Source organism: Lysobacter sp. Soil_C_59 (genome assembly GCF_057656415.1).
Genome location: NZ_JBDGKK010000002.1, coordinates 55,944 through 113,614 on the forward strand (window position 1 = coordinate 55,944; position 57,671 = coordinate 113,614).

A 57,671-nucleotide genomic window follows, 5' to 3' on the forward strand; every position below is an offset into this window, starting at 1 on the left:
TCGGGGTTGGCGGCCGGTGCGCAGCGCATTTCGCTCGACACCGTGCTCTCCACGCCGATGCAGATGTACTTGTCGTCGCGCGAGCGGTCGATGCCCATGTAGAAGCTGTCGTCCTTCTCCTCGTACACCAGCACGTCCTTCGACGCCGGCGTGCCGAGTACGTGCTTCTTCACGCGTACGGTGAGCAGGGTTTCCGGATCGTTCTCGACGTAGAACAAGGTGCGGTTGTCGTCGGCCCAGACGATGTTGGGCGACACGCCGGGGATCTCGTCGGCGTAGACCTCGCCGGTGGCGAGGTTCTTGAAGCGGATCGTGTACTGGCGACGGCCGACGGCATCGTCGGCCCAGGCCAGAATCTGGTTGTCCTGGCTGACTTCGTAATCGCCGACGCTGAAGTAGTCCTTGTCCTTGGCCATCGCGTTGACGTCGAGCAGGACCTGCTCGGGTGCGTCCATGTTGCCGCTGCGGCGAGCATGGATGGGATAGTCCTGGCCGGTCTCGAAGCGGCTGTAGTAGTAATAGCCGCGCTCGCGGTACGGCACCGAGCTGTCGTCCTGCTTGATGCGGCTGACGATCTCCTCGTACAGCTTGTTCTCCAGCGGCTTGAGCGGCGCCATCAGCGCGTCGACGTAGGCGTTCTCGGCATTGAGGTACGCCAGCATCTCCGGGTTCTTGCGCTTGTCGTCGCGCAGCCAGTAGTACTCGTCGTTGCGCTGCGCGCCGTGCGGCGCCTTGACCACGTGCGGCTTCCTGGCGGCATCGGGCGGGGTGGCGGCCGTCGCGGCGACGGTGGGGGTGGAGAGGGTCATGGTCAGGACAGCCGAAAGCAGGAGGGAAGTCGGGTTCATGGATGGGGTCCGGATGAGGGCGACACAATGGGTCGGCTACTGCTGGCTCAATTCATTCCACAGGAACGTGAATGCCAGGGCGCTCATGTGCGCTGCCTGGGCATTGTTGGCCGAACCGCCGTGGCCGCCCTCGATGTTCTCGTAGTAGCGCACGTCCTTCTTCGCCTCCAGCATCTTCGCCGCCATCTTGCGGGCGTGGCCCGGATGGACGCGGTCGTCGCGCGTGGAGGTCATGAAGATCACCGGCGGGTACTCGCGTTTTGCGTCGAACAGGTGGTACGGCGAGAAGGTGCGGATGTAGTCCCAGTCGGCGGTGTCCGGATCGCCGTACTCGGCCATCCACGACGCGCCGGCCAGCAGGTGGCTGTAGCGCTTCATGTCGAGCAGCGGCACCTGCACCACGACCGCGCCGAACAGCTCCGGGTACTGGGTCAGCATGTTGCCGGTGAGCAGGCCGCCGTTGCTGCCGCCCTGGACCCCCAGGTGCTCCCTGGAGGTGATCTTGCGCGCGACCAGGTCCTGGGCGACCGCGGCGAAGTCCTCGTAGGCCTTGTGGCGGTTGGCCTTGAGCGCGGCCTGGTGCCAGCGCGGACCGTACTCGCCGCCGCCGCGGATGTTGGCCACGGCGTATACGCCGCCCTTCTCCAGCCAGCCCTTGCCGACACTGCCGGAGTAGGCCGGGGTCAGCGAGATCTCGAAGCCGCCGTAGCCGTACAGCAGGGTCGGCGCCTTGCCGTCGAGCTTGAGGTTCTTCGGCCGCACCAGGAAGTACGGGACGCGGGTGCCGTCCTTCGACGTGGCGAAGTGCTGCTCGATCAGGTTATTGGCGCCGTCGAAGAACACCGGCATGGTCTTGAGCACTTCCGGACGCTCGCCCACCTGCGCCAGCGACAGCGTGGTCGGGGTGAGGTAGTCGGTGGCGGTCAGCCAGACCGCATCGCTGTCGTCCTCGTCGACCGCCGACACGGCGAGCGTGCCGAAGCCCGGCGCGCCGGTGAACTCGCTGTGCTCCCAGGCCTTGTCGCCGGGCGTGAGCACGCTGAGGCGGTTCTTGACGTCGTCGAGGACGTTGAGCACGAGGTGGTGGCGGGTCCAGCTGAAGCCGGCGAGCGAGGTGCTGTCGCTCGGCGCGAACAGCACGGTGAAGTCGCGCTTGCCGGCCATGAAATCGTCGAAGCGCGTGGCGATCAGGCTGCCCGCGGCCCAGGTCTGGCCGCCTGCGCTGTACGGATCACGCAGTTCCAGCAGCAGCCACTCACGATGAACCGACTTGTTTGCCGAGTTCGGTGCGTCGACCTTGCGCAGCTTGCCGTCGGCATCGCGCAGGTAGAGCTCGTCGTTGTAGAAGGCCAGCGTGCGGCTGACGAAGTCACGCGGGAAACCCGGGGTGTGGTCGTGGTTGGCGGCGATGTACAGGTCGGTCGCCTCTCCCTCGTAGACCACGCGCGCCTGGTCCAGCGGCGTGCCGCGCTTCCATTCCTTAACGATGCGCGGGTATCCGGAGCTGGTCATGGAGCCGGCTCCGAAATCGGTGAAGACATACACCGTGTCGCGGTCGATCCACTGCAGGCCGCCCTTGGCCTCGGGACGGAAGAAGCCGCCTTCGACCCAGGTCTTCGTCGCCAGGTCGAACTCGCGGGTGACGTCTGCATCGGCACCGCCGCGCGACAGCGCGATCAGGCAACGCGTGGGCATCTCGCCCTGGAGCTGGGGCTTGAGGCAGTCCGCCCCGTGCCAGACCCAGTTCTCGCCCTCGGCCTTGTTCAGCGCGTCGAGGTCGATGATGGTTTCCCACGTCGGCTTGTCCTTGCGGTATTCGGCCAGCGTGGTGCGGCGCCACAGGCCGCGCTCATGCTGCTTGTCCTTCCAGAAGTTGTAGTAGTGGTCGCCGATCTTCTCCACGCCCGGGATCTTGGCGTCGGAGTCGAGGATCGCGCGGATGTCGGACTCGAGCTGCTTGAACTGCGGCGTGGTCGTCAGCTCGGCCTCGGACTGGGCGTTGTGCTGCTTGACCCAGGTCAGCGCGCGCTCGCCCTGGACATCCTCGAGCCAGGCATAGGGGTCATCGGACACGTTGGGGGATTCCTTGGGGGCGGCGCCCACGGCCGACGAGGCGGCAAGTCCTGCGGTGATCAACAAGGTGTGGCAGGCCTGCGTCAGCGTCGGCATGGGCGGTCCGTGTTTGGCGGGTTGGCGTGGCGCCGGCGCCGGTGGCGCCGCAACCAATCAGGCCAAACGCTAGCACAGGGCCCGCGGCGGGCACCGTGCCGAAAGCCAACGGACTCAGGCGGCCTGCGAGTGCTTCCGGCGCGGGCTGGCCGTGCGCCGGCGGCGGGCCTGCTCGCCGCTGCGGCGACGCAGCCGCGGCTGCACATCGACGCCCGCTTCGTTGGCCGGCAGGCGGAAGCGGTGCAGCGCCCACCAGGCGCACAGCGGCATCGCCAGCAGCCACAGCGGCATCCAGCCGAGTGTGTCGCTGAAACCGCGCGCGGCCGGGAGCAGCAGCACCAGCACCGCGCCGATGGCGACGGCATGGCGGAGCAGGTCGTCCAGGCCGGGGCCGATGGCCTCGACGTCCTGGCGGGTCGAGTCTGCAGGGATGCGGTCTTGACGGTTCATGGCGCTGGCTCCTGGGTGGATGGAGCGAGCGTGCTGGGGCGGGGTCTCAGGGGCTGCGACAGTTACCCGTCATTCCCGCGCAGGCGGGAACCCAGCGACTTTGCTCGTCATTCCCGCGAAGGCTGGAATCCATGGACGTTGAACGCGTGACGCCGAATCAACGACGCTGGGTCCCCGCCTGCGCGGGGATGACGGGTGGAGGGCTATTGCGGGAATGCGAGCTACGCCCATGGGTTCCCGCCTACGCGGGAACGACGGGCTTCAGCGGTCGTAGTTCGACAGCGCCAGCTGCAGCAGCGCCCGTGCCTGCTCGCGCAGCACCGGCGGTTCGACGATCTCGGCGTCGCTGCCGTAGTGCATCACGTCCATCAGCAGCTCGCGACCGGCGCTGTAAGGCACCTTGAGTTCGTAGCGGCCATCGGGCAGGTAGCGGCCCTGCTGCTGCGAGTGCCAATGCTCGTCGGCCACCCAGCGCGCGGCCTTGGGGCTGAAGAGGATCGTGGCCCAGCCCTTGGGCGTGCCGGAGAAGATGCCGTAGCTGGAGGCCAAGTGGCTGTCGAGCTGCTCGTCGGCGACGTCCTGGGCCGGCTGCTCGCCAAGCTTGGCCGCGCTGATGCGGTCGACGGCAAAGCTGCGCAGCGCTTCGCGGTTGTGGTCCCAGGCGTCGAGGTACCAGTTCTCGCGGTAATGGGTCAGGCGCTGCGGCGACACCAGCCGGCGGGTCTGCTCGTCGGTGGAACGTGCGCGATATTCGAAGCTCAGCTGCTTGCGATCGAGCACCGCGGTGGCGACGATCCGGAACGAGGTTTCATCGAGCTTGCGGGTGCGGTGCGGAATCACGCGCACGCGCTCGACCGGGACGCGACGGCCGCCGGCATGCTCGTCGAGCAGCTTCTCGATGCGGTGCTGCAACGGCGCCAGCGCATTGGACAGCACGCCGCCACCGCTGCGCACCAGCAGTTGCTGCGCGGCCAGCAGCGAATGCAGCTCTTCCGAGCTGAGCCACAGGCCCGGCAGTTCGAACCGCTCGCCTTCGCTGTGGTCGTAGCGGAAACCGGCTTCGCCGTTGCCGACCACCGGCGCCATCAGGTAATCGCGCAGGTAGGCCAGGTCGCGGTAGACCGTGGCACGCGAACACTCCAGGTCCTCCTGCAGACGCTGCACCGTGACCGGGTAGCGCGAAGCGCTGAGGATTCGGTGCAGGGAGTGGATGCGTTCGATGCGTTCCATTGGCTTGGCGGCAGGGAAACAGGTGCAAGGATCGCACTGCCGGCGCATCCGCCGCCAGCACGGACCGCGACAACCGGGCCTGCCGTCAAGGTCGGCGCCACCTCGCCATCGGCCGCTGGCGGGTGCGGGCGCCGGTTTACCTCGATAACCGTTGCTTAACCGCCTGCTGACCATACTGCCGCCGGAGCGACAGGGGGCCGAATGGATTCGACCGGGGTAAGGCGGCTGGAAGCCGCGCTGGCATTGATCATTACGGTAGTGGTGCATGCGGCCCTGGTCTGGGGGCTGTCGCGGGCGATGCGCCCGGTGCTGCCCCCGCCCGTCGACAAACCGCTGCAGATCGTCTGGGTGCCACGGCACGAGGCGCCGGCAAATGCCGTGGAGCCGTTCGCCCGTCCCGAACGGGTCGACAGCCCGGCGAAAGCGCACCGCACGCCTTCCCTGTCCGCGAAGGCGTCCGCGATCGTCACCAAAGAAACGCCGCAGTCGTCCCGCCCGATGTCCGCCGTCTACCTGATGCAGGCACGCGATCAGCTCGGTGCGGTTCCCGTCCAGGTCGCCGATCCATTGGCCGATCGCGTCGCCGCGCTGCCCGGCTCTGGCGCAGGTCGCTTCCGGATGAAGCCACCGCCGACCGGCGTTGCCGGGGTGGTCGCCAGTGTCGGCAAGCTGTTCGGCGCGGAGGATGCGGGTGCGCCGTGCCGCGAGAACCGCAGGAACATTGGCGAACTCGCCGCCGCCGGTGACAGTGCGGCATTGCAACAACAACTCGAATTCGAGAAGCGGCTGTGCCGCCCGTGATCAGGTGATGCCCGGCCACCTGCCATGAACGGTCGCTTTGCCTGCGGCGTCGCAGGCACAATGCCCGGATGCGCGCGCCCGTTGAGCCAGCCATCGATCTGTCACCCCGGACCGCCGACGAGGTCAGGACCACCACGTGCTACATGTGCGCGTGCCGTTGCGGCATCAAGGTTTGGCTGCGCGACGGACAGATCCGCTACATCCAGGGCAACCCGGAGCATCCGGTCAACCGCGGCGTGCTGTGCGCGAAGGGCTCGGCCGGGATCATGCAGCACTACTCGCCGGCGCGGCTGGACAAGCCGCTGCTGCGCGTGGGCGAGCGCGGCAGCGGCGAGTTCCGCGAGATCGAGTGGGAGGAGGCGCTGGACATCGCCAGCTCGTGGCTGGCGCCGATCCGCGCGCGCAATCCCGACGAGCTGGCGTTCTTTACCGGCCGCGACCAGTCGCAGGCGCTGACCGGCTGGTGGGCGCAGCAGTTCGGCACGGTCAACTACGCCGCGCACGGCGGATTCTGCTCGGTCAACATGGCCGCCGGCGGTCTGTACACGCTCGGTGGCAGCTTCTGGGAGTTCGGCGAACCCGACTGGGAGCACACGCGCTATCTGATGATGTGGGGCGTGGCCGAAGACCACGACTCCAATCCGATCAAGCTGGGACTGGGTCAGCTCAAGGGGCGTGGCGCCAAGATCGTCGCGGTCAATCCGGTGCGTTCGGGTTACGGCGCCATTGCCGACGAGTGGATCGGCATCCGCCCGGGCACCGATGGGTTGTTTGCATTCGCCCTCGCCCACGAACTGCTCAAGGCCGATCGCATCGACCTCGATTACCTGGTGCGCTACACCAATGCGCATTGGCTGGTGGTTCGCAATCCCGGTGGCGCAGACGACGGGCTGTTCGCGCGCAATGGCGGGGGCGATGCGCTGTGCTGGGATCGCCAGGCCGGCGCCGAAGCGAATGCCAACGATATCGACGTGTCGCCTGCCGTGGTCGGTGAGTTTGTCCTTGCCGACGGACGTCGTGCCGTTCCGGTCTTCCATCTGGTCGCCGAGCGTTACCTCGACCCGCAGTACTCGCCGGACGCGGTCAGCGAACGTTGCGGCATTCCCGCCGACACCATCCGCCGCATCGCCCGCGAACTGGCCGAAGCGGCGTTCGATCACGCCATCGAGCTGCCGATCGCCTGGACCGATGCCTGGGGCCGCGAGCACAAGACCATGCGCGGCAGGCCGGTGGCGATGCACGCCATGCGTGGCATCAGCGCGCACAGCAATGGATTCCACACCTGCCGCGCGCTGCACCTGCTGCAGCTGCTGCTCGGCGCGATCGATACGCCGGGCTCGTTCCGCTACCAGCCGCCGTTTCCCAAGCCGATACCGCCGCCGAACCGGCCCGGCAAGCGCCGCCAGGACAATGGCGTGCTCGATGCGGCACCGCTGGGTTTCGTGCACTCGCCCGAAGACCTGGTCGTCGATGCCGACGGGCAACCGCGCCGCATCGACCATGCGTTCTCCTGGGCCTACCCGCTGTCCGCGCACGGCATGATGCACACCGTCATCCGCAACGCCTGGGCGGGTGACCCGTACAAGATCGACACGCTGATGATGTTCATGGCCAACATGAGCTGGAACTCGGCGATGAACACCGCGCAGACGATGCAGTGGCTCACCGACAAGGACGAGTCGGGCGAGTACCGCATCCCGCGAATCATCTATGCCGATGCCTACGCATCGGAGATGGTCGCCTACGCCGACCTGGTGCTGCCCGACACGACCTACCTGGAGCGCTTCGACGCGATCAGCCTGCTCGACCGGCCGATTTCCGATGCCGACGGCGCCGCCGACGCGATCCGCCATCCGGTCCTCGATGCCGCCGAGCAGAGTCCCGGGCGCGACGTGCGCGGGTTCCAGTCGGTGCTGATCGATCTGGGTGCGCGCATCGGCCTGCCCGGCCTGGTCAACGAAGACGGTTCGGCGAAGTACCGCGATTACGCCGACTACATCACCCGCCACGAGCGGGCGCCGGGCGTCGGCCTGCTCGCCGGCTGGCGTGGCGCCGATGGCGAACTGGAAGCCAAGGGACCGCCGAACCCGGACCAGTTGCAGCGCTACATCGACAACGGCGGCTTCTGGCGCAGCGAGGTTCCCGAAGACGCGCGCTACTTCAAGATGGCCAACCGCGGTTACCTGGACTGGGCGCAGCGCATGGGTTTCCTCGGCCATGCCGAGCCGATCGTGTTGCAGCTGTATTCGGAGACGCTGCAGAAGTTCCGTCTGGCGGCGCAGGGGCATGGACCCTCGCAGCCGCCTGATGAGCATCGCGAGCGGGTGGCCACGTACTTTGATCCGTTGCCGATGTGGTTCGAGCCTTTCGAAGGCGCGCAGACTTCACGCGACGCGTTTCCGCTCAGCGCGGTCACCCAGCGGCCGATGTTCATGTACCACGCCTGGGGTTCGCAGAACGCCTGGCTGCGCCAGATCGCCGCGCGCAACTGGATGTACATGCATCCGGAAACCGGCGCGCGCCATGGCATCGGCGACGAGGACTGGATCGACGTGACCTCGCACAACGGCACGATCACCGTGCAGGCCAAGTTCGCCGCCAACGTCCAGCCCGACACGGTCTGGACCTGGAACGCGATCGGCAAGCGCCGCGGTGCCTGGCGCCTGGGCAAGGACGCGCCGGAAGGCCAGAAGGGCTTCCTGCTCAACCACCTGATTTCCGACATCACCCCGCGCGGCGACTACGCCAATGCCGACCCGGTGACCGGGCAGGCAGCCTGGTTCGACCTGCGCGTGCGCATCACCAAGGCGGCCGACACCGGCGTGAGCATGAGCGAACCGCAGTTCGCGCCGCTCGAACTCGGCCAGGCCGACGACAGACCGCTGCGCTACGGCGCCCAGTTCCGCAGGAAACGCTCCGAATGAAATCACAGGCTCCGATGAAAGCGTTGCGCCTGATCGCCGGCTGGGCCTGCATCCTGCTCAGCTTCGCGCTGGTGGTCCTGCTTGGCTTTGGCGCGTTTGAATTGCCGTTCATTGCCCCGACCGGATCGACTTCGCTGGTGCCAACGTTGATGGGGCTGCTGCCGAGCACGACGTTCTCGATCGCGCTGTTCGCCGTCGGCGTGTGGTTGCTGCTCAAGGACAACCAGCGATGACCGGTCTGCCACCGCCGTCGAAGAAGAAGATGGGCCTGGTGATCGACCTCGACACCTGCGTCGGCTGCCACGCCTGCGCGGTGAGCTGCAAGGAATGGAACGCCGGCGGCTTCGCCGCGCCGCTGACCGACGAGCAGCCCTACGGCAAGGACCCGACCGGGGTCTGGTTCAATCGCGTGCACAGCTATGAAGTGGCGGCGACCGAGCCCGGTTCCTGCGGCAGCGCCGCGCCGTTGCCGGCGATGACATTGCACTTCCCGCGTTCGTGCCTGCATTGCGAGCAGCCGGCCTGCGTGACGGTTTGCCCCACCGGCGCCAGCTTCAAGCGCGCCGAGGATGGCATCGTCCTGGTCGACGAGGACAAGTGCATCGGCTGCAAGTTGTGTTCGTGGGCGTGCCCGTACGGTGCGCGCGAGTACAGCCCGGTCGAAGGCGTGATGAAGAAATGCACACTGTGCATCGATCGGATCTACAACGAGAACCTCGAAGAGGCCGAGCGCCAGCCGGCCTGCGTGCAGGCCTGCCCGACCCGCGCCCGCCATTTCGGCGACCTCGGCGATCCGGAGTCGAAGGTGTCGAAGCTGGTGGCAGAGCGCGGCGGCCTGGACCTGCTGCCGCAGCTGGGCTACCAGCCGGTCAACAAGTACCTGCCGCCGCGGCCGCGTCGTGCCAGTGAATCGCAGCCGGCTGCGGCGGAGGCCCCGGCCGAAAAGCTCGACACGGCGGCGCTTTCGCCACTGCTGCGCTGGGTCGACCGCGTGCTGTCGCGCTGATGGCCGCCTGAAGCGAACTGAACATGCATCCTGCCTTTTCCGTCATCTTCTTCACCACGCTGTCCGGCGCCGGCTATGGCGTGCTCGCGCTGATCGGCGTGTTGCTGACGGGTGCGCCGCTGGGTCGCCTGGTCGACGGTGGCGAACTCGGGGCAAAGCAGCTGGTGCTGCTGGCAGCGTTGGCGGCTGTATTGCTGGTGCTGGCAATGGCCATGGTCACCATCGGCCTGCTCAGCTCGACGTTCCACCTCGGCAAGCCGATGCGTGCATGGCGGGCATTCTCGCAGTGGCGAACGTCCTGGCTGTCGCGCGAGGGCGTGCTTGCACTTGCGACGTACGTGCCGACGGTGGCATTACTTGCGTTGGCGCTTGCGGTGATGCTCGGCGACCAGGCAAGCCGGAATATCCTTGCAACGGTAGCACCGGCACTTGGCATCGCCGCCGCAGTGCTGGCCGCCCTGACGGTGGCCTGCACGGCGATGATCTATGCCTCGCTCGTGCCCATCCCGGCCTGGCGGCATGGCCTGGTGATGCCGGCATATCTGGGTTTCGCCCTGCAGGGCGGACTGGCGATAGTGACCGCGGCGATCGCGCTGATGAAGTGGCCGGCGATCCCGCAGGCGCCCGTTGAACAACTTCTCGGTGGATTGGCGTTGGCGTTGGGGCTGGTCAGCCTGGTCCTGGTGGCAATCAAGATCCGCTACTGGCGTGACATCGACGTCCTGGCGCTGCCCGCAACGCGCGGCGATGCGGTCGGGTTGCCCGGGCGCGATGTCAGCGTGTTCGAGCGGCCGCACAGCGAGCAGAACTACCTGACGCGCGAGATGGGCTTCGTCGTGGCGCGCAAGCATGCGCACAAGCTGCGCACCATCGCGCTGATCCTGTTCGGCCTGGTGCCGGTCATCGCGGCAGTGCTGGTGTGGGCATTCCCCGCTGCCGCCGCGGTGGCGATGCCGCTGGCGGCGCTGTCCGTGCTGCTCGGCGCCTTCGTCGAACGCTGGCTGTTCTTTGCCCAGGCCCGGCACATGGTCACGCTCTATTACTGAACGAATTCAGCAGTTTGCGAGGTTCAGGGTGGACCTGTAACCGGTTTCACTGCATCATTCGGTCCCTCCACCACTGCCGCGACCGACCATGCTTGGTGTGCTCGGACTCGCCCTGCTGGGCGGCTCCATCCTCACCCTGCCCTCGCCAGCCTTGAATGGCGACCCGACGCTGATCGCCATTGCGAGCGATCCGGCGCAGATGCGGCTGTACTGTTTTTCCACGCGATGTGGCGACGAGGAGTGGCAGGTGGCGACGTCGTCGTCGACCCCGACCGTTCCCGCCACGGCCGCTCGCGCGAAGTCGGTCCGACTTCCCGGCAGCCAGCGCTACGCGCAGCTCAGTGCGCCGGCGACGCCGCGCGAAAGCCGCAGCAACTACTCCAATGATTTCCGCATCGGCACGCGTTATGGCGTGCAGGCGATGCGCGATGGCCCGACGCAGCTTGGCCTGACCCTCGGTGCCGGTTACCGGCTGGCGCCGCTGTACGACGACGGCATCAACCAGGCCGGTCCGGTGCTGCGTGGCGAGCTGAACTTCGGACAGAAGATCGGCGAACGCGCGGTGTGGACGCAGCGCGTGCAGTTCGAGAGCGGACGCGGTGAGGCCTTCGTCAAGCAGTCGCTGAGCCTGGATGTGGCGCTGTGGCCGAACTGGTCGCTTGAGAGCGACTTCGCGATCCGCCACGACACGCAGAACGGCGGTGGCAGTGAGACCGCCGAGAGCAAGCTGGAGTTGCGACGCCGGTTCTGAGGCCTCAGCTTGCCGCGATGAAGTCGCCGGCACCCTGCGCCAGCAGCATCTGCGCGACTTCCAGTCCGAGGCATTCCGGAGCATCTCCACGACCTTGCGCTTGCGCGCGCACGACGCGGCCGTCGGCGGCCGAACCGACCAGGCCGGCCAAGTAGAGATGCTCGCCATCCAGCTGCGCATAGGCCGCCACCGGCACATGGCAGCTGCCATGCAGGGCGCGGTTCATCGCCCGCTCTGCCTCGGCGCACGCGCGCGTGCCGCTGTCGTCGAGCAGCGCGCACAACTCGCGCGTGGCGACGTCATCGTCGCGGCACTCGATCGCCACCGCGCCCTGTGCCGGTGCCGGCAACCATTGCGGTGCCTGCAGGCGCGAGCGGATGCGGTCGTCGAAGCCCAATCGCTCCAGGCCTGCGCAGGCCAGCACGATCGCGTCGTACTCGCCGTTGTCGAGTTTGGACAGGCGCGTATTGACGTTGCCGCGCAGGTCGAGCAACTGCAGGTCGGGCCGCAGCGCGCGCAGTTGCGCCTGGCGCCGCAGCGATGACGTGCCCACGCGCGCGCCCTGCGGCAGCGCGGCGATGTCGGCGAAGTGGTTGCTGACGAAGGCATCGGCGTAGTCGGCGCGAGCCAGGATCGCCGGAAGGGCGAAGCCCGGTTCCAGCTCCATCGGCACGTCCTTGAGCGAATGCACGGCGCAGTCGGCCTCGCCACGCAGCATCGCCAGCTCCAGTTCCTTCAGGAACAGTCCCTTGCCACCGATTGCCGCCAGCGAACGGTCCAGCACTTCGTCGCCGCGCGTGCTCATTGGCACCAGGGTCACGGCCAGGCCCGGGTGGGCGGCGCGGAGGCGGTCGGCGACGTGCTCGCTCTGCCACAGGGCAAGCGGGCTTTTGCGGGTGGCGATGCGGAGCGTGGTCATGGCGCCATTATCGCCGGGAAACGGGGCCGGTGGCGCCGAAGGAATGAATCGTGCCGGGCCGCAAAGCGACTCCGGCCTGGATCATTTGCCAGGCCGCGTCATCTGACGCTGGCCGCATCGAAGTGGGGATTTTCGATGATGCCGAAGCGGTTGCCGAACGGATCTGCTACCGCACCGACCTTGATGCCGCCACCGACGTCCGTGACCGGGTCGATCGACGTGGCGCCGAGCTCGATCAGCCTGGCGTGTTCCTGCGATGCGTCCGCCACGCCCCAAAGGGCCTGCGGGCCGGCAACGCCGGGTTCACCATCGGGGATCAGGCCAAGCTCAAAACCTCCGACGTTGAAGCCAACGTAGAACGGCTCGTCGAAGTAGGGTTGCTGGCCAAGGACCTGCGCGTACCAGAGCTTTGCAGCGGCCAGGTCGGGGGTCGGGTAGATCGTGGTTCGCAGGCCAAGAATCATCTGAATTCTCTCAATGAATGACGGGATGCCAACGAGCGGCCAGACGCCGGAGTTTAGCCCAGCCGCGCAGCGGTCTGCCTTGAACTGGACCACCGGCGGGGTTCGACCACAGCCACCGAACATGGGACTTGTCTTATGTACTTCCTCCATGAGCCGCGGCAGTTTACGAACTGTGTCGTACACCGGTCGGATACATGCAACGAAAGAACTGGGCGGATCGTGAGCAACTGCTGCAGCTGGGTGGCGCCAAGCGCGAGTGCGCGAGGTTCTTTGGCGCATCGCGCATGGGCAGCATCGAGTTCCAATGCCAGGAGATGACCATCTGGCAACAGGTTCGAGGCGCATCCTGGCTTGAATCGAAAGAAGGGAGATTCCGCCTTCTCGCCGGCGACTGGATGATCCTGTCGAAGGACTCGATGCCTGTCCTGCAAGCGGGTCAACAGGGCATCTGCATCGGCCTGACGGTGAGCGAAGAGGCCATCAAGGCCATGGCGCACTTCTCCGACTTCGGCCTGCACGTCGGCCGCGGACGAATGTCTGCGCAAGAGGCCGGGGCGTTCGCCCGATTGTGGCGTCGGGCCGCCCGCCGCGCGGGCGAATGCGACGGCCCGCTCCGGGTCGACCCGACATTGCGGTCGATGCTTGCGCGCCTGGAGTCGCTTCAGAGCGATCAGCGCGAGGCGCTGCTGCTGTGTCCGGGCAGCGCGCTCGCGCGAAAGCGCCAGGTATTCGATCGCATGCAGCGCGCACATCTGTACCTGGAAGGCAACTGCCATCGCATCGTCCGCATCACCGAACTGGCCGAGCGGACGCAGTTCTCTTCCTGGTACTTCTCCAAGGTCTTCGTCAAGCTGTATCGCAGGACGCCGCAGGAAGCCGCATCCTCGTTTCGCCTGGAGCATGCAGCCGCATTGCTGACATCAACGCCGATGACCATCAGCGAAGTCGGCATGGCGAGCGGCTTCGACAACAACTGCAGCTTTGCCAGAAGCTTCCGCGCCCGCTTCGGCATGACGGCAACCGAGTACCGGAACAGTCCGAACCGGTTTGAACACACTACGCAAACCTGCGGAACGTCACGTGCAAGCCACGTAGCCGCTGACCGCACGCATCATCAACACAGCGCAGCAGGATGATTCTTCTCTCTCCGTCATAAGGTTTAGCGGCGTTTAACGCCTCAATAACACTTATCTGGAGAGAGATATGAATCACATCAGTCTGCGCATGGCGATGCGCGTCGGCATGCTGCCGGCAGGCATCGCGATCGCCTTGTCGCCCGGGTTTGCCGGCGCTCAGGAAAGCAGTGGCAAGGAAGCCACGACGCTGGACAAGATCGAGGTCACTGGCTCGCGAATCAAGCATGCGGATATCGAAACATCCCAGCCAATCTTCTCACTGAGCCGGGAGGACATCAGCTCGCAGGGTCTGACGTCGATCGGCGATGTCATCCAGAACCTGACCGCGGGCGGCTCGACCCTCAACTCCACCTACAACAATGGCGGCAACGGCGAGACGCGCGTCAGCCTGCGCAACCTCGGCTCCAACCGCACCCTGGTACTGGTGAATGGCAAGCGCTGGGTCGGCGGCACTGGCCTGGGTGGGGCTGTCGACCTCAACACCATTCCCACTGCAGCGGTGGAGCGCATCGAAGTACTGAAGGATGGCGCATCCACGATCTACGGCTCTGACGCGATCGCAGGCGTCGTCAACGTGATCCTGCGCCACGACTTCGATGGCGCCGAAGCCAACGCCTATCTCGGCCAGTTCGACAAGGGTGACGGCAACAAGCAGTCCTACGATTTCACGATCGGCAGCACCGGGGACCGCTTCTCGGCCATGCTCGGCTTCGGTTACGTGAAGGAAGACCCGGTCCTCGCCGGTGACCGTTACATATCCAAAGAGCCTACCTACACCACCGGCAACTTCTACGGCAGCGGCACCAGCCCGGACGGGCGTTTCGCCCTGTGCCCTGGCGGATACAACTCTGCCAAGGGCGCATGCAACGGCGCCCAGACCAACTTCAACGGCGGTGCTGGCACCTTCACGTACGACGGCGCCGGTTCCGCTCCGCGTCCTTACGTGGTCGGCCAGGATGCCTACAACTTCGCGCCCGAGAACTACCTGCTGACACCGCAGGAACGACGCTCGGTCTTCGGCAACGCATCGGTTGCCATTACCGACGATGTCAGCTTCAAGACCACGGTCACCTACAACCAGCGCGAATCGGCGGAATTGCTGGCCGCGATGCCGGTGACGCTGGGCACGGCGCCTACCGTCCCGGCGAAGCAGGCGCAGGTCTTCATCAGCAAGGACAACCTCTACAACCCGTTCGGCGCCGACGTTTCGCGCGTCCAACGCCGCACCAACGAGACCGGTGGGCGCCAGTTCCACCGCGACGTCCGCACGTTCGCCATGGACGCAGCGTTCGATGGTGTCCTGCACGCCGGCGAGAGGAGCTTCGACTGGGAGGCGGGTTACTTCTATGGCGAGAACAAGGCCAACAACACGACCGAAGGTCTGTTCAACCTGACCGCACTCGGCCAGGCACTCGGGCCGTCGTTCCGCGATGCCGAGGGTGTTGCGCGCTGCGGCACCGCCGCGCTGCCCATTCCGGGATGCGTGCCGCTGAACTTCCTCGGCGGCGCCGGCAGCATCACGCCGGAGATGCTGGAGTTCTCGACCTTCACCGCGCACGACGAATTCAAGTACACCCAGAAGAGCTACTACGCCAACATTGGTGGCGAATTGTTCGATCTGCCGGCCGGCGCGTTTGGCTTCTCGCTGGGTGCTGAGCATCGCGAGGAGTCCGGTTACGACTCTCCGGACGCGCTGATCAACTCGGGCAACACGACCGGAAACGCGCGCCGGGCCACCAACGGTGGCTACGATCTCGATGAAGCCTATCTCGAGCTGTCGGTGCCGGTGCTGGCCGACCTGCCGTTCGCCAAGCTCCTGGATTTCTCGCTGGCCACGCGCTATTCGGACTACAGCAACTTTGGCGACACGCTTAACAGCAAGTTTGGCTTCCGCTGGAAGCCCATCGACGACCTGCTGGTCCGCGGCAACTGGTCGCAGGGCTTCCGCGCACCTTCGATCGATGAGCTGTTCGCCGGCCAGGCGGACTCCTTCCCGAGCCTGAGCGATCCGTGCAACAGCACCAGCTTCCCGGTGCAGAGCACGGTCGCAAAGAAGACCTGCGTGGCACAAGGCGTGCCTGCTGGAGGCTATGTTCAGGATGGCAACCAGATCCGCACGACCGTAGGCGGCAATACCAAGCTGAAACCGGAAACGTCGGAGTCGACCACGTTCGGATTCGTTTACAGCCCGGATCAGGTCCAGGGCCTGGATATCTCGCTTGACTGGTGGAAGATCAAGATCGAGGACGCGATCACGACCATCGGCGCTGAAGACATCATCCAGCAGTGCTTGAACTCCGGCGGTGTCGGTCCGACCTGCCGCCTGTACACCCGCCAGCCCAGCGGCGAAATCTCCACCCTGCTCGACACCAATGTAAACATCGGCGGCACGCGAGTGGAGGGCTACGACCTGACGCTGGGCTACCGCCTGCCGGAGACCAGCTTTGGCAAGCTCAGCTTGGCCTGGGACACCACATACCTGGCTCAGTATGAGGACGACCTGGATGGCGATGGCATCTACGGCGAAGACGAGCAGCGGCAGCCGGCGATAGGCCAGCCGATCAACCACGACGAAGGCGGGAACAGGGTCGGCGAGTACAAAGACCGGAACAACCAGTGGCGCATCCGCTCCAATCTGGCGACGCGCTGGCAGAAGGGCGACTTCGGGGCCACTTGGAATGTCCGCTACTTCTCGTCGCAGGACGAGGTGTGCGATCCGCAGTTCGAGGCCGACGGATTTGGTTACCTGTGCACCGAGAGCAACCGCTACATCGGTATTCCGACCGACGCCAACAACAACGGGGTGTGGGACGGTGTTGCGGGCGGCGACAGCGTCGATCCGAGGAAGGAGTCGACGCACCACATCGGCGCCACGACCTACCACGACGCCAGCGTCTACTGGAATTCGCCGTCGAACGCCACGGTCACGCTCGGCATGAATAACCTGTTCGACAAGAACCCGCCGATCGCGCTGAGTGCGTTCGCCAACTCGTTCGATCCGCAGTACGAGGTGCCGGGCCGCTTCTTCTACATGCGCTACTCGCAGAAGTTCTGATCTCCTCGGTGTGTGAATGCACCTTACGGCCCCGCAAGGGGCCGTTTTTTTGGTTCTGTCTTCGACCGTCATCCCGGCGAACGCCGGGATGCATTTGCTTTTTCTCTGACGTCGAAAGCAACGTCACTGGGTCCCCGCCTTCGCGGGGATGACGGGGTGGGAGCAACGTCCATGGATTCCCGCCTTCGCGGGAATGACGGACAGGAGCCGTAGACCGGGCAATGAATTACCGGAGCGTCGTCCGCCGGGTCGGGGATTGCGCAGCAGTGGGCCATGGATGGCCCACGCCCCGCATTCGGACAGGATGTTCGACTAAGGGGCGGAGCAATCCCCGGCCCGGCGGACGACGCCACCCCGCAGCCTGACGCAACCATCCCGCAGATGATGCCGGACGTCCGGATCTGCCGGCTTCCCGCACTTGGACGAAGGACTTTTTTTCAGGCGACTTCGCGAACCCGATGCCGCCACGTCCCCTGCGGGAGCTTCGCGCCCGGCGCTAGAGGTGCTTGAGCGTTTCCTTCAGCCCCGCCACGCAGCGGCGGCTGACTTCCAGCGGCTGCTTGCCATGGCGCAGCACCGCCTGCACGTGGCCGTCGGCGGCACGGCGCAGTTCGACGATCTCGTGGCGAGCGACCAGGCAATTGCGGTGGATGCGGACGAAGCGCTCGCCGAACTCGTCTTCGAGCGACTTCAGCGACTCCTCGATCAGGTCCTCGCCGCGGGCGTGATGCACGACGACGTACTTCTCCTCGGCCTGCAGGTAGTGCACGTCCTCGATCGGGATCAGGCGCAGGCTGCCGCGCAGTCGCGCGCACAGGTGGCTGCGGCGCTGCCCGGCGCCGGGACCGGCGGAAGTGGTGGAGCGCTCGCGCCCGGCGGCGAAGGTGCGCACGCGCTCGAGCGCGGCGGCCAGGCGTTCGGCGCGCACCGGCTTGACCAGGTAGTCGATTGCCTCGGCTTCGAAGGCGGACAGCGCATGCGCGTCGTAAGCGGTGCAGAACACCACGGCCGGGCGCGGTTCAAACGCGGCCAGGTGGCGCGCGGCTTCGAGTCCGTCGATGCCCGGCATCGCGATGTCCAGCAGCACCAGGTCGGGATGGTGTTCGGCGCAGGCGTGCAGCGCGTGCTGGCCGTCGGCCGCCTCGGCGACGACCTCGACACCGCGCTGCTCGGCCAATAGTCCCCGCAAGCGCTCGCGCGCCAGCGGTTCGTCGTCGGCGATCACTATCCTCATTGGCGCCTCTACCCGTTGGGCATTGCCTCGGGCTGATGGTAGCCCCCGGCAGCGCCCGCTACCAATCGGTCAGGCGGATTTGATCGACAAGGATGCGACTCAGGCCGCAAATCGCTTGGCCAGCCAGTCGCCCAGGGCCTGGATTTCCTCGGCGCAGACCTGGTGGGCCATCGGGTAGTCGTGCCATTCCAGCGCGAAACCCAGGTCCTTCATGGTCGCCGCGCCCATCTGGCCGACCACCGCCGGCACCACCGGATCGAACTGGCCGTGGGCCATGAACACCGGCTGCGACAAGGCCGCCGGCTTGAGTTTCGTTGCCGCTTGGTGTGGTCCGAGCGGCAGGTAAGTCGACAGTCCGACGATGCCGGCCAGGGGCTGCTCGCGCCCCAGGGCCGAGGCCAGGGCGATCGCGCCGCCCTGGGAAAAGCCGATCAGGACGATGCGCTCGGGCGCGATCCCGCGCGCGACTTCGCGTGCGATCAGCGCTTCGACCTGCGCCACCGACTCGGCCACGCCGGCTTCGTCGGCACGCTTGCCGGCGGCCAGCGCGTCGAAGTCGAAGCTGACGATGTCGTACCAGGCGCGCATGCGCATGCCGTTGTTGATCGTCACCGCCCGCACCGGCGCGTGCGGGAACACGAAGCGAATGGCCGGCCAGTCGCGGCGCACCAGCTCGGGCACGATCGGGGCGAAGTCATGGCCGTCGGCTCCCAGCCCGTGCAGCCACAGCACGGTCCAGGTCGGCGAAGGGGCGGTTTCGTGCTCGACGGTCTCGAGCAGGGGGGCGTTGGAATCCATGCCGGCATTGTCGCCGCTGCGGCGCTGCCCTGCCATGCCTGCCGCCCCGGGCCGCCGCGCCAGCGAAATTGTGTATCGCCAGGGTCGGCGCGTACCCTTGCCGGCATGTCCGCGTCCTCCGCCCTCAACGCTGCCGTGCGCTTGCTGCTGCTCGGGCTGCTGCTGGTCAGCTTCACGCTGAAGCCGGCGCTGGCATTCGCCGAGGAAGTGCATGAGCTGGTCGAGCATGCGGCGGCCGGCAGTCACGGGCATGGCCATGAGTTCGGTGAGCATGCTGTGGACCACGCACCGGCACCCGACGACGGCCAGTCCGGCCACGACGACGACCACTGGCATCTGACCCATTGCTGCGGCCAGCAGGCAGCGATGCTGCCACGGATGCAGTTCGACCTTCCGACCGCCGTATCCGCCTCACCGGTGGCGACGCTGTCGGTCGCCTTCGCGCCGACGCGCCTGACCGCTCCGTTCCGTCCTCCGATCGCGGCGTGACCTGCCCGGCCCCTGTGCCGGCTGTCCGTCCCCTCTACTTCGGAGCTTCTCCCATGTATTCGCGACTCGCGGCCCGTGCCGCGTTGGTCGTCGTGCTTGCTGCGGCCCCGCCCGCACAGGCCGGCGAGCGCTTGACCCTGGACGATGCGTTCGCACGCGTCGTCGGCACTGCATCACTGCCTCCCCATCCCGAACTGCGCCTGGGCGGTGCCCGTGGCGACGTCCTCGCCGCCGAACTCGAGGTCGCCGCGCAACGGCCGGCGCTCGTGGCCGGCGCCGAACTCGAGAACGTGCTGGGCAGCAACACCTACAGTGGCGTCGATCGCGCCGAACTGACGCTGACGCTGGCGTCGGTGCTGGAACGCGGCGGCAAGCGCGACGCGCGCCGTGCCCTGGCGCAAAGCCGCATCGATGCGCTCGGCATCGAGCGCGAATCCAGCCGCCTGGACCTGCTGGCGGAAACCGCGCGGCGCTATCTCGCCGTCGTCGCCACCGGCCCGCAGCTGGCAATCGCCGACGAGGACATCGCCCAGCGGAGGCGCACGGTCGTGGCCGCGCAACGACGACTGGATGCCGGTGCGTCGCCGGAGTCGGTGGTGCTGACGGCACAGGCCGCGCTCGCGCGCGCCGAACTCGAGCGGCGCCGCACCGCCCAGCAACAAGCGTCCGCGCGCCAGCACCTGGCGGCACTGTGGGGCGAGCGCGAGCCCGATTTCGAGCTTGCCGGCGCCAACGTGCTGGACCTGCCCGACATCGCCGACTTCGGCGCTCTCGCGCAGCTGCTGCAAGGCACGCCGGAACTGGCCCGCTTCGCCGACCAGCGCCGAATCGGCGAAGCACGCCTGCAGCTGGCACGCGCGCAAGCCTCGCCCGACCTCGAATGGCAGGTCGGCGTGCGCGGTTTCAAGGAAGACAACGACGTCGCGCTGATTGGTGGCCTGTCGCTGCCGCTGGCCAGCGGACGCCGTGCGCAACCGCAGATCCGCGCCGCGCAGGCGGAATTGGCGGTCACCGAAGTCGAAAAGGAGGCGCAGGGACTGGCCCTGTACTCGACCCTGGTCGAAGCGCACGGACGCTACCGCGTCGCGCAGCTGGAAGTGCTGCGCCTTCGCGACGACGTGCTGCCCAAGCTGGCGCGTGCCCAGGCCGCGGCCGAGCGCGCGTTCGGCGCTGGCGCGATCAGCTACCTGGAAATCGCCCAGCTGCAATCGGAAACCACCAGCGCGCGGCGCGAGCAACTAGATGCCGCGCTGTCGGCACAGCGCGCGTTGATCGAGATCCAGCGACTCACCGGCGAACCGCTCGTCGTTGCCGCCGCCCCCGCACAAGGCCAGCTCCCATGAATGCTTTGATCAACACCACCGCACTTGCGCTGGCGCTGCTGCTGGCCGCCTGTGGCGGCGAGCGTTCCGCCGACGCCGGGCATGCACATGACGCCGGCGACGAACACGGCCAGGCCGAGGAAGCACGCAAGGGTGCCCATGGCGGTCGCGTGCTGGAGCAGTCCGGCTATCGCGTCGAACTGGCCATAGCCGAAGCCGGCATGCCGCCGCGCTACCAGGCGTGGCTGTACCGCGGCGACACACCGCTGCCGGCCACCACCGGCACCGTCGAAGTGCGCCTGCGGCGTCTGGACGGTGCCAGCGAGCGCCACGCCCTGAAGCCGCGTCCGGATGGCAGCCTCATCGCCACCAGCGTCGTCGCCGAGCCGCATTCGTTCGACGTCGAAGTGCTCGCCACGATCGAAGGCAAGGCGCTGCGCTGGAGTTACCCGAGCTACGAGGGACGCACGCGCATCGCGGAGGCAACTGCGCGGACGTCGGGCATCCGGGCCGCACCCGCCACGGCCGGCATGATCGCCGACGAACACGAGGTGCAGGGCCTGCTGACGCCGGTCGAAGGACGCCAGGCCAAGGTCGCCGCGCGCTTCCCCGGCCCGGTGCGCGCGTTGCGCGCGAACCTCGGCGATCGCGTCCGCGCCGGCCAGGCGCTGGCGACGATCGAAAGCAACCTCAGCCTGAGCACCTACACGGTCACCTCGCCCATCGACGGCGTCGTGCTCGCGCGCAATGCCTCGGTCGGTGACGTCGCGGCGGAAGGCGCGCCGCTGTTCGAGATCGCCGACCTGTCGAAGCTGTGGGTCGACCTGCACATCTTCGGCGCCGACGCCCAGCACATCCGCCCGGGTGTTCCGGTCCGGGTCACGCGCCTGAGCGATGGCGTGAGCGTGGACACGCAGCTCGAACGCGTGCTGCCCAACACCGCCACCGCCAGCCAGAGCACCGTCGCCCGCGCCACGCTCGACAACGCCGACGGCCTGTGGCGTCCCGGTTCGGCCGTGCAGGCGCGCATCACCGTCGCCCAGCAGCCGGCCGCGCTGGTGGTGCCGCTGTCGGCGCTGCAGACCTTCCGCGACTGGGACGTGGTGTTCATCCGCGTCGGCGACACCTTCGAGGTGCGTCCGCTCGAGCTGGGCCAACGTGACGGGCAACGGGTGGAAGTGCTCTCGGGCCTGAAGCCCGGCGACCAGGTCGTGGTCGAACAGAGCTACCTCATCAAGGCGGACATCGAAAAGTCCGGCGCCTCGCACGACCACTGAGGACGCCGACATGCTCGAGAAAATCATCCGCTTCGCCATTGGCCACCGTTGGCTGATGCTCGCGCTCACCCTGGCGCTGGTGCTGCTGGGCATCTGGAGCTTCCGCCAGCTTCCGATCGACGCCACGCCGGACATCACCAACGTCCAGGTGCAGATCAACTCCGAAGCCACCGGTTACTCGCCGCTGGAGTCGGAACAGCGCATCACCTTTCCGATCGAGACGGCGATGGCCGGCCTGCCCGGGCTCGACTACACCCGTTCGCTGTCGCGCTACGGCCTGTCGCAGGTCACGGTGGTGTTCAAGGACGGCACCGACCTGTACTTCGCCCGCCAGCAGGTCGCCGAACGCCTTCAGCAGACGCGCTCGCAGCTGCCGCCGGGGATCGAGCCGGAAATGGGACCGATCGCCACCGGCCTGGGCGAGATCTTCATGTACACCGTCGAGGCCAACCCGGAGGCACGCAAGCCGGACGGCACGCCCTGGACCTCCACCGACCTGCGCACCCTGCAGGACTGGGTGGTTCGGCCGCAGCTGCGCAACACGCCGGGAGTGACCGAGGTCAACACGATCGGCGGTTTCGCCCGGCAGATCCACATCACCCCGGAGCCGGCGCGGATGGTCGCGCTCGGCTTCACCCTGCGCGACCTCGTCACGGCGGTGGCTGCCAACAACCAGAACATCGGGGCCGGTTACATCGAGCGCAACGGCCAGCAGTTCCTGGTGCGCGTGCCGGGCCAGGTGGCCGACGCCGCGGCGATCGGCGAGATTGTGCTCGACCGCCGCGATGGCGTGCCGATCCGCGTGCGCGATGTCGCCAGCGTCGGCGAAGGCCCTGAGTTGCGCAATGGTGCCGCCATGCAGGACGGCCGCGAGGTCGTGCTGGGCACGGTGTTCATGCTGGTCGGCGCCAACAGCCGCGATGTCGCACAGGCCAGTGCGGCGCGGCTGCAACAGGTCAACGCCAGCCTGCCACCGGGCGTGGTCGCCACTGCCGTCTACGACCGCACCGCGCTGGTCGACCGCACCATCGCCACCGTGTCGAAGAACCTCGCCGAGGGCGCGCTGCTGGTGGTGGTGGTGCTGTTCGTGCTGCTCGGCAACTTCCGCGCGGCGCTGATCACCGCGGCGGTGATCCCGCTGGCGATGCTGTTCACCGTGTGGGGCATGGTCCGCGGCGGCGTGTCGGGCAATCTGATGAGCCTGGGCGCGCTCGACTTCGGCCTGATCGTCGACGGTGCGGTGATCATCATCGAGAACTGCCTGCGCCGTTTCGGCGAGATGCAGCATGCCCTGGGCCGCACGCTGGAGAAGGAGGAGCGCTTCGAGCTGACCGCCAAGGCCACCGCCGAAGTGATCCGGCCGAGCCTATTCGGCGTGGGCATCATCACCGCCGTCTACCTGCCGATCTTCGCCCTCACCGGTATCGAGGGAAAGATGTTCCATCCGATGGCGATCACGGTGGTGCTTGCTCTGAGCGGGGCGATGCTGCTGTCGCTGACGTTCGTGCCGGCGGCGATCGCGTTGTTCCTCGGCGGTCGCGTGGAGGAGAAGGAGAACCGGGTGATGCAGTGGTGCAGCCGTCGCTATGCGCCGTTGCTGGCATGGACGCTGCGCCGCCGCGCCTGGGTGTTCGGCGCAGCGGTCACGCTGGTGGTGGGCTGCGGCCTGCTGGCAACGCGGCTGGGCAGCGAGTTCATTCCCAACCTCGACGAAGGCGACCTGACCATCCACGCGCTGCGCATTCCCGGCACCAGCCTGACCCAGGCGGTGTCGATGCAGGCGACGCTGGAGCGCACGCTTGGCAGCCTGCCCGAGGTCGAGCGCGTCTTCAGCAAGATCGGTACCGCCGAGATTGCCAACGACCCGATGCCGCCGTCGGTGACCGACACCTTCGTGATGCTCAAGCCGCGCGAGGACTGGCCCGACCCGGGCAAGCCCAGGGCGGCACTGCTGGCCGAGTTCGAGGCGGCGGCGCGCAGCCTGCCGGGCAACAACTACGAGTTCACCCAGCCGATCCAGATGCGCATGAACGAACTGATATCGGGCGTGCGAGCCGATGTCGCGGTCAAGGTCTATGGCGACGATCTCGACACGCTGGTCAAGCTCGGCCAACGCATCGAGGAAGTCGCCGGATCCGTTCCGGGCGCAGCCGACGTGAAGATCGAACAGGCCACCGGCCTGCCGCTGCTGACGGTGGTTCCCGATCGCCAGGCGCTGGTGCGTTACGGCCTCAACCCGGGCGACGTGCAGGCCACGCTGGCGACGGCGGTCGGTGGCGAAGTGGCGGGGCAACTGTTCGAAGGCGACCGCCGCTTCGACATCGTCGTGCGCCTGCCGGAACGGTTGCGACAGGATCCTGCGGCGCTGGAAGACCTGCCGATTCCGTTGCCTGCCAATGTCGCCGGCCACGACGAGTCCAGCCTGCCCGGCAGCTGGAGCGCCGGCACGCCACGCACGGTTCCGCTGCGCGAGGTGGCGAGGATCGAAACCGTGCTCGGCCCCAACCAGATCAACCGCGAGAACGGCAAGCGGCGCGTGGTGGTGACGGCGAACGTGCGCGGTCGCGACCTGGGTGGCTTCGTCAGCGAACTGCGTGAACGCGTCGACGCGCAGGTGCGCATGCCCAGTGGCTACTGGATCGACTATGGCGGCACGTTCGAGCAGCTGATCTCTGCCAGCCAGCGCCTGTCGGTGGTGGTTCCGGTGACGCTGGCGATCATCTTCGCCCTGCTGTTCTGGTCGCTGGGTTCGGTGCGCGATGCCGCCATCGTCTTCAGCGGCGTGCCGCTGGCGTTGACCGGTGGCGTGGTGGCGCTGGCCCTGCGCGGGATTCCGTTGTCGATCTCCGCCGGCGTCGGCTTCATCGCGCTGTCGGGCGTGGCCGTGCTCAACGGCCTGGTGATGATCGCCTTCATCCGCAAGCTGCGCGAACAGGGTGCGGCGCTGGACGTGGCCATCGTCGACGGCGCGCTCGGCCGCTTGCGGCCGGTGCTGATGACGGCGCTGGTGGCATCGCTGGGCTTCGTGCCGATGGCGTTCAACCAGGGCGCGGGGGCCGAGGTGCAGCGACCGCTGGCGACGGTGGTGATCGGCGGGATCGTGTCGTCGACGCTGCTGACGTTGCTGGTGCTGCCGGTGCTGTATCGCTGGCTGCATCGCGGCGGCTCGGCCAGGAGCTGACTCCCGCTCCTCCGGGTAGGAGCGAGCTTGCTCGCGACCGGCGTCGGAAATGCCCTTCGCGAGCAAGCTCGCTCCTACAACTGGCGGCACCGGCGCGCGATTGCCGCCGGGCAATCACGGCACCACTGCCCGCACAAGCCCTAGACTGCCGCCATGGAACCCTTCCTGCCCGGCGCCACCCGTGGCGTGCTCGAAGCCGCTGCCGACGCGATCGCACACGGCGAGCCGGCCGCGCTCGCGCTGGTGCTGGAAACGTCCGGGTCGACCTATGTCCATGCCGGGGCGCTGGCGCTGTTCGGCAGCGAAGGCCGCCAGGTCGGCTGGCTCAGCGGCGGCTGCCTGGAGCCGGAGATCGCGTTGCGCGCCGAAGAAGCGGTGCGCACGCAGACGATCCAGTGGCTGGAGATCGACACGCGCAACGATGAAGACCTGCTTTCCGGTTCCGCCGTGGGCTGTCGTGGCCGCCTGCGCATCGCCCTGCTGCCGCTGGCGTCGCTGGCGCCGTGGCCGGCGCTGATCACGGCATGGCGTTCGCGACAGGGTCCGCTCGAAGTCATCCTGGAGCCGGGCGGCGGCGCCATCGCGAGTATCGGCATGCAGCGCAGCGTGCACCGTTTCCAGGCCGCCAGCGTGCCGTGGCCAGACCCGCCGCCGACATGGACGCTCAGCATCGCGCGCCCGCCGGCGGTGCTGCTGCTCGGCGCCGGGCCGGAAACACCGCTGTTGCTGCCCATGCTGCGCCTGCTGGGCATCACCACCACGCTGGTCGAGCGGCGTCCGCGCTGGCAATCCGTCGGCTCCGATGCCGATGTCGCCATCGCCCAGTCGCCAGCGCAGGTGTTGCCGACCGCCGAAGGCCAGTTCGATGCCGCGCTGGTGATGCACCACCATTTCGAACTCGATCGCGAAGCATTGGTGGCGCTGGCCGATTGCGCTATACGTTTCGTCGGCCTGCTCGGTCCGGTGCGGCGTCGCGAAGACCTGTTCCGCGTGCTGCCCGCCACCGTTCGCGAGGCGTTGCTGCCGCGCCTGCACTCGCCGGTAGGCCTCGCGCTTGGCGGCACGGGACCGGAGGCGATCGCGCTGAGCATCGCCGCGCAGTTGCAGAACCATTTGCACGGAGGCCGTGCGTGAGCGAAGCGGCGCATGCCGCGGTGGTGCTCGCCGCCGGCGGCAGCCGCCGGCTCGGGCGCCCCAAGCAGCTGCTGTGCCGCGATGGCGAGACCCTGGTGCATCGCGCCGTGCGCCTGGCCGCGGCAACGCATCCGCAGCGCCTGCTGCTGATTACCGGGGCCGATGCGATGCGGATTGCCGAAGCCGGCGCCGGCTTCGATGCCGAGTGCACCGTCAACCAGGACTGGTCGCAGGGGCTGTCGAGCAGCCTGAAATGCGCGGCATCGGCGTTGGCTGGCTTCGAAGGCAAGGTACTGGTGCTTGGCTGCGACCAGCCCGCGCTCGAGTCACATCATCTGCAGGCACTGCTGGACGGCGCCAGCCAATCCGCTTCGGGCTGCGCGGCGACCGCGCATGGCGAAGCCGCCGGCATTCCGGCGCTGGTCACGATGGCGATGCTGACGGAGGCGTCGGCGCGGCTGGATGGCGACCGCGGACTGGGCGCGCAACTGACGGCGCTAGGCGGAGCTTTGTGGCGGACGGACGCGCCGGAACTGCGGCTGGACATCGATCGCGAAGACGACGTCGCGGTGGCAGTGGCGTCGGGATTGCTCGATCGCTGAGCGCGGATCGGCGGGAGACAGACCGACCGCCGGCGTGGCGGCGACCGGGAAAGGATGCGGTGGCTTGCGCGCACCGCATCCCGGTAGATCACAACGGCTTAGGCCGCTGCGTCCTTCAGCTTCTTCAGCGGACGGACCTTGACCTTGACCGAAGCCGGCTTGGCGGCAAACCAGACTTCTTCCTTGGTGAACGGGTTGATGCCCTTGCGCTTCGGCTTGGCCGCAACGCTGACGGCGGTGATCTTCAGCAGGCCCGGCAGGGTGAACGCACCAGCGCCCTTCTTGCTGACCGAGCCGTGCACGGCACCTTCCAGTGCAGCCAGGACAGCGCGCACGTCCTTGGCAGCGACGCCCGCGGCCTCGGCGATGTGCGCAACCAGGCCCGACTTGGTCAGCGCTTCCTTGATCGGCTTCGGTGCAGCCGGCTTGGCGGCGGCGGCCTTCTTCGGCGCGGCCTTCTTTGCCACTTTCTTCGTCTTCGCCATATGTGTCTCGTAATACTCGATTAGTTGATGGGTGCCCGGATTTCCCCGCTAGGCAAGCGGAATGTAGGGCAAGGCAAGTGCGCCGCCAAGTGGTAAGAGGCGAAAAAATGCGGGAAATTGCTACTTTCTTCGCCAACGACCGCCATGACGGCCCACTTTGGCCGTTTGTCCGTCAGACAATCGACAGTGCCGCGGCCTCGCGCGCCAGGCTTTCGATGCGCTCCCAGTCGCCTTGCGCCAGTGCATCGGCCGGTGTCAGCCACGATCCGCCCAGGCAAGCGACGTTGGGCTGACGCAGGTATTCGGGCGCGCGTGCGGCGTCGATGCCGCCCGTCGGACAGAAGCGGACCTGGGCAAACGGCCCGCGCCAGGCCGCCAGCAAACCCAGTGCATTGATCGCCTGCGCGGGGAACAGCTTGAGCAGGTCGAAGCCGGCGGCCATCGCCGCCATCACCTCGCTGCCGGTGGCGACACCCGGCAGGTAGGCCATCGATTCCTCGCGCGCGGCGGCCAGCAATTGCGGCGAGGACCCGGGCGAGACCGCGAACGATGCACCGGCGCGCTGCACCTGGCGCATCTGCGCGGCATCGAGCACGGTGCCGGCGCCGACCTTCATCCCCGGCACCTGCGCGGCGACCGCGGCGATCGCGTCGAGCGCCACCGGCGTGCGCAACGTCACCTCGATCGCATCGATGCCACCGCGCAGCAGCGCCTGCGCCACCGCCACGGCTTCATCGACGCTGCCGGGCGTGTAGACCGGGATGATGCGGCTGCCGCGCAGCAGCGCCCGGGCGTCAACGACGGACATGGAAGCCGGCCTGTGCGGTGAAAGCCTCGACGTCTTCGCGCGAGACCAGGTTGAAGTCGCCCGGCAGGGAGTGCTTCAGGCAGGCCGCGCCGAGGCCGAAGTGGAGCAGCTCGGGCGGCGCCATGCCGGTGATCAGTCCATGCAGGACGCCGGCGGCGAAGGCGTCGCCGGTGCCGATACGGTCGACGATCGCCTCCAGCTCGTAGGCGGGCGCGCGATGGCGCGCGCCATCGCGCCCGCACATCACCGCCGACAGCGTGTGGTGGTCGACGCTGTGCTGGCGGCGCAGCGTGCAGGCCAGCCATTGCAGGTGCTCGAACGCGGCGAACGCATGCGCGGCGGCCTCGGCCACCGCGTCCTCGCCTTCGGCGGCGCTGCGCTGGCCCAGGACCACTTCGATATCGCGGTGGTCGGCGAACACCAGGTCGGCCTCGGCGAAGATGCGGCGCAGGATCGCGGCGGCGTCGCCGTTCCACGCCTGCCAGAGCTTGCCGCGGAAGTTGCCGTCGAAGGACACCTTGACCCCGCGCCGGCGCGCCGCCTGCGCCGCGGCGATGGTCGCCTCGGCCGTGGCGGCGCCCAGTGCCGGACTCACGCCGGACAGGTGCAACCAGCTGGCGCCGTCGAGCAGCGCGTCCCAGTTGTAGTCGGTGGATCGGACGAACGCCGAATCGGCGCGGTCGTAGAGCACTTCGCTCGGACGCTGCATCGCGCCGTTGGAGAGGAAGTACAACCCCATCCGTCCGGGCGCTGTGCGCACATGGCGCGTGTCGACCCCGTATCGGCGCAGTTCGCCGATCGCCGCCTCGCCCAACGCGTTGTCCGCCACGGTGCTTGCCACCGCAGCGTCATGGCCCAGGCGCGCCAGTGATACGGCGACATTGGCCTCGGCCCCGCCGATGTGGACTTCCAGCCCCGGCGACTGCAGAAGACGCTCGCGCCCCGGCGCCGACAGGCGCAGCAGCAGCTCCCCAAAACACACGATCCGTTGACTCACGCCCTGCTCCCGGAGGATGGAATTGTCCCTATTGATAGCGCCTGCCCCGCCGCCCCGGCGGTTATGGCGCACCGCAGCATGCGAACCGCTGTCCCTTTTGTTAGGGTTTTGGCCATCGGTGTCATTTGCACCGCCGAACACCGCCGGATCACGATAGCAAGCGTCGCAAGCCAGTCAACAAGCACCTTACAAGCTGTCTTAGTCATTAGGGAGGGGAACCTATGCAATTTCAGCGTGCCACCAAAAAGACACCGGTTACCTTATTGGCGGCCTCTATAGGCCTGGCGCTCCAGATGGCAGCGCTCAGCGCGCTTGCCCAGGATGCGTCCACGACCAATGAGTCCACCGCAGCGACCGAAGCCGTCGCCAATACTGCCGCACAGCAGCGCCAGGACGCGACCGATCTCGATGCCGTCGTCGTCACCGGCTTCCGCGGCAGCCTGGAAAAGGCACTGGACAAGAAGCGCAGCGAAGTAGGCGTGGTCGACGCGATCGTCGCAGAAGACATCGCCGACTTCCCGGATCTCAACCTCGCCGAATCCTTGCAGCGCATTCCGGGCGTGTCGATCGCGCGCGATGCCGGCGAGGGCCGTCAGATCTCGGTGCGTGGCCTCGACAGCCAGTTCACCCGCGTGCGCATCAACGGCATGGAAGCGCTGACCACCACCGGCGGTACCGACAGTTCCGGCGGCGCCAACCGCGGCCGCGGTTTCGACTTCAACGTGTTCGCCTCGGAGCTGTTCAACAGCATCACCGTGCGCAAGACCGCCTCGGCCGACATCGAGGAAGGCGCGCTCGGCGCCACCGTCGACCTGCAGACCGCGCGTCCGTTCGACTACGACGGCTTCACCTTCGTCACCGGTGCGCAGCTGGGTTACAACGACCTGGCCGGGGATCTCGACCCGCGCGCGACCATGCTGATGAGCAATACCTGGTTCGACAACAAGTTCGGCGCCCTGCTCTCGGTGGCCTACACCAAGCGTCGCCTGGTCGAGGAAGGACACAGCACGGTGCGCTGGGACACCGGCACCAGCAGCGGCGGTTTCGCCGGCACGCCTTCGGTGGAAAACGCCGCCACGTTCCACCCGCGTATTCCGCGTTACGGCGTTCTCGAGCATGAGCAGGAGCGCCTGGGCATCACCGCGTCGCTGCAGTTCGACCCGAGCGACAAGACCTCGCTGGGCCTGGACGTGATGTACGCCGACCTCGATGCCACGCGCGGCGAGAACTTCCTCAACGGTCTGTCGTTCAGTCGCGGCGCCTGCGTCGCGGGCGCGGCCGGCAACGCCTGTCGCGCCGCCGGTGCTGGCGGCAAGCCGGAGACGGTCGTGCTGGAAAGCGCAGTCGACGGCCGCGGCAACCTGGTCTATGGCCGCTTCAACAACGTCGACGTGCGCTCGGAAGCGCGCTATGACGAACTTGAAACCAAGTTCACCCAGTTCAACTTCTACGCCGACCACGAACTGACCGACGACTTCAGCCTGAACTTCGAGGCCGGTCACGCCAAGTCCGAGTTCGCCAACCCGATCCAGACCACCATCACGATCGACAAGCTCAACGCGCAGGGCTACGTCTACGACTACCGTGGCGACAACCGCCTGCCGGTCATCACCAACGGCTTCGACGTCAACGACCCGGCGCAGTGGCGCTTCATCAGCGGCAATGCGCAGAATCCGGGCTCTGAAATCCGCCTGCGTCCGCAGTTCGCCGACAACACCATCGACAACGCCCAGCTCGGTTTCGCCTGGCAGCTGACGGACGGCTTCCGCCTGAAGGCCGGCGGCCAGTTCAAGGAGTACACGTTCGATACGCGCGAGGAGCGTCGCGCTTCCGAGCTGGTCGTGCCGGGTCTTCCGGCCGGCACCACCCTGGCCGACCTGACCAGGCCGATCGGGCTGGAAGACATCTCCAACATCGGTGATGGCACCTGGCTGATCCCGGACATCGATGCCTTCAACCGCGCCTTCAACATCTACAGCGACCAGGGCATCTTCGCGACCAGCGATCGCGTGGCGGCGGTGCTCGGCAACAACCGCAGCGTGGAAGAGCGCGACCAGGGCTTCTTCATCCAGGCCGACTTCAACACCCAGATCGGCAGCATGCCGCTGAGCGGCAACGTCGGTGTGCGCCAGGTCGATACCCGCCAGAGCTCGACCGGATTCTCCACGCCCGCCAGCGGCCCGGCACAGCAGATCACCGTGACGCGCAGCTACGACGACACGCTGCCGTCGTTCAACCTGGTCGCTGACGTCACCCCGGACTTCCTGATCCGCCTGGCCGCCTCCAAGGTCATGGCGCGCCCGGGCCTGGGCAACCTCACCCCGGGCGTCACCGTCAACGTCAGCGGTGGCAATCGCGTCGTCACTGGCGGCAATCCGATGCTGGATCCGTTCCGGGCCAAGACCGCCGACTTGAGCTTCGAGTGGTACTTCGCCGAAGAATCGCTGCTGGCGCTGGGCCTGTTCTACAAGGACATCGACAGCTTCGTCCTGACCTCGCGCGAGATCCGCCCGTACTACACCTCCGGCCTGCCGGAGAGCCTGCTGATCGGCACCGGCGCCACGGCCAACGACGACTTCCAGTTCAACGTCCCGATCAACAGCAAGGGCGGTCCGCTCAAGGGCCTGGAATTCACCTACCAGCAGCCGTTCGTGTTCCTGCCGGGCTTCTGGAGCGATTTCGGTGTGCAGCTCAACTACACCTATGTCGACTCCAAGATCCAGTACGTGACCTCGACCGGCGCGCCGTCGCTGCGCACCGACCTGACCGGCCTGTCGAAGAACGCCTACAACGCAACGCTCTACTACGAAGGCGAGAAGTTCAGCGCGCGCGTCTCGGCGGCTTACCGCGACGACTACCTGACCACGGTGCCGGGCCGCAACGGCAACGACGTGGAAGGCACGGCCGAAACGCTGACCTTCGACATGTCGGCCTCGTACAAGATCAACGATCACTTCGAGCTGACGCTGGAAGGCCTGAACCTCACCGACGAGTTCCAGGACCAGTGGGTGGATTCGGTCGGCGATCGCGCCTCGGTCTACCACCACACCGGTCGCCAGTACTTCCTGGGCGCCCGCTACAAGTTCTGATGGTTGCTACAGCCCCTCTCCCGTCCGGGAGGGGGGCGTTTTTTTCTGCCGCAGTCGCATGTCGTGTCCCATCAGCGGACGCCGTGCCGCCTTCGCTGCCGACGTCCGCTCCGTCCACACCACGAAGGAGCGGTACCGATGAGCACTCGCAAGTCCGTCCTGCTGTCCGCGCTGTCGCTGGCGCTGTTTTCCCCCGGCGCTATCGCCGCGCCGCCGATACCACTTGAACGCCAGACCCTGCCTGCCAACGACGGTTGGGCAGCGCTGCCGACCGCGGCATTGCCGCAGGGCACCATCGGTGGCTCGGCCGCCGATACCACGCGTGTCCACGACGTCAGCGATCGCAATGCGCTGGTCGCCGCACTCGCCTTTCCCGATCCCACGCCGAAGATCATCCGCATCACCGGCATGATCGACGCCAATGTCGACGACGCCGGCAACCCGCTGACCTGCGCCGACTACGCGCGTCCGGATCCGCAGACCGCCACGCCCTACTCGCTTGATGCCTTCCTCGCTGCCTATGACCCGGCGGTGTGGGGACGCGTCAATCCCAGCGGTCCGCTCGAGCGCGCGCGCGTGGCCTCGGCCGCGGCGCAGCAGGCGCGCGTGCGCATCCGCGTGCCGGCCAACACGACCATCGTTGGCGTCGGTCGCGGCGCCGGCCTGCGCGGTGCGTGGGTCGATATCCGCCCCAGCAGCACCAGCGGCAACCAGCCGATGAACGTGATCGTGCGCAACCTCAGCTTCGTCGACACCTACGACTGCTTCCCGCAGTGGGCGCCGACCGATGGCGCGGAAGGCAACTGGAACTCGCTGTACGACGCGATCTCGGTGCGCAACTCGACCCATGTCTGGATCGACCACAACGCTTTCCTCGACATCGATACCGCCGACAGCACCCAGCCCAGCTACTTCGGCCGGCTATACCAGGTGCACGACGGCCTGGTCGACGTGACCAACGAATCGGACCTGGTGACGGTGTCCTGGAACCTGTTGGCCAACCACGACAAGGCGATGCTGTTCGGTTCGTCCGACAGCGCCGTGGCCGACCGCGGCAAGCTGCGCGTGACGCTGCACCACAACCTGTTCCACGACCTGGGCCAGCGCGTGCCGCGGGTGCGCTACGGCCAGGTCCACGTCTACAACAACCAGTACAGCCTGACCCCCGATGGCGCCCAGACCTACGGTTACAGCTGGGGCGCCGGCATCGAGGGGCAGATCTTCGCCCAGAACAACCATTTCCTGATGCCCGTCGCGGTTACGCCGGACCTGTTCGTGGAACGCTTCAACGGCACCGCGTTGCAGGCACAGGGGACGCTGCTGAACGGATTCACCCGCCACAGCGAAGTCGACGTGGTCGCCGCCTTCAACGCGACCAGCGCCACGCCGCTGCAGCCGACCGTGACATGGACGCCGACGTTGTATCGACGCATCGATCCGACCTGGTCGGTGCCGTTGACGGTGATCCTGGGGGCAGGTCCGTACAAGTAGACGGCAACCGTTGGGGAGCGGAGCTTGATGCGCGACGACTTCAGAGGTCATGACGTGTGGATGCAACGGCGACGCCTGCTGCAGGCGTCGCTGGCCGCTTCCGTGGCGACCATCTCACCGCTTCGCGCAGCAGCCACCGCGCCACCGTTCGATGCTGTCGTGGCGCGCACGCCCTACCCGGGCGTGCGCACGTTCGCCAGCGTCGGCGAAGCGATCGCCGCGGCGCCTGTCGACGGGCGACAGCCGTTCCGCATCCTGGTCGCGCGCGGGCGCTGGCACGAGAAGCTGGTGGTCGACAGGCCGTGGATCCACCTGGTCGGCGAGGATCGCAGCGCCAGCGTGCTGAGCTTCGATGCCGCCGCCGGCATGAAGCGCCCCGACGGCGAACCCTGGGGTACCTGGGGCTGCGCCAGCGTGACCGTGCGTGCACCGGATTTCCGCGTGCAGCGCCTGGCGATTGAAAACGCGTTCGACTACGTCGGCAACCTCGCCGCGCCGAAGTTCGAGCCGATCGGCCCGAATGGCGCGCAGGCCGTGGCGCTGATGCTCGATGCCGGCGCGGACCGCTGCCTGTTCGAGGATGTCGATCTCATCGGCCACCAGGACACGCTGTTCGCCGATGCCGGACGCAGTCTGTTCCGCAACTGCCGGGTCAGCGGCAGCGTCGACTTCATCTTCGGCGGCGGCAACGCACTGTTCGAGGAGTGCGAACTGCATTCGCGCTTCCGTCCCGGCAAGGACCGCCAGGGCTACGTGGCGGTGCCATCCACGAAGGTCTCGCAAACCCACGGACTGACGTTCCTGCGCTGCCGGCTCAGCCGCGATGCACAAATTCCGGACGGCAGCGTTGCCCTCGGGCGCGCATGGCGGCCGGGGCGAACCTTCGCCGACGGCAAGTACGGCGACCCGGAGGCATTGGGTGCGGCGGTATACGTGTCGTGCTGGATGGATTCCCACATCGATGCCAAGGGCTGGGACGCGATGGGCTACACCGCGCGCGACGGCCAGCGCGTGATGCTGGAGCCGGAACTGGCGCGGCTGTTCGAACATGACAGCCGGGGACCGGGCGGACATGAGTCGCCAACGCGTCGCCAGCTCGATGCAGGCCAGCTGGCGCTCTACTCGCGCGATCGCGTGCTGTCCGGCTGGCAGCCCGACCTGTGACTGAAGGAATGCAATGTTGAAGCTGGGACTGGCGCTCTGCCTTTCGATGCTGCTGATCGCGCCTGTGCGCGCGGCCGACACCGTGACGATCCATCTTGCCGGCGATTCGACGATGGCCGAAAAGCTGCCGGAGAAGCGCCCGGAGACCGGCTGGGGCGAGTTCCTGGCCGCGCAGTTCAAACCGGGGACGGTGCAGGTCGACAACCGTGCGAAGAATGGTCGCAGCACGCGCACCTTCATCGAGGAAGGCCGCTGGCAGGAACTGCTGGAGGCGACCCGGCCGGGGGACGTCGTGCTGATCCAGTTCGGCCACAACGACCAGTCGGTGGAGAAGAAGGACCGCTATACGCCGCCGCCGGACTATGCACGGAACCTTTCACGCTTCGTCGCCGACGTCCGCGCCCGACAGGCCACGCCGGTGCTGCTGACGCCGGTGGCGCGCCGGCGCTTCGACGAGGCGGGGCACGTGCTCGACAGCCACGGCGAGTATCCGGACCTGGTGCGTGCGCTGGCGGCGCGCGAGCAGGTGGTGCTGATCGACATGGAGCGGCGCAGTGCGGCGGTGTTGCAGGAAGCCGGCGTGGAGCCGTCGAAGCGGCTGTTCCTGTGGGTGGGCGTTGGCGAGAGCGCGAACTATCCCAAGGGCGTGGAAGACAACACGCACTTCTCGCCAGCCGGCGCGGAACGGATGGCGGAAGAGTTTGCGTTCGCGCTGCGGCAGTCGGGGCTGCCGCTGGCGCTGCTGGTGAAGTGATGCACTGACACCGTCTTAGCGCGGACACCGTCATCCCCATGACACCGTCATCCCGGCGAACGCCGCGATCCAGTGTCGAAGCGTCACGGCATCAGAGCACCACGAACGTCGGGCTTGATGGCCTGGATCCCGGCGTTCGCCGGGATGACGTTCGTTTTCGTTCGCCGGGTGGCGCCTGCTTACTTCAACGGCGCGCGCCGCGGCAGCGGCTTCAACGGCTCCATCGTCTCCAGGTCCCAGTCCGCCGGTACGAACCCCTGCTTCGTGCTTTCCTGCTTCGGATACCCGCCCACCTGCTCCTGGCTGTCGATGATCCGACCGCGCCCTTCGATGGTGTCGGCGAGGATCCGGCGGTCGACATCGTCGCGATCCCACGGCCGCGCGCCAGCATTGGCGATCACCGCATCCTGCACCTGCGCCGAAGGCAGCACCGTCACGCCGAACGGCAATGCCGGCGGCCGCTTGAGCGCATCGACCTTGATCGGCGTCGTGGTGTAGCGGCCCTGTTGCGGCAGCTGCGCACCGAGGCGATCGACAGCGAGGTTGTCGTCCAGATACACATCGACATCGCCCGAGCCGCCGACGCTGAAGAACGCCACCTGCTCGGTCGAGATGCCGGCGCGCATCACATTGCCGCGCGCGATCACCTGCCCGCGCGAGTACGGATGCCCCAGCCATTCCTCGGCGATCAGGTTGTAGTGCACGCCGCGCTGGCCCGGGTCGTAGATCAGGTTGTTGATCACCTGGCCGCGCGCACCGCCCTTGAACAGCGGGTTGCGCTCGTAGTTGTGGGCATAGAGGTTGCCGATGATCAGCACGTCGTTGACGTGGTCGTGGATCAGCGAGCCCTTGGAATGCTCGCCCTTGGCGTGGGTGGCGTTGGCCAGGCCTTCGGCGATGATGTTGTTGCTGTAGGTGATGCGGCGCGAGGCGGCCTCCATCCAGTCCTTTTCGCTCTCGCCGAAGAAGCGGGTGCTCGACGCCGACAGGTTTTCGTCGGTGGCCCAGGTCAGCGAGCAGTGATCGACGATCACGTCGCGCGCGCCGCGCACGGTGGTGATCGCATCGATGTCGCCCGACCACTTGGGCTTGTTGCCGTCGCCCGGGCGCATGCGGATGTGGCGAACCACGACGTCATGGGTGGCGATGGTCAGGCCGCCCTTGATGAAGGTGATGCCGGGCTGCGGCGCGGTCTGGCCGGCGATGGTGAGGAACGGCTCGGTGATGCGCAGCTCCTTCATGCCCAGGTCGATCACGCCGCCCACTTCGAACACGATGATGCGTGGCCCGCTCGCCGCCAGCGCTTCGGCGAAGGAACCAGGCCCGGAGGCTTCCAGCGTGGTCACGCGGATGATCCGGCCGCCGCGGCCGCCCGGCGTATGCGCGGCCCAGCCCTGGGCGCCCGGGAAGGCCAGGCCGGCCATTGCGGCACCTGTCCTTTGGGACACCGCCGGGTCGGGGGACGGTTCGGCCGCCAGTCCCGGGCCGGCCATGGCCAGGGCCAGTGCGGTGACTGCGAATCCACGCCCAAGCCCCTGAAAAACGTGCCCCTTCCCCTTGATCCCCATCCGTACCTCTCCCCGAGTCGTGATCCGAGTGTAGGCCCCGATTGTCAATGACACCGGTTTCCTATACAACTTCATCGAAGAGACATCACCAGGGGAAATCGCACCGCATGGACAGACTCGCGCCGGATGGGGACAGCGCCGACAGCGCAGCGATCGCGCAGCGGCTGGTCACGGCACGGCGCCAGGCGGCGGCGCTGCCGGACTACCCGGGCGCACTGCCGGCGACTCTGGACCAGGGCTACGCGATCCAGGACCACGCCATCGCGCTGTGGGGACGGCCGGTGGTGGGCTGGAAGGTCGGCCGCATTCCGGCCGACTGGGAAGCGCGCCTGGGCGAGGAACGCCTGGTCGGCCCGATCTTCGAAGGTGCGGTGCAGTCGCCTGCGGACGGTGCGGGCAACTTCGAGGTGATCACGGGCGGCTTCGCGGCCGTCGAGGCCGAGTACGTCTTTCGCCTGCGTGCCGACGCGCCCGCCGGCAAGACCGCATACAGCGAAGCCGAAGCCGCGGCGCTCGTCGATGCGCTGCTGATCGGCGTCGAGCTGGCCGGCAGCCCGCTGCCGATGATCAACGTGCTGGGCCCGCCGATCGTGGTCTCCGACTTCGGCAACAACACCGGGCTGATCCTTGGCGCGGAAGTGCCGGACTGGCAGGCCGTGGACAGCGCGCAACTGCGCTGCGAAACCTTCATTGACGGTGCCTCGGTCGGCACCGGCGGCGCCGACTCGATTCCGGGCGGGCTGCTCGCCGCACTCGCGTTCGCATTGTCGCGCTGCGCCAGTCGCGGTCATCCGCTCAAGGCCGGCATGCTGGTCACCACCGGCGCGGCAACGGGAATCCACGACATCCTCGCCGGACAGGACTCGCGCATCAGTTTCGGCAGCTGGGGCGAACTGACGTGCCGGACCACCACAGCCACTGAAGAAGGCAGCCTGACGGGGGGCCGCGCATGATCGAAAGACGCCGCTTCCTTGCCGGCATGGCCGCCGCGTGCGGCGCGTCGGTGCTGCCGGCGCTTGGCGCCAGCCCTGATGTCCGGATCCTTACCGCCACCGACGTCCACGTGAAGGACTACCCGACCGTTGCCGCCGTGCAGTGGATCGGCAAGCAGCTCGAACAGGAAACCGGCGGCCGCCTGCGCCTGCGCGTGTACCACTCGGGCCAGCTCGGCCGCGAGTCGGAGGCCATCGACATGGCCCGCTTCGGCGCAATCGACATCACCCGCGTCTACTCCGGCGCGCTCAACAACGCGTTTCCGCTGACCCAGGCGCTGTCGTTGCCGTACGTCTTCGACTCGGTGCCGCACTTGCGCGCCGCGCTCGACGGCAAGGTCGGCGCGACCGTGCTGCAGGGCTTCGAGAAGCGCGACCTGGTCGGCCTGGCGATCTACGACTGCGGCGCACGCTGCTTCTACAACGTGCGCCGCCCGATCCACACGCCGGCCGACATGCACGGCCTCAAGTTCCGCGTGCCGGCCTCGGACATCTTCATGCGGATGATCCGCCTGCTCGGCGGCAACCCGACGCCGCTGGCCTATGGCGAGGTGTTCTCGGCACTGCAGACGCACCTGATCGACGGCGCCGAGAACAACCTGCGCAGCTTCCATTCCAGCCGCCAGTTCGAGGCCGCGCACTACTGGTCGCAGACCGAGCATTCCTATTCGCCCGACGTGCTGCTGATCTCGCGTCGCAGCCTGGAGTCGCTGTCCAGGCGCGACCAGGCACTGCTGCTGGACATCTCGCGCGCCTCGGTGGCGGTGATGCGCAAGCTGTGGGACGAGTCGGAAGCCACCGCGCGCCAGGAACTGATCGCCGCCAACGTGCGCATGAACGACTGCGACCTGGGTGCGTTCCGCCAGGCCGTGGCGCCGCTGCTGGCCGACTACCACCGCGATCCGGCGATTGAAGCGCTGTACCGCGAAATCCGTTCACTGGCCTGAGGCATCACGATGGCAGAAGCTCCCATTGCAGTAGCGCCTGATGTCGATGCCGAACACGTCAGCGAGGCCGAACTCGGCCCGCGCACCTGGCTCGACCGCGTAGCCAGTATCGCCACCGGCGTCGCCGGCGTGGCCCTGGTCGGCATGGTCGCGGTGCAGGCGCTGCAGGTGTTCGCGCGCTACGTGCTCAACGATTCGCCGGGCTGGACCGAGCCGGTCGCCCTGCTGCTGCTCAATACCGCGATGAGCTTCGGCGCGGCCGCCGGCGTCCACCGCGGCTCGCACTTCGGCTTCTTCATCCTGGTGCACTGGGCGCCACCGACGGTGCGCAAGGTACTGCTGTCGATAACGAACCTGGTGATCGCCGGGATCGGATTCGTGCTGGCGCTGTGGGGCGGTGAGCTGCTGCTCGACGGCATCGACATCCCCATGGCGGGCGCACCGATGCCGCAGAGCGCGGTCTACGCGCCGATGTCGATCGCCGGTGCACTGATGGTCCTGTTTGCCCTGCAGCGCCTGATCGCGGTGGTCACCGCGCCCGCTGCTTCGATGCGGAGTAAATGATGGAAGTCACCGTCCTGTTCGTCGTGTTCGGCGTGCTGCTCATCATTGGCGTGCCAGTCGCCTTCTCGCTTGCCTCCGCCGCGCTGGCGACGCTTCTCTACATCGGCCTGCCACCGATCGTGATGGTGCAGCAGACCGCCGCCGGTGCCGGCTCGGCCTCGCTGATCGCCATTCCGCTCTTCATCTTCGCCGGCGAGATCATGCTGCGCGGCGGCATTTCCGAGCGCCTGATCGGCCTGGCGTCGTCGCTGGTCGGCCACCTGCGTGGCGGCCTGGGCCAGGTCAGCGTGCTGTCGTCGCTGTTCTTCGGCGGCGTGTCGGGCTCGGCCATTGCCGACGTTTCGGCCATTGGCAGCGCGATGATCCCGCAGATGGTGCGCCGCGGCTTCGACCGCGACTTTGCCGTCAACGTCACCATGACCGCGGCCATGGTCGCGCTGCTGGTGCCGCCCTCGCATAACCTGATTTTGTACTCGGCCTCGGCCGGCGGCAGCATCTCCATCGCCGACCTGTTCGCCGCGGGCATCCTGCCGGCGCTGCTGATGACGGCCACGCTGATGGTCACCTGCTGGATCATCGCCCGCCGCCGCGGTTACGCCATCGAGGCGTTCCCCGGCTTCGGCGTGGTGCTGCGACGCCTGGTCGCGGCGGCACCGGGCCTGCTGCTGGTCGCATTGATCTTCGTCGGCATCCGCGCCGGCATCTTCACCGCGGTGGAGAGCGCGGCGATCGCGGTGGTCTACGCCCTGCTGGTGACGGCACTGGTCTACCGCAACCTCAACTGGCGCGATTTCCTCGAGACCGTGACGGGCGCGGCGCGCACCACCGGCATGATCCTGTTCGTGATCGCCTCGGCGGCCTCGTTCGGCTGGCTGCTCGCCTACCTGCAGGTGCCGTCGGCCGCGGTCGACGGGCTGACCAGCATCACCACCGACAAGAACCTGCTGCTGTTGCTGATGATCCTGATCCTGCTGGTGCTGGGCACCTTCATGGACCTGGCGCCGATGATCATCATCTGCACGCCCATCTTCCTGCCGCTGGCCAAGGCCATTGGCGTGGACCCGGTGCATTTCGGCGTGATCCTGATCCTCAAGGGCGGCATCAGCCTGATCTCGCCGCCGCTGGGCTCGGTGCTGTTCGTCGGTACGGCGATCGGCAAGATCAGCATCGGCGATACCCTGAAGACGATCTGGCCGTTCTGGCTGGCGGCGTTCGCGGTGCTGCTGGTGGTGACCTTCGTACCGCAGCTGTCGCTGTGGCTGCCGGCGATGATGAAGTGAGGGCTAGAATGGGCCAACCCACGGGCTGCCCATGACCGACACCTCTTCCCGCCCCCGCCGCCGCGTCCGCACCACCTCGGCCACCGCCACGGCGGCGCCATCGGATCCGGTGACGCTGGCGGGCAAGGCAACCATCAACGACATCGCCCGCCTCACCGGCGTGTCGAAGAAGACCGTGTCGCGGGTGATCAACGACTCCCCGCTGGTCCATCCGGAGACCCGCGAGAAGGTCCTGGCGCTGATGAAGCAGCTGGGCTACTCGCCCGACCCGCAGGCGCGCGGCCTGGCGTTCCGGCGCTCGTTCCTGATCGGCCTGGTCTACGACAACCCGACCGCGCAGTTCATCGTCAACATGCAGTACGGCGCGCTGGATGCGTTGCGCGACTCCGGCTACGAACTGGTCGTGCACCCGTGCGACAGCTCGAAAGAGGACTACATCGACGGTGTGCGCCGTTTCGCCCAGCAGCAGAAGCTGCATGGCGTGATCCTGATCCCGCGCGTGTCCGAGGACGAGCAGCTGGCGACAGCATTGCGCGAGATCGGCGTGCGCTACGTGCGCATCGCCTCGATCCCGCTCGACCAGGCCAGCAACATGGTGGTCACCCACGACCGCCGCGCCGGCACCGAAGCGGCCAATTACCTGGAATCGCTCGGCCATCGCACGCTCGGCCTGATCACCGGCCCGCGCCGTTACCGTTCCACCATTGAGCGCGGCGGCGGATTCCTCGCCGGCCTGGCCGAGCGCGGCATCGAGCTGTCGCCGGACTACATGTTCGAAGGCGGTTACACCTTTGAATCCGGCGTCGCCGGCGCCGAGTACCTGCTGGCCAAGTCGCCGCGGCCGACCGCAATCTTCGCCTGCAACGACGAAATGGCCGCCGGCGTGTACAAGGCGGCGATGCGTCGCGGCCTGTCGATCCCCGGCGATCTGTCGGTGGTCGGCTACGACGACAGCCCGCTGGCCTCGCAGCTGTGGCCGGCCCTGACGACGATCCACTCGCCGATCCGCGACCTCGGCCGCCAGGCCGCGCAGATGCTGCTGGCCAGCGAGTCCGCCGCACCGGCGGTGCCGCGCACGGTGACGCCGCAGCTGGTCGTGCGCGATTCGAGCCAGCGGCCGAAGGGCTAGAAGCAGAAGCGGGAATGGGGGGGCGGGAGTGATGAGGCGGGAATGGGGAACTTGCGCTTGACGCGGGCTGCCACTCCCAGCCACTGATCGGTGTCCCTCGAGCCTCCCAGCAAAGCGAATCCGCCGCACCTCCTTCACGCCCAAGTTCCCCATTCCCGCCTCATCACTCCCGCTCCTGATTCCCGCTCCACCCCTTTTGACACCGGTTACCAAAACCCCGTTATCATCGTCCCATCATCCCGCCGCGCGCCTCGTTGGCACCCGGCAAAAGTACGTTTCGGAGGCCCGATGTTCCGCAAGACCTACCACGCCACCCACCCCGACATGATGGACGGGGCCAGCAACGACCAGCTGCGCGAGCGCTACCTGATCCAGGACCTGTTCGTCGCCGGCCAGGTCGTCCTGAACTACTCGCACAACGAGCGCTTCGTGATCGGCGGCGCCGCCCCGACCACCGCGCCGGTCGCCCTGCCCGCGCAGACCGAGCCTGCCTCGGCCGCCGGCCAGCCGTTCCTGCAGCGTCGCGAGCTGGGCGTGGTCAACGTCGGTGGCGGCACCGGCACGGTCACCGTCGACGGCACCGCCTACACGCTCGAACCCAAGGACGGCCTGTACGTGCCGATGGGCAGCGACAAGGTCGAGTTCGCATCGAACGATGCCGCCAACCCGGCCAGGTTCTACCTTGCCTCGACGCCGGCGCACACGCGCTACGAGGCCAAGCACATCTCGATCTCGCAGGCGGTTCCGCTCGAGCGCGGTTCGCTGGAGACCTCCAACGAACGCACGATCTACCAGTACATCGTTCCCGCGACGGTCAAGTCGTGCCAACTGCTGCTCGGCCTGACCATCCTCAAGACCGGCAGCGTCTGGAACACCATGCCGCCGCACCTGCACGACCGTCGCTCTGAGGTCTATTTCTACTTCGACCTGGGCAGCGAGCGCGTCATGCACTTCATGGGCGAGCCGGCGGACATGCGCCACATCGTCATCGCCAACGACGAGGCCGTGGTGTCGCCGCCGTGGTCGATCCACATGGGCTCGGGCACGAAGAACTATTGCTTCATCTGGGCGATGGGTGGCGAGAACCTCGACTACACCGACATGAACCAGCTCGACATCTGCCAGCTGAAGTAAGGGGACGCATGGGCACGGACATCTTCAACCTGCAGGGCAAGGTCGCCATCGTCACCGGCGCCAACACCGGCCTGGGCCAGGGCATCGCGCTGGCGCTGGCGCAGGCCGGCGCCGACATCGCCGCGGCCGGCACCTCGGCGCCGACCGAAACCGGTGAGAAGGTGCGTGCACTTGGCCGCCGCTTCATCGCGATCGAAGCCAACCTGTCGAGCCTGGAGCCGGTCGACCGCATCGTCGGCGAGACCATCGACGGGCTCGGCGGCCTCGACATCCTGGTCAACAACGCCGGCATGATCCGCCGCGCCGATGCGGTCGATTTCAGCGAGCAGGATTGGGACGACGTGATGAACGTCAACCTCAAGTCGGCGTTTTTCCTCGCCCAGGCGGCGGGCCGGCGCATGATCGGCCAGGGCAGCGGCAAGATCATCAACATCGCCTCGATGCTGTCGTTCCAGGGCGGCATCCGCGTGCCGTCGTATGCGGCCAGCAAGAGCGGCATCGCCGGCATCACCCGGCTGTTGGCCAACGAGTGGGCAAGCAAGGGCCTGAACGTCAACGCGATCGCGCCGGGCTACATGGTCACCAACAACACCGCGCAGCTGCGTGCCGACGAGGACCGCAATGCGCAGATCCTCGGCCGAATCCCGGCCGGGCGCTGGGGCGAACCGTCGGACCTGGGTGGCGCGGCGGTATTCCTGGCCTCGCGTGCTTCGGACTACGTCAACGGCGCGATCATCCCCGTCGATGGCGGCTGGCTGGCGCGCTAACCCACGCGATCACTGGAGGCGACGATGCGAGCACACATCTTCAGCATGGTGATCCTCGTCGTCACGCTCGCCTGCGGCACCACTGCTGCCGGCGAGCCACGGCGTGATTCCTACGTCGAGCAGGCGCGCGACATCGCGGTGCAACAGCCTGGCCCGCACGAGGGCGAGGGCACCACGACGGCCTATCCGTTCTTTGCCGACGCCGCCGACTTCGACCTGGTCTTTCGCCAGCGCGCCCTGCACCCGGGCGCGACGATCGGCGAGCACCGCAACGACAAGGACGAGATCTACTACGTCCTGTCCGGCCGCGGCGAACTGCTGCTCGACGGCAAGCGCCGCGAGGTCGGGCCCGGCGACGCGATCCTCACCCGCAATGGCAGCACGCACGCCCTGGCACAGCGCGGCAAGGACGACCTGGTGATCATCGTCGCCTACCGCAGGCAGGCGATGCCGTAAGCGGCGCCGCGCACGGCCTACCAGTTCGCGCGCAGCCCGAACTTGCCCTCCCAGGAGTGTCGATCGTCATCGAAGCCCTGCGCATAACCTGCATTGCCGTAGAAGAAGACGTTGCGGTCGATCTCGCGGGTCAAGCCAAGTTCGACTTCCCACCAGCTGCCGCCGAGGTCGGCGTGGAACGGGACGAATCCGGCCTGTGACGAGAAGCTCGTGATCGGGTCGCCACGGAACTCGTGCCACACGCTCACCCGGCCCCAGCCGGTGCTGAACAACGGCGCGCTCGTTTCGTCGTGCGACCAGTCGCGCGAGAGCCTCGCACTCAGCCGGCCAACCAGCGAATCGACATCGTCGAAGCTGACGTCCGCCGCCAGATCGGAGGCGTCGTCCAGATCGATCCACTGGTAGATCAGCTGCCCCTGCGGCTCGAGTACCCAGTCGTGCTTGCTGCGGAATGGGTAGCCACCCTCGATCGACGCTGCCAGCCCCAATCCGTCGGTGCGCATGCGCTTGAAGATGCGTCCGCGCTGCGGATTGGCCGACGCTTCGTACCAGGTCGCCTGCAACACAGAGTCGACATACCACTGCTTGCGTCCATACCGCGTCCAGTAACCGCCCAGCGTGTAGCCGTCGATGCGCTCGTCACCGGCGCGGCGACCGTCGAAATGCTCGACCTCGGTTTCGGCATAGCCCACCGCGCCGTAGAGACCGGCGTGGTCGCGGTGTTCGTCGGGTTCCTCATGGCGGTACAGGTCGTAGCCGATCTGCACTGCGCCGGTGACGAAGTCGTAGCTCGGGCCACGGCCAAGAATGCCGTTGTCGGCGCCATCGCGATCGCCGTTGACGTATATCAACCGGCCCCACATGCCATCGACCATGCTGCGGTCCTCGTCGAGGTCGCTGCGCGCCCATAGCAACTCCTGCTCGCCGACACGCTCGTGCAGCGTATCGAGCAGCGCGCGGCCGTAGTTCAGTGCGGTCGGTGCAAGCGCGGCGTACAGGGACACCTCGGCCCGGACGTTTGGAATGGGCGGGCCGGGGTCGGGCGACGGCGGAACCGGAGGCGGAACCGGCGGCGGATCCGGAGGAGTAGGGGGAGGCGGAGGCGGCGGTGGCGGTGGCGGAGGAGGAGGCGGAGGCGGCGCCGGGCACGGCGGCGATGGTGCATTCGCCCCGGAGCAGTCGATCGTCGAACGCAGGAACCAGTCCTGCGGCCCGCTGGCATCGCGGCTGCTCCGCTGCAGTGTGTATTCATACGGCCCGGCGAAGACGGGGGCCGCCAGCGCGAAGGCAGTCGGCGTTGTCGTCGCGCCGTTGATCGCATCCACGACGAGGATGCCATTGGCGACGGTTACTGCGCCGGCACCGCCGGCCTGCTTGATCTGCAGGTGGCTGGCACCGGATGCACTGCCGCCGTCGACGACGAGCAGGTCCGACGGCGAACTGTCGTCGCCGAGCACGGTATTGAGTGCGATGGTCCCGTCGCCACTGTAGTTGACCACCGTCAACGTCTTGAACGCGCCGCCGACTGGCGCGGAAAAGTCGATCAGGCTCGGATCGTTGACCAGGTTGGTGAGGTTGGAACTGCCGGTCAGGTTCCACGTCGCGTCGACCAGGGTGAGGTTGGAGACGCTGCCGGCGGCGGTAGACGCGGACCCGGTCATCGTCGAACGTGTCGCCGTGATGTCTGCGAGCCCGGGCGTGACGGCGAATGGCGGCGCTGTCAGCGGCGGCTGGACGACGCCGGGCGGGTTGCCTTCATCGTCTGGGAACTCGCCCGGGCCCAGCTCCGGAGGGTTCGAAGTAACAGGCGGGGGAAAGTCGTCGATGGTGCCCACGCGCAGCCATTGGTCCGATCCGGCAACGGTGGAGTCGGTGAGCGCGATGACGCCGTTGCCGGCGACACCAACGTTCGGCCCGCTGGCGTTGGCCAGCGTGCTGCCGGTGAAGTCTGCGTTCGAGACTGCACCGGGTTCGCCCAGGACGAACAGCGACATCGACAAGGCGCCCGAGGCTGCGACGTCCGCGCCGTTACCAATGATGCTTCCGCCGATCGCCGAGACCGCGCCATGTGCAGCCGCACCGCTGGTGCGAATCGACGTCTGGTTGATCGTCACCGACGTAGGCGCGTCCTTCGACAGCGCGCCATGCGCCGAATCGCCTCCGGTGACGACCGTGCTGCGATTGGCGACGACGACCGCCTGACCGCGCCCGGTTGGCGGCGAACCGTAGTTGGCCAGCACCGCTCGCAGGCCTTGCGCGCTTGTGCCGTGGGTGGTGATGGCCGAGTCGCTGATCGTGACGGTGGCGGTGGGGCCAGGCAGGTCGTTGCGCGCCTGTGCCGCGGCGCCGTGGGCGTTGACGCCGAGAGTCTCGATGGTCGAAGTGTTGCCAGTCAGGCTCGCGACGAACTGATCGCCTTGCTGTTCGACGATGGCGAATGCACCGATGCCGCGTTCGCCCTCGGTGGTGATGCGCACGTTGGCGATGTTGGTGACGCCGCCGTCGTCGGCCCAGGCGCCCATGGCGATGAAACCGCGGGTGTGGGCAATCGTGCCGTCGGCATTGAGCACGCCACCGGGATTGCGGGCGCCCATCGCATGCGCGTAGGCCGCCTGTGCCACCGAATTGCCGCTGGTATCGATGGTGCCGCGGATCAGTGTCAACACGTTGTTGCCGTCCGACAGGGCCCCCATCGCGTTGTTGTCGCCGGTGGTGACGATGGTGAGGTCGGTGCCGGTGATCGTCGAACTGCCTCCGTGCAGCGCCGCGGAGTAGGCGCCGGAAGTAGTGATCGAAGTGTTCGACACGTCGATATCGGCACCGGCCAGGGCGCGGATGCCGAATGACGTCTGCTGCACGGTGCTGACCTGGCTGCCGGTCATCACCAGACGGGACCCGGCGCCTTCGACTTGGACCCCTGGGGCCCACGGCCCAGCGGTGACGCCGGCATTGACGACGCTGCTGGTGCTGATCTGCGCAACGCCGCCGTTCCTGATCAATACGCCCATGGCGCGCCCGGCTTCCACACGGATGGCGGTGTCGGACACGGTCGCAGTCGATCCGGCGTCCTCGATCTGCAGGCCGTTGCCCCACAGGCCGGTGGCGGTCACCGCGCTGCCGGCGCCGCTCATGTTCAAGGAACCGCCGGAAAGCACGCGGATGCCGGCCGACGATACAAGCGCGCTGCCTGCGCCTGTGCTGGACAGCTGGCTACTGATCAGGCCGAGGGTGCCACCGGCCTCTGCCCTGGCGGCATTGGCGAGCGTTCCCGAGGTGCTGGCGGTAATGAGGATGCCATTGACCTGGCTGCCGCTGCCGATCGACACCAGCGCATGGCTGCCGGTACTGGACGCGACGACCTGCGCGCCTGCAGAGGTGACCTGCGTACCATGGCTGAGGTCGACCTTGCCACCGTCCTGCGCCAGCACGGCGAAGGCGCCGCGCGACGACGTGTCGATGGCGCCTCCGGAAATCGAGACCAGGCTACCCGGTCCGAGCGCCTGCACGCCGTAGTTGCCGGTGCCGTTGGCGCCGCCACGCACGGTCACGCGGGTGTCGCCCAATGCGATGACGCTACCGCCTTCCGCACTGACACCGCGCAGGTTGTTGGTCGTGCCCGATGCCGGGGCCAGCGATATGTCCGAGCTCGCGGACTCGATGAAGCCGCCACCGCCGGTTGCGCGCAGGCCGAACTGGCCGTTTGCGGCGGCACCAATGGACGTCGTGGTTGTCGCGCTGCGGCGAAAGAAGATATCGGCGCCCAGTTGCGAGAAGATCGCCGTCGTCCCCGCCGCGCCCAGACGCACGTTGACCTCGTCGGCGGTTACCTGCCCCGTGGGGCCGCTGGCACTTACGCCGGCCCCGTTCGCCGTGGCGACGGTGATGGTAGTGCCGGTGGCGACGACGCACGTGGTGCCGTCGACGGCCACCGGTGTCGGGCAGGTCTGCGCACGGACAGGTGACAGCAGCGCCGAGGCGATGCCAAGGGCAAGGGGAAGTCGACGCAGGCGAGCCTTGCGACAAGTGCCCGCCAGATCGTGCCTGGACGGATCCAACATGGCCACGCTCCTTTATGCGTGGACACCGGCCGACAAAAGCTTCCCTGGTGGCCGGCGGCGGCGCGCCCACGGGCGCGAGCAGGGCCGAAGTGGTAACGCAACGACGGTGAACGCGGCGTCACCGTGCGTAGTCATGTCGCCCCAGCCCGCGGAGAACGGCCTCGCCGCCGCTCCGGCACAAAAAAAGCCAGAGGCGAACTGGCGGGTGGCTGGCTCCTACAACGGCCCGAAGCGGCCCCAGAGCTCATCGAACTGGCCGCCGAAGCAGCGCACCAGGTAACCGTCGCAACTCACCACCAGGTTCTCCTGGTTCGACGAGCTCGCGCTTCGCGTCCAGTTGAAACTGCCGTTGGCCAGCTGCTCACCGTCGAACAACGCGAACTTGTGGTGCATGTGGAACGGTGTGTCGTCGATGCGCACCTCGATGCCGGCAGCGGCCAGCTGTGGCACGTCGCTGCCGGTGTCGAAGCGCTTGTCGTTGTCGCTGATGATCCGCACCTTGACGCCGCGACGGTGGGCAGCGAGCAGTTCGTCGGTGAGGCGGTCGTCGGCAATGGTGTAGACGCAGACGTCGATCGCGCGCTTGCTGCCCCGGCACAGCTCGCGCAGCTTGCGCAGGCAGCTGTCGCCCGGGGTGAAGAATGCGGTGGTACCGGCCGCCGCGGTGACGAAGGACAGGTCCAGCGTCTTGACCACCTGTTCGAGCCAGCGCAGCGCGTCGAGCACCTTCGCCGGATCGGCCTGCATCATCTCGCGGGCCATGTCGAAGGCGCGGTTGCGCAGGTAGCGGATGCGCTCGGCGTCGATCCGCGCGCCCAGCTCGCGCAGTTCGAAGCGCTCCTCGTTGTCCAGGTTGAGGTCCGTCGCGTAGTCACGCAGGGTCCGGTCGAGCTGGGTGAAATCCATGTCGGCCCCGGTCAGCGCACTTCGACGGTCGGAGCGGCAAGGCGCTTTTGCACGTCGTCGCGCATCCGCGCCAGTTCGACTTCGGCCTGACGACGCTTCTCGATGCCTTCGCGATGAATCGCGCGCACGTCCTCGACGGTCTGGATCAGGCGGTCATGGACGAACTGCAGCGTCTCCACGTCGATCACGCCACGCTGGTTGGCCTTGGCCGTCGCCACCGAGTTCTGGTGCAGCAGGTCGGCGTTGCTGCGCAGCATCTCGTTGGTGGCGTCGTCGATGGCGGTGGCCAGCTCGACCGCGCCCTTCTGTTCCTGCAGCGACAGCTGGATGGCGAAGCTGCGCTTCCAGGCCGGGATGGTGATGTCGCGGACCGCGGTGAACTTCTCGATCAGCTGGATGGCGTTGGCCTGGATGATGCGGATCATCGGCAACGTCTGGTCGGCCGAGTGCTGCAGCAGGCCTAGGTCGCCGACGCGCTTGTCGAGCAGGCGGGTGGCGGTGTCGAGTTCGGCGCGTCGGGTGCGCGACTGCGGATCCTCGGCTCCCTCCAGGCCACGACGCTCCCGTTCGAGTTCGGCCAGTCGCAGCTTTCCTGCGGCCACGTGCAGGGCGAGTTCATGGCGCTCTTCGCGGACGATCTCGTGCATGCGGTCGAAGTCGCGGACACGCGCGGCAAGGTCGTCCTGCTGGCGCGAGACATCGCCCATCAGTTGTTCGATCTGCTGGTTGGTGTTGCTGAACTTCTGCACCAGCTCGCCCTTGGACGATCGCAGGCGATCGATAAGAGGGCCGACGAAGGGCAGCTTCGAGCGCCGGCCGAGCTTCTGCAGGTTCAGCGTGCGGGCGATGCGCACCACTTCGCCGAGCTTGCTGCCGGTCGCGTCGAGGTCGCGGTTGCGGACCTGGTCGAGCAACTGGCTGGAGAACTGCGTAGTCCGCGTCGCGGCCTCGCGACCGAAGCCCTGCAAATCGGCCGGCTCGACGTTCTGCAACGACTTGCCGATCTCGGCGATGCGACCATGGTCGGCCGATGTCAGGCCCATGGCCAGCAGCGTGGCCTCGTCGGGCATGGTCTCGGAGGTCACGACATCCGTGGCGGACGTGTTCATGGCAAAGGCTCCTTGGGTGAGGCGTTGGCTTTGGTTTGCGGCGGCGGGAGAACGTGTGTGGAGTCGTGCAGTGATGCCAGCCCGATGCGCAGCTCGCGCTGCAACTGGCTGAAACGATCGGGCCGTGTGTCGGAGCGCAGCTGCCTACCGGCCGCATTGGCCGCCGCGTGCTGCCGCCAGAGCGGCACGAGTACGTCGCGCACCTGCTCGTGGCGCTCCATCAGGCGGCGGGCGTGGCCGCGGACCATCGCGACGTGCGCGAGCGTTGCCGTCCACGAGGCAGCGATCAGGTCCAGATGAACCAGCCGGCGCGCCGACACGTCATCTGTGGGCCCGGAAGCACGGGTATCGCTGACGGTCGCATCCAGCAGTCCTAGCTGGCGCTGCAGGCCGTCGGCCGCGGCCTGCAGTTTCACCAGCTGTGCAGACAGCTCGTCCGCAAGCGACTGTGCGGACAACAACGCGACCCGCACCCGCTGCTCGACCGGATCGACCTGCGCCTGGGCGACGATGTCGCGACCCATCAGGCGCCCGAACCAGCCGACGCGCCGCCGTGCCCGAATCGGATCGGAGCTGTCCAGTGCCGCCACGGCGGCATCGAGCTGCTCCAGCAATGGCACGGTCGGCAGGCCCTGGATCAATGCGGTGATCGCGTCGAGGTCCGCCTGGGCGACGAGCGCGGCGCCAAGGCCGCCATCGGCGGTCTCGCGCACGCCCGGGCTGGAAGCACCCTGGCTCGCATCACTGTCGGCCCGGAGTGACGTCATCGCGGCGGCCAGATGTCCTTGCCGTTGTCGCCAAGGTTCTGCAGCGCTTCGTCGAGCGGCTTCTCGATCGGCGTCGGCCGATGCTGCCTGCGACCGGCCGTGGCCGGCTTCGTGCGCGTCACGATGTCCTCGCGGAAAGCATTCGCGAGGTGCAGCACCGCGGCGTTGATCTTCTCCTGCTGGTCGTGGCTGGCGCGGATCGCCTCCAGCAACGGCGCGATCGCCGCGTGCATCGCCGACGGCAGTGCGTCGGGCCGCGACGTCGGCTGCGGCTGGACAGCCGGTTCCCGGCGCTGCTCGGCCACGCGCTGCAGCAATGCGAGCACTTCGTGCCATGGTGCCGGCTCGGCTGCCGGCACCGGCGGCGCCGCGACCGCGCTGGACGTTGCGTGCTCCATCGCCTGCCCCATCTCCTGCAGGCCACCGGCAATGTCGGCCAGCTGCGCGACCACGCGGCCACCGACGTCGGCGTCGTCGGACCCCATCGCCTTGTTGCGCAGGAAGTCGCGCTTGATCTGCGCCCAACGTGCGCTGTCGTCGGCGCTCATACCACCGCGCAGCTCCGCCAGGCGCAGCAGGTTCTCCTCCGCACCGGTGGTCAGCAACTGCGCTTCGCCGAGGTAGTGGTCGCCAATGAGCTGCTGCAGCTCGGCTTCGTTCATCACCGGTGAGATCTTCTCGGCCAGCTTGTTCATGTTGCGATAGCTGCCCTGCAGCTTGAACGGCGGCTCGGTGCGGTACTTGTCGGCCTGTGCCGCGCTGGCGATGTACTGCTGGTTGACGCGATACACCACGTCGCGGACCTGCATCAGCCGCTGCAACGTGCCGACGATCTCGTTGACCTCGGCGCCGCTGTAGGCGTGCGACAGGCCATTGAGCGAGACCTCCTTGCCGCGCGCCTTGTCGGCCAGCAGGTAAAGATCGGCCATCTCGCGCGTCGCCAGCGGTGCCAGCACCGGGTTGGAGGTCAGGCTGTTCTCGATGTAGCTCAGCGTGAACGAGTCCTCCATGCCGCCCAGGACGTCGCCGAGGTTGTAGATGTCGGCACGGTTGGCCAGCATGTCCGGGATCTTGAACACCTCGCCGGACTCCGTGTACGGGTTGCCGGCCATCACCACGCAGAACTTCTTGCCACGCAGGTCGTAGGTCTTGGCCTGGCCCTTCCACACGCCCTCGATGCGGCGCGTGCCGTCGCACAGCGAGATGAACTTCTGCAGGAACTCCGGATGCGTGTGCTGGATGTCGTCGACATACAGCATCACGTTGTTGCCCATCTCCAGCGCGAGGTTGAGCTTTTCGAGTTCCTGGCGCGAGGTCGCGTCCGGTGCCTGCGCCGGGTCGATGCTGCGCACCTCGTGGCCGAGCGCCGGGCCGTTGACCTTCATGAAGATCAGGCCGAGGCGGTGGGCGACGTACTCCATCAACGTCGTCTTACCGTAGCCCGGCGGCGAGATCATCATCAGCAGGCCCATCAGGTCGCTGCGCTTGTTCTCGCCGACGGTGCCCATCTGCTTGGCAAGGTTGTCGCCGATGACGGGCAGGTAGACGTCGTTGATGAGCCGGTTGCGCACGAACGAGGTCAGCGGGCGCGGCTGGAACTCGCCCAGCCGCAGCGCCTCGCGTTCGCGCCCCACGATCTCCTGGCGCAGCGCCTGGTAGCGGCGGAAACGCGGCAGCACGTCGCGATGGTGTCCGCGCAGGCGCGCCATCAGGTCGTCGATGGCCAGCGTCATGCGGCCACCGGCAATGCGGGCGTGCTCGCCGAGCAGGCCCTCGACCGTCGCGTGCAGCACGGCATCGCTGTCGCGTCGTTTCAGCTGACCTTCGGTGGCGAGGAACGCCGCGGCTTCGGCGGCATAGCCGGCCAGCGGCGCGAAGGCGGGATCGGTGCACAGGCCTTCCAGCCAATGCATCGCGTGCAGCCAGCGCACGGCCGGACGGTCCTTGAGCTGGGCCATCGAACGCTTGAAGGCGTCCTGCGTGCCGGCCGCCTTGATGCGGCCTTCCAACGCCACCAGCAACTCGCGGCCATGGCGTGACAGCACCAGCCCGGCGTCGGCGCCGGCCAGTTCGTCCATCAGGTAACCGGCGGCTTCGGGCACGCGCGCGGCGTCGATCGCCAGCGCCGTCTGCTGGACGTACGCGGCGATCTCGCCGGCGATCTCCGCCTGCAGCGCATCCAGCCCGGTGCGGGTGCCGAACATGGCGGCGATTGCCTGGGCGCTGGCAATGCGCTGCGGCCACTCGCCCGGGGCTGCGTCCTTGCCGCGCGCAGCCCAGAACATCGCCGCCAGCGCGCGCGGCAGCGGCGCATGCACCAGCGTGCCGGCGGCGGCGCGCTGGCCGAGCATCATCCGCAGGATCAGCGCAGCATCGTGGTCGTGGATGCCACGCTCGTAACCATCGCGGTAGCGCGGTGCGGCGAAGTCGCGCACGGTCCGCGTGAGCGCGTCGATGTCGCCAGGCTGGCGCTGGAGCGATTCGAGCGACAGGCCTTCGCGACCGGCGTCGGCGGCCTCGAGCACCTGTCCGGCGAGGTACTCGCCGCGGTACAGCGCGGTCGACTCCGACTCCAGGCCGGTGTTCCAGAACTCGCGGAACGAGTTCAGCTCGTCGCTGCGCAACGGCTCGATGAAGTCGGTACCCGTCAGGTGCAGCGCGAGTTCGTCGCCGCGCGGCAACAGGGTCAGGTCGAGCGGCTGGCTGTTGACGCTGAAGCGGTGGCGGCCGAGCTTGATGATATTGCCGCCCTCCTCGAACAGGTCGCTGCGGTCGCGCAGCGCGCGCACGGCCTGGTCGCGCGCGGCCTTCAGGCGCGCTTCGACGTCGTCGGCCTTGACGCTGTCCTTGTAGCCGCGCAGGCGGTCAGCCAGTTCGCGAATCTTGAGGATCAGCGGATCGCCGGCGAAGAAGGCATTGAGCTGGTCGGCGCTGGTGAACTTCTCCGCGCGCCTGCCCAGGCCATCGAGGATGCGGTTGGCCGCATCGAGCACCGATTGCGCTTTGCGCTGGCGGTCGTCGAGCAGCGCCTGCTTGTGCGCCTCGAAGGTTTCCAGAAGTTCCTCGCGCTTGGCGAGGATGTCGCCGAGGAACTGCTCGTGCTCGCCGAACTGGCTCTCCAGTTCCTCGAGCTGGACCATCAGGCGCGATAGCTGCTCGTCGGCCTTCTCCGGGTCGCCGGCCAGGCCAAGGGCGCTGGTGATCGACTGGCCGAACAGGGTGAACTGCGCGCCGAACTGGGCCACCGCCTCGGCCGAGCCGAGCGTCTTGCGGCGCTGCTCTGCGCGCGCGCGGGCCTGGTTGAGGCGCGCGTAGATGGTCGAGATCGACTCGACGACGCGCGTGCGCTGGCTGGCGTCGTCGACCTTCAGGCCCGCCATCAGCTCCGACAGCATGTCCAGGTCGGCGGAGATCGCCTGCAGCGCCTGCAACTGCGTCGCCAGCTCTCGCGCGGTGGCGGACTTCTGCGCGGCCGCATCGAGCTCGGCCACGCGAGCCGCATAAGGCTGCAGCGACTTGTCGCTGCCGAGGAAGCTGCCGGTCGCGGCACCGATGCGCTCGTGCGCGGCCTGCAGCTCCACGCCCATCGCGTCGATGGCGACGGTGTCGATGTAGCGATTCTCGCGGATGGTCAGCAGGTGACCGCGCAGGCGGCCTATTTCGCCGAGTGCATCGACGAACTCCTGCACCTGCGTCCAGTTCTCGGGCAACAGCCGCGCGAGCAACGTTTTGTGCTCAGCGCGCGCCTTGGCCATCGCCGCATCGGACTGGCGACGGATGCTCTCGACCTTCTCGAACTCGCCGAGCACCGATTCGCCGGTGGCGGTGATCTCGCGCAGCAGGCCGGCCACGCCGTCGCAGTTGCCGTCGTCGAGCCAGTGGTGGGCGTCGAACAGCCGTCGGGCGTTGTGGGTCAGCAGCTGGTAGCGCTGCACCGACACTTCCTGGCTTTCGATTTCGCGGCCCAGGTGGAACAGGCTGGAGATGCCGCGGACGAGCTCGGCATTGCCGATGCGGCCCATGAAGCTGGTGCCGGGCGGTCGTTGCGCGGCGAACTCCTCGCTGAAGAACGGCGTGCGCCAAACCTGCATCGGGTGGATGCGGGTGGCACCGTCGCCCTCGGCGTTGAACAGCACCATCCTGCCATCCGGCAGCACGGCATGGCCGTGGCCGAACAGCGGGTTCTGCAGCTTGCGCTGGATCATGTTGTAGACGAACAGCGCCGAGCGGCCCTGTTCGTGCTCGTAGAACGCGTACATCACGTCTTCGCCGTTGGGCGAACGGATGGCGCGCTGGAACTGCATGCCGTCCATGCTGGCGTCGAACGACTTGTGCTCGCCGCTCTGCAGGTAGTAGCCGCCCGGGAAGATGATGCCGTGGTCCTCGGGCAGCTGTACGCAGGCCTGGACGATGGCGTCGTTGCGGATCACCTTGCCGGTGAGGGTGTTGTAGACCAGGCCGCGCCAGGCGGTCTCTCGGTACGGCAGCACCTTGAGCAGGATCAGCGAGCCGACCCGTGCGAAATCGAACGTGGCGTCGTCGAGCGACTGGGTCTTGTCGTCGACCGGCTCGGAATAGATGCCCTGCCCGGTCTCGGTGTTGTTCTCGACCTTCAGCGTGAGGTTGCCGCCGGTGGTCTCGACGAAGAGGGTGTCGAGGATGTTGAGGTGGACGAAGCGGCCGTTGACCGTGTGTTCGCGCGTGGCGCGGGTCCACTCGAAGTCGAACGGCGGCGGCAGCACCAGGTCGCGCTCGCCACGCGCGTCGATGTAGGTCAGCTCGCCCTGGTTGGAGATCGCCCAGCGGAACACGCGCACGTCGGTGCTGCGCTCGCCGATCTGGAAGGAGGCCAGCAGCTTGCTGCCTGCCACGTCCAGCTGCAGCAGGCGCGCATTCTTGTAATAGGCGTAGAGCTCGTTGAAGTCGCGCACGAACGCGGCATCGCCGAGGAAGCTGCTGGCGTGCTCGACCGCGACGACATCGAAGCCGTCCGCGCCCTCGACCAGCCGGTACAGCCCAAACACGTCCTCGACCCGGGTCGTGGTCTTGAGGCCGATGAAGACGTTGTAACCGAACAGCAGCTGGTCGCCGACCGGCACGATGTCGCGGCCGATGCAATTGTTCTCGGTGCGGATGCGCAGGCGGCCGATCACTTCCAGCGCGCTGTCGCCGAACTCCTGCAGGCGACGGCGGTTGAGTCCGTCGGCGGTCTGCCTCAGGCGTTCGCCCTGTTCGGCGAGGCGGCGGCTGAGCACCTCGTAGGCGCCACCCTGGGCGACGGCCGTGTCGACCTGGCCGGCTTCGCCGGCGGTGCCTTCCTGATTGGCTGTGATGGCCTGCGACATCGTTCTACCTCGCCCGATCCGGGGCGCCTGGAGGGTGACTGCGTGGGTTCAACGCGTGACTCAAACCGCATCGCTGCGCCGGCCGGACACCTGCGTGCGCAGGCGCCGGCCGTTGCAGGCGATCAGGCCGTTTCGGGCATCTTGATGCCGTACTTGCTGGCGATTCCGGCCAGCTGCGCCTTCATCGCGGCATCGATCTCGTCGGGACGGATGCGGGCAATGATGTTGCCCAGCACGCGCAGTTCGTTGGGATCCGTCACGCCGTCGCGCTCGGCGATGGCGATGATCTTGGCCAGCTCGGTCGCGTCCAGGCGGCCGTCGTTGCCGAAGCACTGCACGGACTGGAAGGCCATCTCGAGGAAGTCGCGGTTCTCTTTGCTCATGTCTCGGGTCTCGTTCGGTAAGGGTGGTGTGTCAGGCTTCGGCCGGCGTCAGGCGCCGACCGGCTCGTGCTTGTTCTTGTCGGCCGCGCTGATCGGCACGACCGCGGCGGCCGAGTCGATCACGCGCTCGCGCGGGTCGGGCCTGGCCACGCCGAGAAAGCGCTCCATCAGGTCCTGCACGATCGGGCTCTTGCCGGCGAAGCCTTCGATCGACTTGCCCAGCGACAGCGCCTTGGAGAAGCTCTCGAACAATCCGCCGTCGCCACCGACCAGGTCGATGTTGGCGTTGCGCAGCGCCGAGGCGATGACTTCCGCGTTCTCCTTCGACACTTCGCGCCCGGCCTCGATCGCGGCCATGGCCTGCTCGAGGTGGGTTTCCAGGGTCATGCGGAACTCTTCGTGGCTGCGCGCGGTGTCGCTGAGCGAATCGATCGCCTCGAATTTCGCGGTCAGGCCCTCGGCTTCGGCGGTGAGCTTCTTCACCGTGACGTTGGCTTCGGCAATGCCGACCGATTCCACCGCCGTCGCCTTGGCGCGGCCCATCTTCTCCTCGCCGTCGGCCTGCGCGGCCAGGTTCTCGGCCAGCACGCGGGCGTCGCTGCTGCCCTGCTTGTAGCTGGCTTCGGCCTTGGCCTCGATCAC

At 67.5% G+C, this 57,671-nt stretch carries 45 protein-coding genes (2 of these 45 cut by a window edge); 26 read left to right on the plus strand and 19 right to left on the minus strand.

What is annotated here, in order from left to right:
- From AC3A3Q_RS03810 to AC3A3Q_RS03825, 4 genes are all read right to left on the minus strand, one after another.
- A protein-coding gene (locus AC3A3Q_RS03810; protein ID WP_487584969.1) for a S9 family peptidase crosses the window boundary here: on the minus strand, positions 1–848 show its start. The gene continues 1,300 nt to the left of window position 1, outside the view; only the first 848 of its 2,148 coding nucleotides appear in the window; its start codon is at positions 846–848; its stop codon lies off the left edge, out of view.
- Between the two features lie 36 nt (positions 849–884).
- Positions 885–3,017, minus strand: a complete 2,133-nt coding sequence (locus AC3A3Q_RS03815; protein WP_487584970.1) for a prolyl oligopeptidase family serine peptidase — start codon at positions 3,015–3,017, stop codon at positions 885–887.
- 114 nt (positions 3,018–3,131) lie between these two features.
- Entirely contained in the window at positions 3,132–3,467 is a 336-nt protein-coding gene (locus tag AC3A3Q_RS03820; protein WP_487584971.1) for a hypothetical protein, read from the minus strand.
- 261 nt (positions 3,468–3,728) lie between these two features.
- Complete coding sequence (locus AC3A3Q_RS03825; RefSeq protein ID WP_487584972.1) at positions 3,729–4,697, minus strand: helix-turn-helix transcriptional regulator; 969 nt, start codon at positions 4,695–4,697, stop codon at positions 3,729–3,731.
- 201 nt (positions 4,698–4,898) lie between these two features.
- On the opposite strand from AC3A3Q_RS03825, the gene AC3A3Q_RS03830 reads away from it, so the two are divergent.
- The 6 genes from AC3A3Q_RS03830 (at position 4,899) to AC3A3Q_RS03855 (ending at position 11,225) form a co-directional block, all read left to right on the plus strand.
- The gene (locus tag AC3A3Q_RS03830) at positions 4,899–5,498 is read left to right on the plus strand and encodes a hypothetical protein (protein ID WP_487584973.1); all 600 of its coding nucleotides are present in this window, start codon (positions 4,899–4,901) and stop codon (positions 5,496–5,498) included.
- Positions 5,499–5,566: 68 nt separating this feature from the next.
- A complete protein-coding gene (locus AC3A3Q_RS03835; protein WP_487584974.1) occupies positions 5,567–8,422 on the plus strand; it encodes a molybdopterin oxidoreductase family protein in 2,856 nt (951 codons plus the stop codon).
- Positions 8,419–8,655 carry a hypothetical protein gene (locus AC3A3Q_RS03840; RefSeq protein ID WP_487584975.1) on the plus strand — a complete coding sequence of 79 codons (237 nt, stop codon included), beginning with the start codon at positions 8,419–8,421 and terminating at the stop codon, positions 8,653–8,655. Before AC3A3Q_RS03835 ends, AC3A3Q_RS03840 begins: the two co-directional genes overlap by 4 nt.
- Positions 8,652–9,428, plus strand: coding sequence for a 4Fe-4S dicluster domain-containing protein (locus tag AC3A3Q_RS03845; protein ID WP_487584976.1), 777 nt, complete (start codon positions 8,652–8,654; stop codon positions 9,426–9,428). Before AC3A3Q_RS03840 ends, AC3A3Q_RS03845 begins: the two co-directional genes overlap by 4 nt.
- Before the next feature lie 23 nt (positions 9,429–9,451).
- Positions 9,452–10,474: a dimethyl sulfoxide reductase anchor subunit family protein gene (locus tag AC3A3Q_RS03850; protein ID WP_487584977.1), complete on the plus strand. Its 1,023-nt coding sequence runs from the start codon at positions 9,452–9,454 to the stop codon at positions 10,472–10,474.
- A 97-nt stretch (positions 10,475–10,571) separates the two neighbouring features.
- Positions 10,572–11,225 carry a DUF481 domain-containing protein gene (locus AC3A3Q_RS03855; RefSeq protein ID WP_487584978.1) on the plus strand — a complete coding sequence of 218 codons (654 nt, stop codon included), beginning with the start codon at positions 10,572–10,574 and terminating at the stop codon, positions 11,223–11,225.
- A 4-nt stretch (positions 11,226–11,229) separates the two neighbouring features.
- On the opposite strand, the gene hemC is transcribed toward AC3A3Q_RS03855, so the two are convergent.
- Positions 11,230–12,144: a hydroxymethylbilane synthase gene (hemC, locus tag AC3A3Q_RS03860; protein WP_487584979.1), complete on the minus strand. Its 915-nt coding sequence runs from the start codon at positions 12,142–12,144 to the stop codon at positions 11,230–11,232.
- Between the two features lie 98 nt (positions 12,145–12,242).
- A complete protein-coding gene (locus AC3A3Q_RS03865; protein WP_487584980.1) occupies positions 12,243–12,701 on the minus strand; it encodes a VOC family protein in 459 nt (152 codons plus the stop codon).
- A 101-nt stretch (positions 12,702–12,802) separates the two neighbouring features.
- Here AC3A3Q_RS03865 and AC3A3Q_RS03870 point away from each other — a divergent pair, with 101 nt between their 5' ends.
- Positions 12,803–13,744, plus strand: coding sequence for a helix-turn-helix transcriptional regulator (locus AC3A3Q_RS03870; RefSeq protein ID WP_487584981.1), 942 nt, complete (start codon positions 12,803–12,805; stop codon positions 13,742–13,744).
- An 88-nt stretch (positions 13,745–13,832) separates the two neighbouring features.
- The gene (locus AC3A3Q_RS03875; protein WP_487585489.1) at positions 13,833–16,799 is read left to right on the plus strand and encodes a TonB-dependent receptor domain-containing protein; all 2,967 of its coding nucleotides are present in this window, start codon (positions 13,833–13,835) and stop codon (positions 16,797–16,799) included.
- A gap of 496 nt (positions 16,800–17,295) precedes the next feature.
- Here AC3A3Q_RS03875 and AC3A3Q_RS03880 read toward each other — a convergent pair whose 3' ends face one another.
- Both AC3A3Q_RS03880 and AC3A3Q_RS03885 read right to left on the minus strand, forming a co-directional pair.
- A complete protein-coding gene (locus AC3A3Q_RS03880; RefSeq protein WP_487584982.1) occupies positions 17,296–18,033 on the minus strand; it encodes a LytR/AlgR family response regulator transcription factor in 738 nt (245 codons plus the stop codon).
- A gap of 99 nt (positions 18,034–18,132) precedes the next feature.
- Positions 18,133–18,831 (minus strand): alpha/beta hydrolase, encoded by a 699-nt coding sequence (locus tag AC3A3Q_RS03885; RefSeq protein WP_487584983.1) that lies wholly within the window; start codon positions 18,829–18,831, stop codon positions 18,133–18,135.
- 105 nt (positions 18,832–18,936) lie between these two features.
- Between AC3A3Q_RS03885 and AC3A3Q_RS03890 the strand changes: the two genes are divergently transcribed.
- The 6 genes from AC3A3Q_RS03890 to AC3A3Q_RS03915 all read left to right on the plus strand — a co-directional run bounded on the left by AC3A3Q_RS03890 (position 18,937) and on the right by AC3A3Q_RS03915 (position 26,836).
- Positions 18,937–19,320: a hypothetical protein gene (locus AC3A3Q_RS03890; protein ID WP_487584984.1), complete on the plus strand. Its 384-nt coding sequence runs from the start codon at positions 18,937–18,939 to the stop codon at positions 19,318–19,320.
- 53 nt (positions 19,321–19,373) lie between these two features.
- Entirely contained in the window at positions 19,374–20,663 is a 1,290-nt protein-coding gene (locus tag AC3A3Q_RS03895) for a TolC family protein (RefSeq protein WP_487584985.1), read from the plus strand.
- On the plus strand, positions 20,660–21,919 hold the full coding sequence (locus AC3A3Q_RS03900; RefSeq protein WP_487584986.1) for an efflux RND transporter periplasmic adaptor subunit: 1,260 nt from the start codon (positions 20,660–20,662) through the stop codon (positions 21,917–21,919). Before AC3A3Q_RS03895 ends, AC3A3Q_RS03900 begins: the two co-directional genes overlap by 4 nt.
- Before the next feature lie 10 nt (positions 21,920–21,929).
- Positions 21,930–25,100: an efflux RND transporter permease subunit gene (locus tag AC3A3Q_RS03905; RefSeq protein WP_487584987.1), complete on the plus strand. Its 3,171-nt coding sequence runs from the start codon at positions 21,930–21,932 to the stop codon at positions 25,098–25,100.
- A gap of 153 nt (positions 25,101–25,253) precedes the next feature.
- A complete protein-coding gene (locus AC3A3Q_RS03910) occupies positions 25,254–26,234 on the plus strand; it encodes an XdhC family protein (RefSeq protein ID WP_487584988.1) in 981 nt (326 codons plus the stop codon).
- Entirely contained in the window at positions 26,231–26,836 is a 606-nt protein-coding gene (locus AC3A3Q_RS03915) for a nucleotidyltransferase family protein (RefSeq protein WP_487584989.1), read from the plus strand. The genes AC3A3Q_RS03910 and AC3A3Q_RS03915 overlap by 4 nt, the downstream gene beginning before the upstream one ends.
- Before the next feature lie 98 nt (positions 26,837–26,934).
- Here AC3A3Q_RS03915 and AC3A3Q_RS03920 read toward each other — a convergent pair whose 3' ends face one another.
- From AC3A3Q_RS03920 to AC3A3Q_RS03930, 3 genes are all read right to left on the minus strand, one after another.
- The gene (locus AC3A3Q_RS03920; RefSeq protein WP_158732745.1) at positions 26,935–27,321 is read right to left on the minus strand and encodes an HU family DNA-binding protein; all 387 of its coding nucleotides are present in this window, start codon (positions 27,319–27,321) and stop codon (positions 26,935–26,937) included.
- A 172-nt stretch (positions 27,322–27,493) separates the two neighbouring features.
- Positions 27,494–28,129 carry a bifunctional 4-hydroxy-2-oxoglutarate aldolase/2-dehydro-3-deoxy-phosphogluconate aldolase gene (eda, locus tag AC3A3Q_RS03925; protein ID WP_487584990.1) on the minus strand — a complete coding sequence of 212 codons (636 nt, stop codon included), beginning with the start codon at positions 28,127–28,129 and terminating at the stop codon, positions 27,494–27,496.
- On the minus strand, positions 28,116–29,126 hold the full coding sequence (locus AC3A3Q_RS03930; protein WP_487584991.1) for a sugar kinase: 1,011 nt from the start codon (positions 29,124–29,126) through the stop codon (positions 28,116–28,118). Before AC3A3Q_RS03930 ends, eda begins: the two co-directional genes overlap by 14 nt.
- A gap of 221 nt (positions 29,127–29,347) precedes the next feature.
- Between AC3A3Q_RS03930 and AC3A3Q_RS03935 the strand changes: the two genes are divergently transcribed.
- The 4 genes from AC3A3Q_RS03935 (at position 29,348) to AC3A3Q_RS03950 (ending at position 35,624) form a co-directional block, all read left to right on the plus strand.
- On the plus strand, positions 29,348–32,215 hold the full coding sequence (locus AC3A3Q_RS03935) for a TonB-dependent receptor (protein WP_487584992.1): 2,868 nt from the start codon (positions 29,348–29,350) through the stop codon (positions 32,213–32,215).
- A 138-nt stretch (positions 32,216–32,353) separates the two neighbouring features.
- Positions 32,354–33,706 carry a pectate lyase family protein gene (locus tag AC3A3Q_RS03940; RefSeq protein WP_487584993.1) on the plus strand — a complete coding sequence of 451 codons (1,353 nt, stop codon included), beginning with the start codon at positions 32,354–32,356 and terminating at the stop codon, positions 33,704–33,706.
- Between the two features lie 27 nt (positions 33,707–33,733).
- A complete protein-coding gene (locus AC3A3Q_RS03945) occupies positions 33,734–34,870 on the plus strand; it encodes a pectinesterase family protein (protein WP_487584994.1) in 1,137 nt (378 codons plus the stop codon).
- A gap of 16 nt (positions 34,871–34,886) precedes the next feature.
- Positions 34,887–35,624 (plus strand): rhamnogalacturonan acetylesterase, encoded by a 738-nt coding sequence (locus tag AC3A3Q_RS03950; RefSeq protein WP_487584995.1) that lies wholly within the window; start codon positions 34,887–34,889, stop codon positions 35,622–35,624.
- 179 nt (positions 35,625–35,803) lie between these two features.
- On the opposite strand, the gene AC3A3Q_RS03955 is transcribed toward AC3A3Q_RS03950, so the two are convergent.
- Entirely contained in the window at positions 35,804–37,048 is a 1,245-nt protein-coding gene (locus AC3A3Q_RS03955) for a pectate lyase family protein (RefSeq protein ID WP_487584996.1), read from the minus strand.
- Between the two features lie 251 nt (positions 37,049–37,299).
- Between AC3A3Q_RS03955 and AC3A3Q_RS03960 the strand changes: the two genes are divergently transcribed.
- From AC3A3Q_RS03960 to AC3A3Q_RS03995, 8 genes are all read left to right on the plus strand, one after another.
- Positions 37,300–38,145: a 2-keto-4-pentenoate hydratase gene (locus AC3A3Q_RS03960; RefSeq protein WP_487584997.1), complete on the plus strand. Its 846-nt coding sequence runs from the start codon at positions 37,300–37,302 to the stop codon at positions 38,143–38,145.
- 26 nt (positions 38,146–38,171) lie between these two features.
- On the plus strand, positions 38,172–39,131 hold the full coding sequence (locus AC3A3Q_RS03965) for a TRAP transporter substrate-binding protein (RefSeq protein ID WP_487585490.1): 960 nt from the start codon (positions 38,172–38,174) through the stop codon (positions 39,129–39,131).
- Positions 39,132–39,140: 9 nt separating this feature from the next.
- Positions 39,141–39,695, plus strand: a complete 555-nt coding sequence (locus AC3A3Q_RS03970; protein ID WP_487584998.1) for a TRAP transporter small permease — start codon at positions 39,141–39,143, stop codon at positions 39,693–39,695.
- Positions 39,695–40,975: a TRAP transporter large permease gene (locus tag AC3A3Q_RS03975; protein ID WP_200607424.1), complete on the plus strand. Its 1,281-nt coding sequence runs from the start codon at positions 39,695–39,697 to the stop codon at positions 40,973–40,975. The genes AC3A3Q_RS03970 and AC3A3Q_RS03975 overlap by 1 nt, the downstream gene beginning before the upstream one ends.
- Before the next feature lie 31 nt (positions 40,976–41,006).
- A complete protein-coding gene (locus AC3A3Q_RS03980) occupies positions 41,007–42,104 on the plus strand; it encodes a LacI family DNA-binding transcriptional regulator (RefSeq protein ID WP_487584999.1) in 1,098 nt (365 codons plus the stop codon).
- A gap of 288 nt (positions 42,105–42,392) precedes the next feature.
- A complete protein-coding gene (gene kduI, locus AC3A3Q_RS03985; RefSeq protein ID WP_487585000.1) occupies positions 42,393–43,238 on the plus strand; it encodes a 5-dehydro-4-deoxy-D-glucuronate isomerase in 846 nt (281 codons plus the stop codon).
- 8 nt (positions 43,239–43,246) lie between these two features.
- Positions 43,247–44,005, plus strand: coding sequence for a 2-dehydro-3-deoxy-D-gluconate 5-dehydrogenase KduD (gene kduD / locus AC3A3Q_RS03990; RefSeq protein WP_487585001.1), 759 nt, complete (start codon positions 43,247–43,249; stop codon positions 44,003–44,005).
- A gap of 24 nt (positions 44,006–44,029) precedes the next feature.
- Positions 44,030–44,461 (plus strand): cupin domain-containing protein, encoded by a 432-nt coding sequence (locus AC3A3Q_RS03995; protein WP_487585002.1) that lies wholly within the window; start codon positions 44,030–44,032, stop codon positions 44,459–44,461.
- Positions 44,462–44,478: 17 nt separating this feature from the next.
- Here AC3A3Q_RS03995 and AC3A3Q_RS04000 read toward each other — a convergent pair whose 3' ends face one another.
- The 7 genes from AC3A3Q_RS04000 to AC3A3Q_RS04030 form a co-directional block, all read right to left on the minus strand.
- Complete coding sequence (locus AC3A3Q_RS04000; protein WP_487585003.1) at positions 44,479–48,519, minus strand: autotransporter outer membrane beta-barrel domain-containing protein; 4,041 nt, start codon at positions 48,517–48,519, stop codon at positions 44,479–44,481.
- 216 nt (positions 48,520–48,735) lie between these two features.
- The gene (locus AC3A3Q_RS04005) at positions 48,736–49,425 is read right to left on the minus strand and encodes a phospholipase D-like domain-containing protein (protein ID WP_487585004.1); all 690 of its coding nucleotides are present in this window, start codon (positions 49,423–49,425) and stop codon (positions 48,736–48,738) included.
- 11 nt (positions 49,426–49,436) lie between these two features.
- Positions 49,437–50,534, minus strand: coding sequence for a toxic anion resistance protein (locus AC3A3Q_RS04010; RefSeq protein WP_487585005.1), 1,098 nt, complete (start codon positions 50,532–50,534; stop codon positions 49,437–49,439).
- On the minus strand, positions 50,531–51,301 hold the full coding sequence (locus tag AC3A3Q_RS04015) for a hypothetical protein (RefSeq protein ID WP_487585006.1): 771 nt from the start codon (positions 51,299–51,301) through the stop codon (positions 50,531–50,533). The genes AC3A3Q_RS04010 and AC3A3Q_RS04015 overlap by 4 nt, the downstream gene beginning before the upstream one ends.
- The gene (locus AC3A3Q_RS04020) at positions 51,298–56,646 is read right to left on the minus strand and encodes a DNA repair ATPase (protein ID WP_487585007.1); all 5,349 of its coding nucleotides are present in this window, start codon (positions 56,644–56,646) and stop codon (positions 51,298–51,300) included. Before AC3A3Q_RS04020 ends, AC3A3Q_RS04015 begins: the two co-directional genes overlap by 4 nt.
- 122 nt (positions 56,647–56,768) lie before the next feature.
- Positions 56,769–57,029, minus strand: coding sequence for a hypothetical protein (locus AC3A3Q_RS04025; RefSeq protein ID WP_386702933.1), 261 nt, complete (start codon positions 57,027–57,029; stop codon positions 56,769–56,771).
- Positions 57,030–57,077: 48 nt separating this feature from the next.
- A protein-coding gene (locus AC3A3Q_RS04030; RefSeq protein ID WP_487585008.1) for a flotillin family protein crosses the window boundary here: on the minus strand, positions 57,078–57,671 show its 3' end. Its footprint extends 1,434 nt past the window's final position; the window shows 594 of its 2,028 coding nt (coding positions 1,435–2,028); the start codon falls outside the window, past its right edge; the stop codon is at positions 57,078–57,080.

Bases quoted from the DNA above. Each gene is read 5' to 3' on its own strand.
- AC3A3Q_RS04015 (WP_487585006.1), bottom strand. From the start codon at position 51,301: ATGACGTCACTCCGGGCCGACAGTGATGCGAGCCAGGGTGCTTCCAGC.
- AC3A3Q_RS03825 (WP_487584972.1), bottom strand. From the start codon at position 4,697: ATGGAACGCATCGAACGCATCCACTCCCTGCACCGAATCCTCAGCGCT.
- AC3A3Q_RS03870 (WP_487584981.1), top strand. From the start codon at position 12,803: ATGCAACGAAAGAACTGGGCGGATCGTGAGCAACTGCTGCAGCTGGGT.
- AC3A3Q_RS03895 (WP_487584985.1), top strand. From the start codon at position 19,374: ATGTATTCGCGACTCGCGGCCCGTGCCGCGTTGGTCGTCGTGCTTGCT.
- AC3A3Q_RS03885 (WP_487584983.1), bottom strand. From the start codon at position 18,831: ATGGATTCCAACGCCCCCCTGCTCGAGACCGTCGAGCACGAAACCGCC.
- AC3A3Q_RS03835 (WP_487584974.1), top strand. From the start codon at position 5,567: ATGCGCGCGCCCGTTGAGCCAGCCATCGATCTGTCACCCCGGACCGCC.
- AC3A3Q_RS03845 (WP_487584976.1), top strand. From the start codon at position 8,652: ATGACCGGTCTGCCACCGCCGTCGAAGAAGAAGATGGGCCTGGTGATC.
- AC3A3Q_RS03840 (WP_487584975.1), top strand. From the start codon at position 8,419: ATGAAATCACAGGCTCCGATGAAAGCGTTGCGCCTGATCGCCGGCTGG.
- AC3A3Q_RS03980 (WP_487584999.1), top strand. From the start codon at position 41,007: ATGACCGACACCTCTTCCCGCCCCCGCCGCCGCGTCCGCACCACCTCG.
- AC3A3Q_RS03820 (WP_487584971.1), bottom strand. From the start codon at position 3,467: ATGAACCGTCAAGACCGCATCCCTGCAGACTCGACCCGCCAGGACGTC.
- kduD (WP_487585001.1), top strand. From the start codon at position 43,247: ATGGGCACGGACATCTTCAACCTGCAGGGCAAGGTCGCCATCGTCACC.
- AC3A3Q_RS03890 (WP_487584984.1), top strand. From the start codon at position 18,937: ATGTCCGCGTCCTCCGCCCTCAACGCTGCCGTGCGCTTGCTGCTGCTC.
- AC3A3Q_RS03905 (WP_487584987.1), top strand. From the start codon at position 21,930: ATGCTCGAGAAAATCATCCGCTTCGCCATTGGCCACCGTTGGCTGATG.
- AC3A3Q_RS03900 (WP_487584986.1), top strand. From the start codon at position 20,660: ATGAATGCTTTGATCAACACCACCGCACTTGCGCTGGCGCTGCTGCTG.
- AC3A3Q_RS03880 (WP_487584982.1), bottom strand. From the start codon at position 18,033: ATGAGGATAGTGATCGCCGACGACGAACCGCTGGCGCGCGAGCGCTTG.
- AC3A3Q_RS04025 (WP_386702933.1), bottom strand. From the start codon at position 57,029: ATGAGCAAAGAGAACCGCGACTTCCTCGAGATGGCCTTCCAGTCCGTG.
- AC3A3Q_RS03955 (WP_487584996.1), bottom strand. From the start codon at position 37,048: ATGGCCGGCCTGGCCTTCCCGGGCGCCCAGGGCTGGGCCGCGCATACG.
- AC3A3Q_RS03945 (WP_487584994.1), top strand. From the start codon at position 33,734: ATGCGCGACGACTTCAGAGGTCATGACGTGTGGATGCAACGGCGACGC.
- eda (WP_487584990.1), bottom strand. From the start codon at position 28,129: ATGTCCGTCGTTGACGCCCGGGCGCTGCTGCGCGGCAGCCGCATCATC.
- AC3A3Q_RS03910 (WP_487584988.1), top strand. From the start codon at position 25,254: ATGGAACCCTTCCTGCCCGGCGCCACCCGTGGCGTGCTCGAAGCCGCT.
- AC3A3Q_RS03830 (WP_487584973.1), top strand. From the start codon at position 4,899: ATGGATTCGACCGGGGTAAGGCGGCTGGAAGCCGCGCTGGCATTGATC.
- AC3A3Q_RS03970 (WP_487584998.1), top strand. From the start codon at position 39,141: ATGGCAGAAGCTCCCATTGCAGTAGCGCCTGATGTCGATGCCGAACAC.
- AC3A3Q_RS03975 (WP_200607424.1), top strand. From the start codon at position 39,695: ATGGAAGTCACCGTCCTGTTCGTCGTGTTCGGCGTGCTGCTCATCATT.
- AC3A3Q_RS03815 (WP_487584970.1), bottom strand. From the start codon at position 3,017: ATGCCGACGCTGACGCAGGCCTGCCACACCTTGTTGATCACCGCAGGA.
- kduI (WP_487585000.1), top strand. From the start codon at position 42,393: ATGTTCCGCAAGACCTACCACGCCACCCACCCCGACATGATGGACGGG.
- AC3A3Q_RS03875 (WP_487585489.1), top strand. From the start codon at position 13,833: ATGGCGATGCGCGTCGGCATGCTGCCGGCAGGCATCGCGATCGCCTTG.
- AC3A3Q_RS03920 (WP_158732745.1), bottom strand. From the start codon at position 27,321: ATGGCGAAGACGAAGAAAGTGGCAAAGAAGGCCGCGCCGAAGAAGGCC.
- AC3A3Q_RS03935 (WP_487584992.1), top strand. From the start codon at position 29,348: ATGCAATTTCAGCGTGCCACCAAAAAGACACCGGTTACCTTATTGGCG.
- AC3A3Q_RS04000 (WP_487585003.1), bottom strand. From the start codon at position 48,519: ATGTTGGATCCGTCCAGGCACGATCTGGCGGGCACTTGTCGCAAGGCT.
- AC3A3Q_RS03850 (WP_487584977.1), top strand. From the start codon at position 9,452: ATGCATCCTGCCTTTTCCGTCATCTTCTTCACCACGCTGTCCGGCGCC.
- AC3A3Q_RS03940 (WP_487584993.1), top strand. From the start codon at position 32,354: ATGAGCACTCGCAAGTCCGTCCTGCTGTCCGCGCTGTCGCTGGCGCTG.
- hemC (WP_487584979.1), bottom strand. From the start codon at position 12,144: ATGACCACGCTCCGCATCGCCACCCGCAAAAGCCCGCTTGCCCTGTGG.
- AC3A3Q_RS03965 (WP_487585490.1), top strand. From the start codon at position 38,172: ATGGCCGCCGCGTGCGGCGCGTCGGTGCTGCCGGCGCTTGGCGCCAGC.
- AC3A3Q_RS04020 (WP_487585007.1), bottom strand. From the start codon at position 56,646: ATGTCGCAGGCCATCACAGCCAATCAGGAAGGCACCGCCGGCGAAGCC.
- AC3A3Q_RS03960 (WP_487584997.1), top strand. From the start codon at position 37,300: ATGGACAGACTCGCGCCGGATGGGGACAGCGCCGACAGCGCAGCGATC.
- AC3A3Q_RS04005 (WP_487585004.1), bottom strand. From the start codon at position 49,425: ATGGATTTCACCCAGCTCGACCGGACCCTGCGTGACTACGCGACGGAC.
- AC3A3Q_RS04010 (WP_487585005.1), bottom strand. From the start codon at position 50,534: ATGAACACGTCCGCCACGGATGTCGTGACCTCCGAGACCATGCCCGAC.
- AC3A3Q_RS03995 (WP_487585002.1), top strand. From the start codon at position 44,030: ATGCGAGCACACATCTTCAGCATGGTGATCCTCGTCGTCACGCTCGCC.